At 29.4% G+C, this 57,671-nt stretch carries 54 protein-coding genes and 1 CRISPR repeat array (2 of these 55 only partly in view); of the genes, 46 read left to right on the forward strand and 8 right to left on the reverse strand.

The features are described 5' to 3' along the window. A protein-coding gene (locus tag RATSFB_RS02990; protein WP_014094567.1) for a DUF871 domain-containing protein crosses the window boundary here: on the forward strand, nucleotides 1-1,072 show its 3' portion. 23 nt of this gene lie to the left of the window's left edge; only the last 1,072 of its 1,095 coding nucleotides appear in the window; its start codon lies beyond the left edge, outside the window; the stop codon is at nucleotides 1,070-1,072. 53 nt (nucleotides 1,073-1,125) lie between these two features. On the opposite strand, the gene RATSFB_RS02995 is transcribed toward RATSFB_RS02990, so the two are convergent. Then, a complete protein-coding gene (locus tag RATSFB_RS02995) occupies nucleotides 1,126-3,009 on the reverse strand; it encodes a PTS fructose transporter subunit IIABC (protein WP_014094568.1) in 1,884 nt (627 codons plus the stop codon). Between the two features lie 16 nt (nucleotides 3,010-3,025). Further along, nucleotides 3,026-3,946 carry a 1-phosphofructokinase gene (gene pfkB / locus RATSFB_RS03000; protein ID WP_014094569.1) on the reverse strand — a complete coding sequence of 307 codons (921 nt, stop codon included), beginning with the start codon at nucleotides 3,944-3,946 and terminating at the stop codon, nucleotides 3,026-3,028. Between the two features lie 184 nt (nucleotides 3,947-4,130). Between pfkB and nusB the strand changes: the two genes are divergently transcribed. The 10 genes from nusB to spo0A all read left to right on the forward strand — a co-directional run bounded on the left by nusB (nucleotide 4,131) and on the right by spo0A (nucleotide 12,911). Beyond that, entirely contained in the window at nucleotides 4,131-4,580 is a 450-nt protein-coding gene (gene nusB, locus RATSFB_RS03005; RefSeq protein WP_014094570.1) for a transcription antitermination factor NusB, read from the forward strand. Beyond that, the gene (gene xseA, locus RATSFB_RS03010) at nucleotides 4,570-5,775 is read left to right on the forward strand and encodes an exodeoxyribonuclease VII large subunit (RefSeq protein WP_014094571.1); all 1,206 of its coding nucleotides are present in this window, start codon (nucleotides 4,570-4,572) and stop codon (nucleotides 5,773-5,775) included. The genes nusB and xseA overlap by 11 nt, the downstream gene beginning before the upstream one ends. 13 nt (nucleotides 5,776-5,788) lie before the next feature. Then, nucleotides 5,789-5,977, forward strand: coding sequence for an exodeoxyribonuclease VII small subunit (xseB, locus tag RATSFB_RS03015; RefSeq protein WP_014094572.1), 189 nt, complete (start codon nucleotides 5,789-5,791; stop codon nucleotides 5,975-5,977). Nucleotides 5,978-5,981: 4 nt separating this feature from the next. After that, a complete protein-coding gene (locus RATSFB_RS03020) occupies nucleotides 5,982-6,851 on the forward strand; it encodes a polyprenyl synthetase family protein (RefSeq protein WP_014094573.1) in 870 nt (289 codons plus the stop codon). A gap of 6 nt (nucleotides 6,852-6,857) precedes the next feature. Continuing rightward, nucleotides 6,858-7,679, forward strand: a complete 822-nt coding sequence (locus RATSFB_RS03025) for a TlyA family RNA methyltransferase (protein ID WP_014094574.1) — start codon at nucleotides 6,858-6,860, stop codon at nucleotides 7,677-7,679. 12 nt (nucleotides 7,680-7,691) lie between these two features. Beyond that, the gene (locus RATSFB_RS03030; protein WP_014094575.1) at nucleotides 7,692-8,513 is read left to right on the forward strand and encodes an NAD(+)/NADH kinase; all 822 of its coding nucleotides are present in this window, start codon (nucleotides 7,692-7,694) and stop codon (nucleotides 8,511-8,513) included. Between the two features lie 23 nt (nucleotides 8,514-8,536). Then, nucleotides 8,537-8,998, forward strand: coding sequence for an arginine repressor (locus RATSFB_RS03035; protein WP_044035638.1), 462 nt, complete (start codon nucleotides 8,537-8,539; stop codon nucleotides 8,996-8,998). Between the two features lie 10 nt (nucleotides 8,999-9,008). Further along, nucleotides 9,009-10,673, forward strand: a complete 1,665-nt coding sequence (recN, locus tag RATSFB_RS03040) for a DNA repair protein RecN (protein WP_014094577.1) — start codon at nucleotides 9,009-9,011, stop codon at nucleotides 10,671-10,673. A gap of 88 nt (nucleotides 10,674-10,761) precedes the next feature. After that, on the forward strand, nucleotides 10,762-11,946 hold the full coding sequence (gene spoIVB / locus RATSFB_RS03045; protein WP_044035530.1) for a SpoIVB peptidase: 1,185 nt from the start codon (nucleotides 10,762-10,764) through the stop codon (nucleotides 11,944-11,946). Between the two features lie 158 nt (nucleotides 11,947-12,104). Next, the gene (gene spo0A, locus RATSFB_RS03050; RefSeq protein WP_371136981.1) at nucleotides 12,105-12,911 is read left to right on the forward strand and encodes a sporulation transcription factor Spo0A; all 807 of its coding nucleotides are present in this window, start codon (nucleotides 12,105-12,107) and stop codon (nucleotides 12,909-12,911) included. Nucleotides 12,912-12,951: 40 nt separating this feature from the next. Here spo0A and RATSFB_RS03055 read toward each other — a convergent pair whose 3' ends face one another. Next, nucleotides 12,952-13,353, reverse strand: coding sequence for a hypothetical protein (locus RATSFB_RS03055; RefSeq protein ID WP_014094580.1), 402 nt, complete (start codon nucleotides 13,351-13,353; stop codon nucleotides 12,952-12,954). Nucleotides 13,354-13,495: 142 nt separating this feature from the next. Between RATSFB_RS03055 and deoC the strand changes: the two genes are divergently transcribed. From deoC to RATSFB_RS03120, 13 genes are all read left to right on the forward strand, one after another. After that, the gene (deoC, locus tag RATSFB_RS03060) at nucleotides 13,496-14,152 is read left to right on the forward strand and encodes a deoxyribose-phosphate aldolase (RefSeq protein ID WP_014094581.1); all 657 of its coding nucleotides are present in this window, start codon (nucleotides 13,496-13,498) and stop codon (nucleotides 14,150-14,152) included. 288 nt (nucleotides 14,153-14,440) lie between these two features. Next, a complete protein-coding gene (locus RATSFB_RS03065) occupies nucleotides 14,441-15,112 on the forward strand; it encodes an SGNH/GDSL hydrolase family protein (protein ID WP_044035531.1) in 672 nt (223 codons plus the stop codon). Between the two features lie 316 nt (nucleotides 15,113-15,428). After that, nucleotides 15,429-18,995, forward strand: a complete 3,567-nt coding sequence (gene smc, locus RATSFB_RS03070) for a chromosome segregation protein SMC (RefSeq protein WP_014094583.1) — start codon at nucleotides 15,429-15,431, stop codon at nucleotides 18,993-18,995. A gap of 17 nt (nucleotides 18,996-19,012) precedes the next feature. Further along, complete coding sequence (ftsY, locus tag RATSFB_RS03075) at nucleotides 19,013-19,921, forward strand: signal recognition particle-docking protein FtsY (RefSeq protein WP_014094584.1); 909 nt, start codon at nucleotides 19,013-19,015, stop codon at nucleotides 19,919-19,921. Between the two features lie 57 nt (nucleotides 19,922-19,978). Further along, entirely contained in the window at nucleotides 19,979-20,317 is a 339-nt protein-coding gene (locus RATSFB_RS03080) for a DNA-binding protein (protein WP_014094585.1), read from the forward strand. Between the two features lie 14 nt (nucleotides 20,318-20,331). Continuing rightward, complete coding sequence (gene ffh / locus RATSFB_RS03085) at nucleotides 20,332-21,696, forward strand: signal recognition particle protein (protein ID WP_014094586.1); 1,365 nt, start codon at nucleotides 20,332-20,334, stop codon at nucleotides 21,694-21,696. A 47-nt stretch (nucleotides 21,697-21,743) separates the two neighbouring features. Then, the gene (gene rpsP, locus RATSFB_RS03090; RefSeq protein WP_014094587.1) at nucleotides 21,744-21,983 is read left to right on the forward strand and encodes a 30S ribosomal protein S16; all 240 of its coding nucleotides are present in this window, start codon (nucleotides 21,744-21,746) and stop codon (nucleotides 21,981-21,983) included. 20 nt (nucleotides 21,984-22,003) lie between these two features. Then, nucleotides 22,004-22,525 carry a ribosome maturation factor RimM gene (gene rimM, locus RATSFB_RS03095; protein WP_014094588.1) on the forward strand — a complete coding sequence of 174 codons (522 nt, stop codon included), beginning with the start codon at nucleotides 22,004-22,006 and terminating at the stop codon, nucleotides 22,523-22,525. After that, nucleotides 22,522-23,190 (forward strand): tRNA (guanosine(37)-N1)-methyltransferase TrmD, encoded by a 669-nt coding sequence (trmD, locus tag RATSFB_RS03100; protein WP_044035532.1) that lies wholly within the window; start codon nucleotides 22,522-22,524, stop codon nucleotides 23,188-23,190. Before rimM ends, trmD begins: the two co-directional genes overlap by 4 nt. Before the next feature lie 20 nt (nucleotides 23,191-23,210). Continuing rightward, on the forward strand, nucleotides 23,211-23,570 hold the full coding sequence (gene rplS / locus RATSFB_RS03105) for a 50S ribosomal protein L19 (protein ID WP_014094590.1): 360 nt from the start codon (nucleotides 23,211-23,213) through the stop codon (nucleotides 23,568-23,570). 74 nt (nucleotides 23,571-23,644) lie between these two features. Continuing rightward, nucleotides 23,645-24,505 carry a ribosome biogenesis GTPase YlqF gene (gene ylqF, locus RATSFB_RS03110; RefSeq protein WP_014094591.1) on the forward strand — a complete coding sequence of 287 codons (861 nt, stop codon included), beginning with the start codon at nucleotides 23,645-23,647 and terminating at the stop codon, nucleotides 24,503-24,505. 4 nt (nucleotides 24,506-24,509) lie between these two features. After that, nucleotides 24,510-25,301 carry a ribonuclease HII gene (locus RATSFB_RS03115; protein WP_014094592.1) on the forward strand — a complete coding sequence of 264 codons (792 nt, stop codon included), beginning with the start codon at nucleotides 24,510-24,512 and terminating at the stop codon, nucleotides 25,299-25,301. 85 nt (nucleotides 25,302-25,386) lie between these two features. Continuing rightward, nucleotides 25,387-26,520: an NADH-dependent flavin oxidoreductase gene (locus tag RATSFB_RS03120; protein ID WP_014094593.1), complete on the forward strand. Its 1,134-nt coding sequence runs from the start codon at nucleotides 25,387-25,389 to the stop codon at nucleotides 26,518-26,520. 41 nt (nucleotides 26,521-26,561) lie between these two features. On the opposite strand, the gene RATSFB_RS03125 is transcribed toward RATSFB_RS03120, so the two are convergent. Both RATSFB_RS03125 and RATSFB_RS03130 read right to left on the reverse strand, forming a co-directional pair. Further along, the gene (locus RATSFB_RS03125; protein ID WP_014094594.1) at nucleotides 26,562-26,924 is read right to left on the reverse strand and encodes a YraN family protein; all 363 of its coding nucleotides are present in this window, start codon (nucleotides 26,922-26,924) and stop codon (nucleotides 26,562-26,564) included. A gap of 20 nt (nucleotides 26,925-26,944) precedes the next feature. After that, the gene (locus RATSFB_RS03130) at nucleotides 26,945-27,706 is read right to left on the reverse strand and encodes a DNA/RNA non-specific endonuclease (protein WP_014094595.1); all 762 of its coding nucleotides are present in this window, start codon (nucleotides 27,704-27,706) and stop codon (nucleotides 26,945-26,947) included. A 126-nt stretch (nucleotides 27,707-27,832) separates the two neighbouring features. On the opposite strand from RATSFB_RS03130, the gene RATSFB_RS03135 reads away from it, so the two are divergent. The 8 genes from RATSFB_RS03135 (at nucleotide 27,833) to cas2 (ending at nucleotide 36,001) form a co-directional block, all read left to right on the forward strand. Then, a complete protein-coding gene (locus RATSFB_RS03135; RefSeq protein WP_014094596.1) occupies nucleotides 27,833-28,417 on the forward strand; it encodes a DUF5780 domain-containing protein in 585 nt (194 codons plus the stop codon). A 117-nt stretch (nucleotides 28,418-28,534) separates the two neighbouring features. Beyond that, complete coding sequence (locus RATSFB_RS03140) at nucleotides 28,535-30,766, forward strand: CRISPR-associated helicase/endonuclease Cas3 (RefSeq protein ID WP_014094597.1); 2,232 nt, start codon at nucleotides 28,535-28,537, stop codon at nucleotides 30,764-30,766. Between the two features lie 18 nt (nucleotides 30,767-30,784). Continuing rightward, on the forward strand, nucleotides 30,785-31,465 hold the full coding sequence (gene cas5c, locus RATSFB_RS03145) for a type I-C CRISPR-associated protein Cas5c (RefSeq protein ID WP_014094598.1): 681 nt from the start codon (nucleotides 30,785-30,787) through the stop codon (nucleotides 31,463-31,465). After that, nucleotides 31,462-33,300 (forward strand): type I-C CRISPR-associated protein Cas8c/Csd1, encoded by a 1,839-nt coding sequence (gene cas8c, locus RATSFB_RS03150; RefSeq protein ID WP_014094599.1) that lies wholly within the window; start codon nucleotides 31,462-31,464, stop codon nucleotides 33,298-33,300. Before cas5c ends, cas8c begins: the two co-directional genes overlap by 4 nt. Before the next feature lie 2 nt (nucleotides 33,301-33,302). Next, nucleotides 33,303-34,169, forward strand: coding sequence for a type I-C CRISPR-associated protein Cas7/Csd2 (gene cas7c / locus RATSFB_RS03155; protein WP_014094600.1), 867 nt, complete (start codon nucleotides 33,303-33,305; stop codon nucleotides 34,167-34,169). Continuing rightward, entirely contained in the window at nucleotides 34,159-34,827 is a 669-nt protein-coding gene (gene cas4, locus RATSFB_RS03160) for a CRISPR-associated protein Cas4 (RefSeq protein WP_305803407.1), read from the forward strand. Before cas7c ends, cas4 begins: the two co-directional genes overlap by 11 nt. Beyond that, the gene (gene cas1c / locus RATSFB_RS03165; RefSeq protein ID WP_014094602.1) at nucleotides 34,799-35,698 is read left to right on the forward strand and encodes a type I-C CRISPR-associated endonuclease Cas1c; all 900 of its coding nucleotides are present in this window, start codon (nucleotides 34,799-34,801) and stop codon (nucleotides 35,696-35,698) included. Before cas4 ends, cas1c begins: the two co-directional genes overlap by 29 nt. A 12-nt stretch (nucleotides 35,699-35,710) precedes the next feature. Beyond that, nucleotides 35,711-36,001: a CRISPR-associated endonuclease Cas2 gene (gene cas2 / locus RATSFB_RS03170; RefSeq protein WP_014094603.1), complete on the forward strand. Its 291-nt coding sequence runs from the start codon at nucleotides 35,711-35,713 to the stop codon at nucleotides 35,999-36,001. A gap of 170 nt (nucleotides 36,002-36,171) precedes the next feature. Continuing rightward, a CRISPR array of direct repeats spans nucleotides 36,172-37,649; the repeat unit is 32 nt; unit sequence GTCGCACCTCACGCAGGTGCGTGGATTGAAAT. Nucleotides 37,650-37,658: 9 nt separating this feature from the next. On the opposite strand, the gene RATSFB_RS03175 is transcribed toward cas2, so the two are convergent. Further along, the gene (locus tag RATSFB_RS03175; protein WP_014094605.1) at nucleotides 37,659-38,402 is read right to left on the reverse strand and encodes a heparan-alpha-glucosaminide N-acetyltransferase; all 744 of its coding nucleotides are present in this window, start codon (nucleotides 38,400-38,402) and stop codon (nucleotides 37,659-37,661) included. 120 nt (nucleotides 38,403-38,522) lie between these two features. Here RATSFB_RS03175 and RATSFB_RS03180 point away from each other — a divergent pair, with 120 nt between their 5' ends. The 11 genes from RATSFB_RS03180 to RATSFB_RS03230 all read left to right on the forward strand — a co-directional run bounded on the left by RATSFB_RS03180 (nucleotide 38,523) and on the right by RATSFB_RS03230 (nucleotide 51,141). Further along, on the forward strand, nucleotides 38,523-38,840 hold the full coding sequence (locus RATSFB_RS03180) for a DUF898 family protein (RefSeq protein ID WP_014094606.1): 318 nt from the start codon (nucleotides 38,523-38,525) through the stop codon (nucleotides 38,838-38,840). 185 nt (nucleotides 38,841-39,025) lie between these two features. Then, entirely contained in the window at nucleotides 39,026-40,612 is a 1,587-nt protein-coding gene (locus tag RATSFB_RS03185) for a type I restriction-modification system subunit M (protein WP_014094607.1), read from the forward strand. Then, nucleotides 40,605-41,786 (forward strand): restriction endonuclease subunit S, encoded by a 1,182-nt coding sequence (locus RATSFB_RS03190; protein ID WP_014094608.1) that lies wholly within the window; start codon nucleotides 40,605-40,607, stop codon nucleotides 41,784-41,786. The genes RATSFB_RS03185 and RATSFB_RS03190 overlap by 8 nt, the downstream gene beginning before the upstream one ends. Before the next feature lie 18 nt (nucleotides 41,787-41,804). Beyond that, complete coding sequence (locus tag RATSFB_RS03195) at nucleotides 41,805-45,020, forward strand: type I restriction endonuclease subunit R (protein WP_014094609.1); 3,216 nt, start codon at nucleotides 41,805-41,807, stop codon at nucleotides 45,018-45,020. Between the two features lie 211 nt (nucleotides 45,021-45,231). Further along, on the forward strand, nucleotides 45,232-45,831 hold the full coding sequence (locus RATSFB_RS03200) for a DUF5780 domain-containing protein (RefSeq protein WP_044035534.1): 600 nt from the start codon (nucleotides 45,232-45,234) through the stop codon (nucleotides 45,829-45,831). Between the two features lie 39 nt (nucleotides 45,832-45,870). Beyond that, a complete protein-coding gene (locus tag RATSFB_RS03205; protein WP_014094611.1) occupies nucleotides 45,871-46,212 on the forward strand; it encodes a hypothetical protein in 342 nt (113 codons plus the stop codon). Nucleotides 46,213-46,362: 150 nt separating this feature from the next. After that, complete coding sequence (locus RATSFB_RS03210; protein ID WP_014094612.1) at nucleotides 46,363-46,794, forward strand: GNAT family N-acetyltransferase; 432 nt, start codon at nucleotides 46,363-46,365, stop codon at nucleotides 46,792-46,794. A 67-nt stretch (nucleotides 46,795-46,861) separates the two neighbouring features. Continuing rightward, nucleotides 46,862-48,850, forward strand: coding sequence for a BglG family transcription antiterminator (locus RATSFB_RS03215; protein ID WP_242821423.1), 1,989 nt, complete (start codon nucleotides 46,862-46,864; stop codon nucleotides 48,848-48,850). A gap of 141 nt (nucleotides 48,851-48,991) precedes the next feature. Next, entirely contained in the window at nucleotides 48,992-49,420 is a 429-nt protein-coding gene (locus RATSFB_RS03220) for a PTS sugar transporter subunit IIA (protein WP_014094614.1), read from the forward strand. 17 nt (nucleotides 49,421-49,437) lie between these two features. Next, a complete protein-coding gene (locus tag RATSFB_RS03225; protein ID WP_014094615.1) occupies nucleotides 49,438-50,823 on the forward strand; it encodes a PTS ascorbate transporter subunit IIC in 1,386 nt (461 codons plus the stop codon). A gap of 36 nt (nucleotides 50,824-50,859) precedes the next feature. Further along, on the forward strand, nucleotides 50,860-51,141 hold the full coding sequence (locus RATSFB_RS03230; RefSeq protein WP_014094616.1) for a PTS sugar transporter subunit IIB: 282 nt from the start codon (nucleotides 50,860-50,862) through the stop codon (nucleotides 51,139-51,141). A 12-nt stretch (nucleotides 51,142-51,153) separates the two neighbouring features. Here RATSFB_RS03230 and RATSFB_RS03235 read toward each other — a convergent pair whose 3' ends face one another. Together RATSFB_RS03235 and cls are read right to left on the reverse strand one after the other, a co-directional pair. Then, nucleotides 51,154-52,488, reverse strand: coding sequence for a class I SAM-dependent methyltransferase (locus RATSFB_RS03235; protein ID WP_014094617.1), 1,335 nt, complete (start codon nucleotides 52,486-52,488; stop codon nucleotides 51,154-51,156). Between the two features lie 98 nt (nucleotides 52,489-52,586). Next, entirely contained in the window at nucleotides 52,587-54,035 is a 1,449-nt protein-coding gene (cls, locus tag RATSFB_RS03240; RefSeq protein WP_014094618.1) for a cardiolipin synthase, read from the reverse strand. Between the two features lie 143 nt (nucleotides 54,036-54,178). Between cls and RATSFB_RS03245 the strand changes: the two genes are divergently transcribed. The 3 genes from RATSFB_RS03245 to topA form a co-directional block, all read left to right on the forward strand. Then, nucleotides 54,179-55,705, forward strand: coding sequence for a YifB family Mg chelatase-like AAA ATPase (locus RATSFB_RS03245; RefSeq protein ID WP_014094619.1), 1,527 nt, complete (start codon nucleotides 54,179-54,181; stop codon nucleotides 55,703-55,705). Between the two features lie 21 nt (nucleotides 55,706-55,726). Beyond that, nucleotides 55,727-56,827 carry a DNA-processing protein DprA gene (gene dprA / locus RATSFB_RS03250; protein ID WP_014094620.1) on the forward strand — a complete coding sequence of 367 codons (1,101 nt, stop codon included), beginning with the start codon at nucleotides 55,727-55,729 and terminating at the stop codon, nucleotides 56,825-56,827. A 141-nt stretch (nucleotides 56,828-56,968) separates the two neighbouring features. Beyond that, nucleotides 56,969-57,671: the start of a type I DNA topoisomerase gene (gene topA / locus RATSFB_RS03255; RefSeq protein WP_014094621.1), read on the forward strand. Its footprint extends 1,349 nt past the window's final position; only the first 703 of its 2,052 coding nucleotides appear in the window; it begins with the start codon at nucleotides 56,969-56,971; its stop codon lies beyond the right edge, outside the window.

Below are 57,671 nucleotides of genomic sequence, written 5' to 3' on the forward strand. Positions count from 1 at the left end.
TTATCCTGAAAAAAGTTCGAAAGAAGAAGTGTTAGAGTATATTGATAAGGCAGCTTATTTTGGATTTTCAAGAATGTTTTCTTGTTTACTTTCAGCGGTAGATGATAAGGAAAAGATAAAGAAAGATTTTAAGGATATAAATAGCTTTGCAAAGTCTAAAGGTTTTGAAGTTATAGTGGATGTTTCTCCGAGTGTTTTTTCTAAACTTGGGATTACATATAATGATTTGAGATTTTTTACAGAAATTCAAGCTGATGGTTTTAGATTAGATGAAGGATTTACGGGAAATGAAGAAGCATTAATGACATTTAATGAGCACGATTTGAAAGTTGAAATCAATGCAAGTATAGATGTTCATACGATAGATATTATTATGGACTATTGCCCAAACAGGTATAATTTGTATGGATGTCATAATTTTTATCCTCACGTTTATTCAGGATTAGATTTTGATTATTTCAATAGATGCACAAATCGTTTCAAAAAATATGGATTGAAAACAGCTGCTTTTGTTACGAGCCAAAACCGAAATACATTTGGACCATGGCCTGTAACACAAGGATTAGTTACTCTTGAGATGCATAGAGATTTATCATTGATGACGCAAGTTAAACATTATTTATCTATGGAAAATATTGATGATATTATAATTTCTAACTGTTATCCATCTGATAAAGAGTTAGAGCAATTTAAAGATTTAGATCTTAGATTGGTAACTTTTGGAGTGAATTTAGAAGATGGAGTGCCTGAACTTCAATGTAGAGTGATGTTTGAAGAACTGCATATGAACAGAGGAGATGTTAATTCAAATATGATTCGATCTACCCAGACTAGAGTTAAATATAAAGGAAATAATTTTGAATTATTTAACGCACCAGAGATAATTAAACGTGGAGATGTTGTAATAGAGAGTAGCAAGTATGGTCATTATGCTGGAGAGTTACAAATTGCGAAAAGAGATATGAAAAATACGGGATTTTCAAATGTTGTTGGAAAAGTAACAGAAGAGGAATTATTTATATTAGATTATTTAAAACCTTGGCAAAAATTTAAATTAAAAATGAATGAATAAAGAGAAATGAGTTATAAAGAGCTTAAGATTTTTAATCTTAGGCTCTTTATAGTTTATTTATCAGTCATACGATTTTTTGTTAATGCTCCAAGGATTAAAGCTCCAACAATTGATCCAATAAAAATTGAAATTAAATACATTACCCAATTACCAACAATTGGAAATACAAAGATTCCTCCATGAGGTGCTCTAAGTGTACAGTCAAATATCATTGTTAATGCACCAGTAACTGCAGCACCTATAGCACAAGAAGGTATAACTCTAAGAGGATTAGCTGCTGCAAATGGAATTACTCCTTCTGTTATAAAAGACAATCCCATTATATAGTTAACTTTTCCTGCGTCAACTTCTTCTTTAGTGAAATTGTTTTTAAAGAAAGTTGTAGCAAGAGCTATTACTAAAGGTGGAACCATTCCACCAGCCATAACTGCAGCCATTACATAGAAGTTTCCAGCTTCAATTGATGCGATACCAAATACATATGCCGCTTTGTTAATAGGTCCGCCCATATCTATTGCCATCATAGCAGCAACTATAACTCCTAATAAAATTTTTGAACTAGTTCCGAGATTTGATAAAAATGAAATAAGACTATTGTTTATAAATGTAATAGGTGGATTGAATACAAATACCATTATGATGCTGATTAATAAAGTACCAAATAGCGGATATAATAGTACAGGTTTAATTCCTTCAAGTGAGCTTGGTAAAAATGAGAAAACTTTTTTAAGTAAAATAACTAAATATCCAGCGATAAATCCGGCAATTAATGCTCCTAAAAATCCAGCACCACTATTTTTTGCTAGAATTCCTCCAACAAAACCAATAACCATAGCAGGTCTATCAGAGATACCTACGGCGATAAATCCAGCAAGTACTGGTAATAAAAATTCAAATGCTATATTTCCAGTTGATTTAAGAAATGCCGCGAAAGGTGTATTTGATCCAAAATTTTCTGGATTTATTTCGTAATTATCGAATAAAAAAGCAAGTGCAATTAAAATTCCTCCCGCAACAACAAATGGCAACATATGAGATACGCCATTCATTAAGCTTTTATATATTTTTCTTCCAGAACTTTCTTCAAATTCTGTATCATTACTTTTAGTGTTTTCGGAATGATAAATAGGAGCATCCCCAGAAACGGCACGCTTGATTAATTCCTCTGGTTTATGTATTCCATCAGATACTTTTGTTTGTATAACTCTTTTGCCATTAAATCTTGCCATTTCAATTTTCTTGTCTGCAGCAACTATTATTCCACTACAATTTTCAATTTCTTCTTTTGTTAATGCGTTTTTGATTCCAGAAGATCCATTTGTTTCAACCTTAATGCTAATACCCATTTCACGAGCTTTATTTGTTAAAGATTCAGCAGCCATAAAAGTATGAGCTATACCTGTTGGGCATGCAGTGACAGCAAGAACTTTTGGTAAATTTAAATCACGATTTAACGCATCATCTTTTTCATCAACAAATTTTTCATTCTCCATTTTGTCTATCAGAGATAAAAAATCTCCAGAAGATTTTGCATTTATAAGAGAGTTTCGAAATTTTTCATCCATTAACATAGTAGAAAGTCTAGCAAGCACATCTAAATGAATGTTGTTGCCTCCTTCTGGGGCAGCAATCATAAAAAATAAATGTGCGTTTGAACCATCTAAAGATTCATAATCAATACCATCTTTGCTAACACCGGCAGCAAGACAAGCTTTTTTAACAACTGATGTTTTGGCATGAGGTATCGCAATGCCTTCACCTATTCCTGTTGTGCTCTGATTTTCACGCTTTAAAATTTCATCTTTATATAATTTTTTATCAGATATGTTTCCGCTTTTTTCAATTAAATTGACTAATTCATCAATTACATCTGGTTTATTTTTTGAATTTAGATTTAAATTTATTGAATTTAAATCCAGTAAGTCAATAATTCTCATAATTCCCCCCCAAATTTTATAATTTCGTAATTTGTATTTGATTTATCAAAAGATTTATCAAAGATATTTTAGCTAAGTTTTCTGAAAATGCAGTTGCACTTCCACTAGCTGCTCCAAGTCTTAAAGCTTGAGCATAATCATTTGTTTTTAAATATCCAGCTATGAATCCAGCAACCATTGAATCTCCAGCTCCAACTGAGTTTTTCAAAACACCATTAGGTATATTGCTTGAATAAATTTCATCAAATTCGTTTATCAGAATTGCTCCATCTTTTCCTAAAGATATCAGAACATTTGTAGCACCCATCTTTTTTAACTTTTTTCCACATTCAATTAAATTTTCCATACTAGGATCAGACAAATTAAATATTTCTGCTACTTCGTGATTATTCGGCTTTATTAAAAATGGTTTATACTTAAGTGAATTAAGTAATAAATTTTTTCTGGCATCAACAATCACTTTTATATTTTTGGATTTGAGTCTATCTAGAATATCTTGATAAAAATTGTCTGATAGTGAACTTGGTATACTGCCTGACAATATAACAATATCCCCATCGTTAATTGCATCAATTTTATTATTTAAAAGTTGCACATGAGGATCTGATATTCTGGGACCTAATCCATTAATTTCGGTTTCGCTTTCCCCAATTTTCATTTTAATATTGATGCGTGAAAAATTATTTTCTACGCTTACAAAATCGCTTGTGATATTATTGCTTTTGAGAGATTCTTCAACAAACTTTCCAGTAAAGCCACTAATGAAACCTAATGCTTTACTTTTAATTTCGAATTCACTTAAAATTTTGGATACGTTTATACCTTTTCCACCAACACACACATCATTGGAGTTTACTATATTTACACAATTTTCATTTAATTTATCTAGCTTTATTATGTAATCGATAGAAGGATTTAATGTAAAAGTATAAATCATTTTGTTTCAAATGCCTCCTTTAGATAATTTTATAACTTACTCACTTATCGATTATAGTAGGAAATTTAAAGAAAATAAATATAAACTAATCAATAATTTTATATTTTAATCTCAAGAAGTGCTCTGGTATGATATAATTAACTTGAAAAGTTTTGAAGATTAGGAGAAAGTATTTAAAAAAATTATGAGTGGTTATAGAAGTAAATCAAGAGAATTACTTTTACAAATTTTATTTTGTTCAAATTTTAATCAAATTAACCAAAAGTATAAGAAATTGATAGATGATTTTGAAGAAGAGTTTATGGAAAATGATTGTGATATTAATATGAAGTTTTTAAATAAAGAGTATTGTTTGAATGTTTTAAATGGAATAGATCTTCATAGAGATGAAATTGATAATCTTATACAAAATAATTTAAAAAGATGGAAAATAAATAGAATAGCAAAAATAGATCTATCAATTCTTAGACTAGCCGTTTATGAAATGTGTTTTGATGGATTGCCTCCAAAAATTGCAATAAACGAGGCATTAAATCTTACAAAAACTTATAGTGTAGAGAAATCAAAGGGATATATTAATGGAGTTTTGGATTCTATAAAAAAGTCGAGAGAGGATAGCATTAATGAAACTTAAAAAATTTAGTGTTTCATCTTTGACAAATTATATAAAAGTTAGTCTTGAAAGTGATATTCTTCTTTCAAATGTAAGTGTAAGCGGAGAAGTTTCTAACTATAAAAAACATTCTAATGGCAATGTATATTTTTCTCTTAAGGATAATGAATGTAAAATTAACTGTGTAATGTTTGGGAAATACATGGAAGAAATTGATTTTGTAGATTTTAATGATGGAGAAAAAATTGATATATTAGGGAAAATATCTCTGTATGGCAAAGAGGGAACATATCAACTCATTTGTTATATGGTAGAAAAACAAGGTGTTGGAGATTTACATAAAGAATTTGAAAAGCTTAAGGAAAAACTTAGAGAGAAGGGATATTTTGATGAATCAAACAAGAAACAGATCCCTTCTTTTTCGTTTAATATAGGGATTATAACTTCAAAGACTGGAGCAGTAATACAAGATATTTTAAATGTTGCAAAGAGAAAGAATCCGTTTATCAATATAAAAGTTTTTGATTCACTTGTTCAGGGTCCAGAGGCTTATAAAGATATAATACAAGGTATTAGGTATTTTAATATAGAAAATAATGTTGATGTAATAATAATCGCAAGAGGTGGAGGATCTATAGAAGATCTTTGGGCTTTTAATAATGAAGTTTTAGCTGAAGAGATTTATAAATCAAAGATACCTATAGTAAGTGGAGTTGGTCACGAAACAGATTTTACTATTTGTGATTTTGTTAGTGATTTGAGAGCATCTACTCCTACTGCATCTGCAGATATATGTATACCTGATATGGATTCTATTTTGTTTTTAATTGATAGTGCAAGAGATAGTTTAAATAAAAGTATTGATAGGGCTATTGGAAATTTTAAAAATAGAGTTTATGAGCATAAGATGAGCATAAGTTCCTACTCCCCTAAAAAGATTTTAAATGAGAAGTTGATTAAAATTAACAATGTGTCGCTATCTTTAAATAAGAAAATGAAAGATTCAATTATGAAATTTAAAGATCAGTTTAGTGAATTAAGATTAAAACTTGAGAAAAATGATATAAATCAAATACTTGATAAAGGTTTTGTTTTGGTTTGCGATGAAAATTTAAATATAATTAGAGATCCAAAAAATATAAATCAAGAGAATGATATTTCACTTATGTTTAAAGATGAAATTATAAAAGGAAAATTTATTAAAAAGGAGGTTTAGATTATTGGGTAATATGAAATTTGAGCAAAAGATGGGCTTGCTTGATAAAATTGTAAAAGAACTTGATAAAGGCAATTTATCTATAGAAGAAATTTTTGATAAATACAAAGAAGGAATTGAATTGTGTAATGAACTTAATGGATTTATAAAAGAACTGGAAGGTAAGGTTGAGCATATAGAGTCATCTTTAAAGGGAGATTAATGTTATGAAGTTTGAGTATTTAAAACAAGAAGTTGATTATGAAATAAATAATTTGTTTTTAAATAAAGAGGGTTTAAACAAAATAGTTTATGAATCCATGTCTTATAGTTTATCAATTGGAGGTAAAAGGATTAGGCCGATTTTATTTTTATATACATATTTGCTTTTTAAAGAGAACTACAAAGATGTTATTCCGTTTGCTTGTTATATAGAAATGATTCATACGTACTCGTTGATACATGATGACTTACCTAGTATGGATAATGATATGTTAAGGAGAGGAAATTTAACAAATCATGTGAAATTTAGTGAGGCTGTTGCATTACTTTCTGGTGATGGTCTTTTGACTGAGGCTTTTAAAAATATGATTGAGTTTTCTATAAAGCATGGAATGAAAGCACTTTATGCAACTTTTGTAGTTGCTAAAAGTATTGATTGTGATGGAATGATTGGTGGTCAAGTAGTAGATATTATAACAAAAAATAGAGAACTTAACGAATACACACTAAAGTATATAAACAAGAATAAAACAGGAGCACTTATAAAAGCCTCTGTACTATCTGCTGCATATCTTGGAGATGCGAGTGATGAAGAGGTTAAAAAATTATCTGAATATGCTCATTATATCGGATTAACTTTTCAAATAATTGATGATATTTTGGATAAAATAGGAGATACTCAGACACTTGGAAAAACTTCTAATAGCGATATCCGTAATAAGAAATTTACATATGTTGATTTGTACGGTATTGATTTGTGCAAAAAAATTTGTGAAGATAATACAAACAAGGCTATAAACATACTTAACTCATTGAATAGGGACGTATCTAATTTAATTGATTTTACAAAATACATGTTGAATAGGAAATTTTAATTATTTATGAGTGGAAAGAAACGATTAGATGTTATTTTGGTTGAAAGAGGATTTTTTGATTCGAGGCAAGTAGCTAGGACAAATATAATGTGTGGCAATGTTATTGTTAATGGAATCAAAATAACTAAAGCGGGAGAAAAAATTGATTGTGATTTAAACATTAAGATACTTGATCAAAAAGAAACGATTTATGTTAGTAGGGCTGGAGCAAAACTTAAAAAGGCAATCGATATGTTTGAAATTGATTTGAATGATAAAATATGTTTTGATATTGGGGCGTCGACGGGTGGATTTACTGATTGTATGCTTCGTGAAGGTTCGGTTAAAATTTTCGCTATTGATGTTGGTTATGGACAACTTGATTATAGACTTAGGATGGATGAAAGAGTTGTTGTGTTTGAAAGAATGAATGTGCGTTATGCTGAACCAGAAACTTTTTCACATAAAGGGGATTTTGCATCAATTGATGTTTCATTTATTTCTATAGAAAAAATATTAAATAAGGTTCGAAATTTTTTGAAAAATGATGCACAAATTGTTGCATTAATAAAACCTCAATTTGAAGCTGGTAAAGGTAAAGTAAATAAAAAAGGAATAGTTAAAGATAAGGAAGTACACTTTGAAGTTATAGAGAAGATTGTTAAATTTGCTGAAGCAAATAATTTTAAAGTTCTTAACTTAACATACTCACCTATAAAAGGTGGACATGGCAATATTGAATTTCTTTTACATTTAAGCGTTAAAAATTTATCTGAAAATATTATGATTGATGATGAATTTATTAGGAAAGTTATAGATGAAGCACATATAGAGCAAAACTATAATTAAGGAGAAAATTAAATGATATTTGGAATATCAGTCAATACTTCTAAAAATAATTATGATAAAATTGTTGAGATGATAGAAGATGTACTTAGAGAGAAATTTGACAATTGTGAGGTTAGAATATTTTTAGATGGAATGAATTTAGAAAATGAAAAGAATGAGCTTTCATTTTTGTTTATAGTTGGTGGAGACGGAACAATTCTTCGCTCAGTGAAAATTATAGATGCTTGTGACCTTCCATTAATCGGGGTTAATTATGGAACTTTAGGATTTATGGCAAGTATTGAATTGAGTGACATTGAAAGGGCTATTGATCAAATAAAGAATAATGAATATTACATAGAGAAAAGATTAATGATAGAGGCTTGTATAGAAGGGTTTTGCAATGAAAAGCACATAGCTCTAAATGATATAGTCATAACAAAATTACCAATATCAAGACTGTTGAAATTTAATATATTTATTGATGGTAATTATTATAACTCGTTTTCTGGTGACGGATTGATAATTTCAACCCCAACAGGATCAACAGCATATTCGTTATCTGCTGGAGGTCCAATAGTTTCTCCAGATGTTGAATCAATCATTATAACTCCGATATGTCCACATTCGTTGAATGCTAAAAGTTTAGTAATTAGTCCACAAAGCATTATAAGTTTGGAGATTGATGGAGTAGATGATAATTCTTATGTTATTGTAGATGGACGAAGCCAGAAAATGATTTTAAACAATAAAATTCTTAAAATACAAAAATGTAAAAGATATTGCTCGCTTGTTAGATTTAATTTTTATGATTATTATAATGTTTTACGTGAAAAACTTATTAATAGGATTTAAAATTTAGGGAGATTTGAGAAATGATAAAAAATAAACGCCATGAGAAAATAATAGATATTATAATAAATAAAGATATTGAAACTCAGGAAGAATTAGCAGATGAATTAAGAAGTGCAGGATTTGATGTAACTCAGGCAACAGTATCTAGAGATATAAAGATATTGAAACTTATAAAAATTTCTACAAACTCTGGAACATACAAATATGGTGTTTTGAACAATCAAGAATTTAATGAAGTGACAAAGGTTGAGAGATATAAAACTATAATAGCCAGCAGTATTTTGTCAATGGAACAAATCGATAAGGTTTTGGTTATACGAACACTTCCAGGGGCAGCTTCAGTTGTTGGCGAGGTTATAGATTCGCTAAATTTGGATGATATTGCTGGAAATGTAGCAGGTGATAACACTATCTTTGTTATGGTTAGAAACGAAAATTCTATACCTAACATACAGGAAAAAATAAATAACCTTATAAAAAGTTAGGGGAATTTTAATGTTAAGGAAGATGAGGATAGAAAAATTTGCTTTAATAGATAGCTTGGATTTAGAATTTGAAAAAGGATTCACGGTAATTTCTGGAGAAACGGGTTCAGGAAAATCTATTTTAATTGATGCAATATGTTTTATACTTGGATTTAAATTTAATAAAAGCATTGTTAGAAATGGAGAAGATAAAACATTTGTTGAGGCAATTTTTGATATAGATCATGAAAAAATAAATGAAATTCTTGATGTTAATGGCATTGAAATAGAAGATTATCTATTTATAAGACGTGAAGGTTATGTTAATGGGAAGAGTATTGTTAGAATAAATGGTCGAATTGTTACAAATAACACTTTAAAATTAATTTCCAAATATTTGATGGACATACATACACAGCATCAAAACTATGAACTTTTAAATAATTCTAAACATATTAATTATTTGGATAAATACATAGGAAATAAAATTGATTTTAAAAATTATTTGTGTGTTTTTAAGGAATGGAATGAATTACGAGATAAAATAAACGAGATTAAAAACAATGACCTTAATGAGAGTTATATAGAATATGTAAAGTTTCAAATAAATGAGTTGAACTCTGCAAAACTTATTATAGGTGAAGATTATGAGCTTGAGAAAAAGATAAAGCTTCTTAATAATAGTGAAAAGATTAGCAAAACACTTAATGCATCATTAGATTCATTAATTTATAGGGAGCAATTTGCAATAAATAATGAATTGATGAATATTATTAAGTCGATTAGGATGATTGATTTGAAAGATCTTAATGAAATTTCAAATAAATTGGAAGAAATTTATTATGATTTGGAAAGTATAGGTGAAGATATAAAAGCAATATGTGATCAAACGTATTTTGATATAGATGAATTTGATAGCATAAATGCAAGGATATATAAGATAAATGCTTTGAAAAAGAAGTTTAATAAAATGGATGTTGAGGATTTGATTAAATATAATGAAGAATTACAAGTGTATCTTGACAATGCTCTGAATCAAGAAAATCTTCTCAAAAGTTATGAAGAGCTTGAATGTGAAAAGCGTAATCAACTTAGAGTAGAGGCAGATAAAATAACAGAGATACGAAGGAAGTATGCAAAAATAATTGAAAATGAAATAGTTGATGAATTAAATTATATGGGAATGGAAAACATAATTTTTGAGATTAATATTGAAAAAGATAAAGATTTTACCCCAATAGGTAACGATAATGTTAGCTTTTTTATATCCACAAATAAAGGTGAACCATTAAAAGATTTATCAAAGGTTGTGTCTGGTGGTGAATTGTCAAGAATAATGTTGGCCTTAAAAATTGTATTTTTGGGAAATGAACCTATCTCTGGTATAATTTTTGATGAGATTGATACTGGGGTGAGTGGGAAGATAGCCCAAAAAGTTGGGGAAAAAATGTATTTATTGTCTAAAAGATGCCAGGTTTTTTGCATAACCCATCTTGCTCAAATTGCAAGTTTGTCCGACAATCATTATCTTGTTTCAAAAAAAATAGATAATGATAAAACGTATTCAAATATTAGGATGATAGGCTATGATGAAAAGATAAACGAAATTGCTAAGATGATTGGTGGAGAGAATATCACAGAAGGAGCATATATTAGTGCTAAGGAACTTATTGGGAATAAAAAATTATTAGAATAAAATATTTTCAAAGTGGAACAATAAATCATGGGTGTATATGCTCATGATTTTTTTATGTCTACATGGTTAATGTAAAGGAGGAATGAGTATGCGAATAAAAAAATTTCTAAAAATTTTCGCAGTATTTACTCCTATATTAGTATTATTTTTGTATATTTCCTCTGTTTTATTTAGTATACCAGAGGTTGTGTTTTTAAGGGATGGGAATAATTTAAAATCTAATAAAGGGATAATAAATTATACATTAAATAAAATCTACGACAATATTTCGGAATACAATGCTGAATTTTTGGGATTTAAAATTCGAACGGTTGAAGTTATGGCAATCCCTAAAGAGGTTGAGCTTTATCCTGGAGGTCACATTGTCGGAATTAAATTAAGAACTAATGGACCTCTTATAGTTGGATTTTCTGACATAGAAAATAATTTTAATAAAGCTTATAGCCCTTCAAAAGATGGAGGACTTAATATAGGAGATATAGTTTTATCAATAAATGATATTGAAATTACTTCATCTGAAGTTTTATCAGAAACATTAAGCAACTTGGATGCTGATGAATTAGAGATTAAGGTAGAGCGTGATGAGAAAATTATTGTAAAAAAAATACATCCAATTAAAAGTGTTGATGGCAAAAATAAAATAGGACTTTGGGTTAGAGATTCAACAGCTGGGATTGGAACATTGACATTTGTTGATCCTAATACTGGAGTTTATGGAGCGCTTGGTCATCCTATAACAGATGTTGATACAGGAGATATAATTAAAATTAGTAAAGGAAGTATTGTGAGTTCTTCGATAGTTAATGTTAAGCGTGGAGAAAAGGGAAACCCTGGAGAGCTTAAGGGAGTTTTTATAAATGACAATATAAATTTGGGAAGCGTTGAACAGAATACAAAATTTGGAATATTTGGAAAATATAGCCTAGAAAATTTTTATAATGAAAAGCTAAAGATAGCTCTGAAAGATGAGATTCAAGAAGGACCAGCTCAAATAATTTCAACAGTTGATAGTGGTGAGCCAAGAATGTATGATGTTGTTATTGAAAAACTACTTCAGCAAGATAATCCAAGTTCGAAAAGTATGGTTATTAAAGTGGTTGATGAGGATTTACTTGAGAAGACTGGAGGAATTGTACAAGGAATGAGTGGAAGTCCTATAATACAAAACAATAAAATAATAGGTGCAGTAACCCATGTATTAGTAAACAAACCAGATACTGGTTATGGTATATATATAGAATGGATGCTAAAAGAGAGTAAAATTTTTGATTAAAAACTACATTAATTTAGTTAATGTAGTTTTTTGCTTAGATAAAAAAGATAAAAAATAGAAGGAAATAAATTTTCTTTGTCGAAAATCTTAGAGAAGGTTATAATGAGGCGAATTTTAAAAGGGGCGAAAAAACATTGGAAAATAAAAAGATAAGAATTTTGATTGCTGATGATAATGAGGAGTTTTGTATAATTTTAAAAGATTATTTAAATAATGAAGGTAATTTTGATGTTGTCGGTGTAGCTAAAAATGGTATCGAAGCGTTAAAACTTATATACGAAACTAAGCCCGATCTACTTATACTTGATATAATAATGCCACATTTAGATGGGTTAGGTGTATTGGAAAAATTAAATTTAAATAAAGATTCAGAGTTAGCTCCTAAAATTATTGTATTATCAGCTGTTGGACAAGATAAGATAACACAAAATGCTATTAAGCTTGGTGTAGATTATTATGTTTTAAAGCCTTTTGATATGGATATCTTTATCAGAAGAATAAAGGAAATGTTTAGTATTACATTGGATAACAAATATTTTGTACATAAACAAAACAGTGTAATTAATTCTGGTAATGATGGATCAGATAATTCTTTTAAACAAGTGGAGCATGTTGATCTAGAAAGTGAGATAACAGGTATAATACATGAGATTGGAGTTCCGGCACACATTAAAGGATATTTTTATTTAAGAGAAGCGATTTCAATGGTGGTTAATGACATAGAATTATTGTCAGCTGTTACAAAAGAATTATATCCTTCTATCGCTAGGAAATATAACACAACATCAAGTAGAGTTGAGAGGGCTATACGTCATGCTATTGAAGTTGCATGGAGTAGAGGTCAAATAGATAGTATAAATAAGATTTTTGGATACACCATACATAATGAAAAGGGTAAGCCAACGAATTCTGAGTTTATTGCAATGGTAGCAGATCGGTTAAGACTTAAGAATAAGGTTGGATAATAATAAAAGCAAGAGTTTGTGTTACTCTTGCTTTTTAAAATTATTTTCTAACTCTTTGTATTTTTGTTAAACTTTTAGGTTGAGGTTGATCAACTGGAATTAAATCTTGTTTATTTGAAAGATTTCGTATGTTTAATATTTTCAAAATTTCATGGTTTTTCTTATCCCTTAAAGCTTGAACTATAACCAAATGCCCTTGGTTTAGATTCATGAAAGAAGGTTTTTTAAACCAACGTCTTTTTTTGTAAACACATTTTATAATATTTTTGCTATTTTGTGGTTTTATAACAACTACAGCTGTTAATATGTAAAAAATCCATAAATATCTTTTAACATTAACTTTTACTGAGAGTATATTTCCTTGAGATTGAGTTAACCTGTCACCATATTTTTTTAAATATGATTTTGTGTAATAATCTGTTAATTTATCTCTAAAACCCATTTACAAACTCCTTTTTCCACAAACTATATATTTATATAGTATTATTTTATTTTTTGCAATTCAATATTTTTTTATAAATAATATGTAATTTTTAATTTATGGTAAAATGGTAATGTAATATAAATTTAAAGGAGTTTTAAAGATGTTTAGTAAATATTTTGATCATACTATATTGAAAGCTGATTCAACTAAAGATGAAATTATTAAATTGTGTGATGAGGCGAAGAAATATAATTTCGCTTCAGTATGTGTAAATCCATGTTATGTATCTCTTTGTCATGAGCAACTTAAGGATAGTGATGTTGATGTTTGTACAGTTGTTGGTTTTCCATTAGGAAGCATGACTACAGAGGCAAAATTATTTGAAACAAAAGAGGCGTTGAAAAATAATGCTGATGAAATAGATATGGTTATAAATATCGGTAAGTTAAAAGATGAAGATTATGAATATGTTAAAAATGAAATTAAAGCACTTAAAGATGTTTGTGGAGATAAGGTTTTAAAAGTTATAATAGAAACTTGTCTTTTAACTGATGATGAAAAAATAATGGCTTGTAAATTATCAAAAGAGGCTGGAGCTGATTTCGTTAAAACATCTACGGGAATGTCTAAGGCTGGTGCAACTAAAGAAGATATAGAATTAATGAGAAAAACAGTTGGACATGAATTAGGAGTTAAAGCATCAGGTGGAGTTAGGGATCTTGAAACTGCAAATTGCATGATAAAACATGGTGCTACAAGAATAGGGACTTCTTCAACTGTTAAAATTATTAAAGATCATATTGAATTGAGTAAATAGAATAACCCATGCTATTTAATAATATAATTATATAAGTAAATTTGTATAATTTGTTTGATTGCTAAATGGGGGTTATATCTTAGATATTCAAAATGAATAGAAGGGGAATTTTATTATGAAGAAAAACGAACTTAAAGTTATAACAAGATTAGATGATCAAGACTACAAAGATATAATAAATGAATCTTTAAAAGAAACGTTATAGTAAAATTATATTTAATTAAGTATTATTCTGTAATTTTGCAATAGTATTATTTTATAAGATATTTTGTTTAAGGTGGTTTAATATTGCAAGAATTTAAATATGTTTATTCGGATTTTCAAATTGAAGAATATATGGTAACGTTTTTAAAAAGTGTTATTTCAACTGAATGGGATAAAGATAAAAAGGAAATTGTTTTTTTAGGAGATTCTATAATTAGGGATTATGATTTAGATAGGTTCTTCCCAAAGATAAAAATAAAGTTATTTAATTGTGGTGTTTCAGGAATAACAACGCAAGGTATTCAAAATATTATAAAGCAAGGTGTGATCCGTCACAAACCAAGTACAATTGTTCTTCTTGTAGGAACAAATGATATGAGTGAAGAAAATAGTAAGAGAGATAATGAAATAATTGATAATATATCTAAATTGATAATTGATCTAAAGATTATATTAAAAGGAGTTAATATAGTATTTATATCTATTTTACCATGTGATGAAAATAGATACGGGAAAAATTCTATGTATGGTGGAGGAAGAACAAATGAACGTATACAAAAATTGAACAGCGTATTTAAAGAATTTGAAAATTATTATAAGGATTATATTTTTATAGATGCATTTAAAGATTTATCTGATGAAAATGGAAATTTAATCAAAGAATATACTCATGATGGATTGCATCTTAACGTTGCTGGATATGAAAAATTAACTAAAAAACTTAATCCTATTATTGAAAAATTGATAAATAAGTAAGTCTACTGTTTGATTTATTTACAAGATCTAGGGGTGAGCAAATGAGGAGTAGTAGTAAAAAAATACTTATATCAATTATAACAGTTGTAATTTTATTGATTTTCACGATTAGTATTTTTTTAGGATTATTTATGAATTTTTATTGAGAGATAATTTGAAAATTATCTCTCTTTTTTTGTGTTTAAACCAATAAATTTTGATTTTTATGTGAGGTTCGTATGGTACAATTTTCTTGAAAGAATCTTATTTTTGTGAGATAGTTTTAATGAAATGTATCATATTAAAATTTAATTATTAGAAGGGATTTAAATTTATTATGATTCTTAAATCAATAGAGATAAGGGGATTTAAATCTTTTGCTGACTCAACCGAACTTATATTTAAACATGGTATAACATCAGTAGTAGGTCCAAATGGAAGTGGTAAAAGTAATATATCAGATGCAATAAGATGGTGCTTAGGTGAACAAAGTGTTAAAAATCTTAGAGGAGGTAAAATGGAAGATGTAATTTTTTCTGGAACTCAGTATAGAAAACAATTGTCTTTAGCTCAAGTTTCATTAATTATAGATAATTCCCGAAATGAACTTCCAATAGATTATAGCACTGTTATAATATCTAGAAAATTATATAGATCTGGTGAAAGTGAGTATTTAATAAATAATAAACCATGTAAGCTTAAAGATATAAATAGGCTATTTTTTGATACAGGTATAGGTAAAGAGGGTTATTCTTTAATTGGACAAGGTAAGATAGAAGCTATATTAAATGGAAATTCTAATGATAGGAGAAGTATAATCGAGGAAGCGATAGGTATAACAAAATATAAATTTAAGAGGGAAGAAGCATATAGTAAAATTAATCATGCCAATGAAAATATTATTAGAATTAATGATATGCTCTTTACATATGCGGAATATTTGGAGCCATTGAAAGCTGACAGTGAAAAGGCTAGGAAATTTATAAATCTTTCAAATGAACTCAAGGATTTAGAAATTTTGATTTTTTACAATAATTTATATGATATTTATGAGGAAATACAAAATATAAAAAGAGATATAGTTTATCGTAATTTAAAATTGGATGATTTGATAAATGAAAAGAAAATTGCGGAAAATAAGAGAGAGGTATTTGAAAAAGAATTTGAAAATTTAAAATTAATTGAGAAAAGAGATAAGAAGCGATATTATAAGATTAAAGATATTACGCAAAAAAATATAAATATGGTAAATCTTAAAAATAACGATATAAACATGCTTATTAATTCAAACAAGATATATGAAAGACAGATAAGTGAAAACAAATCTAAGATAAACAACATAACGCTTAGAGAAAATATAATTAATAAAACAAGAGATGAGCTAGAAAATGAATTTAATTCTCTTTTATCTAACTTAGAGAAAAATGAGAAATTAATTCTGGATAACAGTGTAAGATTGCATAACTTGGAAAATCAAATTAATAGCATTTTGTTGGAAAAAAATAAGATCGTTAATGTCAATAATAGCATACAAAATAAAATTGAATTTATAAAGATGAGTTTTTTCAATATAGATAATGACAAAAAGACTTATTTGGATGAAAAGAAGTCCATAGAAGATAGAATTAAAAAAAATGATGAGTACATAGATAGTATAAGATATGCTTTAAAAGATTTACACAGACAAGAAAATGAAATTAAAATTTTATCTGAAAGCTTATTAAATCGTATTGAATCAGAAAGTAAAAAGATAGAGCTACTTGACGATCAATTAGATAATTTAAATAAAGATGTGATAGTAAAACAAGCGAACCTTGATGCATTAAGAAGCCTTGATAATGTTTATGATGGGTTCAATAAATCAAGTAAAACTTTAATGAATGAAATTAATTCGGGATCATTAATTAGGTTCAAGGATAAATGTTTTATTGTGGGGAATGTTTTGGATACAGAAGAGAGGTATGCATATGCGATTGAAACCGTTATTGGAGGACATATTTCGGATATAATAATCGAAGAATATTCTTTTGTAAAAGATCTTATAAATCATCTTAAGGAAAATAATCTTGGACGTGTTACATTTCACCCTCTAAACAGTGTTAATAAATACAATATAAAATTTAACAATGAGGTCAAGTCGTTTAAAGGTTTTATAGATTTTGCTATAAATTTGGTTAAATATGATTCAAAGTTTAATAATATCATTAGCAATATTTTAGGTAATACTATCATCTGTGATAATATTGATAATGCTTTAAATATTGCAAAGAGTATAAATTTTTCTAATAGGATAGTGACCTTAGATTCTCAAATTATAAATTCTGGTGGATCTATTACAGGAGGATCGATTTATTCTAAGAAATTTAATGTTCTTGGGAGACAACGTAAAATTTCGAGCGAGGCTCTTGAAATTGATAAAAAATTATTATATATATCTGAGTTGAAGACTGATTTAAAAAATCTTTATGATGTTAGGAAAAATATACAAGATGAATTTGAAACAAATAATAATTTAATAAAAAATATAGATATAGAAATCTTGAAGAAGAATGAGGAATTAAAGACTTATAATGATTTGAGATTGAGAGATATTGAAGAGTTAGACAAAAAAAATGCTGTATTGAATAATTTGGAAGATATTTATAGTTCAAATGATGAGGAAATTAACAAATTAAATTATGAATTAAGTTTAAATAATGATAATTTTGTTATTTTGGAAGATAATGAGAAAAATGCAAGGATAGAATTTGAAAATTACAAAAAGATAGCTGAGGAGATAGACAATGAAATTACAAATTGTAAAATTAGGAAAGCTAAAATTGAGGAAAACATTTTAAATATTTATGATGAAGGTAAAAGAATTGCATTGGAGAAAAAGGACTTGATTTATTCCAATGGAAAGACAAATGATAATATAAAATCAAATAATATAAATATCGAAAAGATTGAGGAAAGTATAAAAATTCTTAATAAGAGAATAGAAAATTTAAACAATAAATTTAATGAATATAAAATTGATTCATATATAATAGACCAAAATAAAATACAAGAAAAAATAAACAAATTGAAATTAGATATTAGCGAATTGGATTTAAATATACACGATATTGAACGTAATATTAATGATTTGAATATTAAGAGTACCAAGAGAGAAGTAGAGTTTAATATAAATAATGATAATTTGTTTAAAAAATATTCTATTAATTTTGATATAAATGATGCGGAAAAATACATAATAGATAAGAACGAACTTGGTAATTATAATATAAAAATGAAAAAAATAACTAGTGAGATAAGTGAATTGGGAAATATAAATATTAAGTCTATTGAGGAATATGAAGTACTTAGCAAGAAGGTTGAATTTATAACTAAACAGAAGGAAGATTTAGAAAATAGTAAAATGGAGCTTGAAGATTTTATTGAAAGTATAACTTCAGAAATGAGAAATATATTTAATGAAAATTTTAAGCTCATAAATGAAAATTTTAATTCAACTTTTAAGGAATTATTTAAAGGTGGAAGTGCCCAACTTGTATTGGGAGATGGTGATGAGCTAGAGAGTAATATTGAAATAATTGTACAGCCTCCTGGCAAAAAACTTCAAAATATTAATTTATTATCAGGTGGCGAAAAGGGACTTTCTGCAATATCACTTTTATTTGCAATTCTAAGATTAAAGCCCGTACCATTTTGTGTTTTAGATGAAATTGAGGCTGCACTCGACGACAATAATGTTATTAAGTTTTCTACATTTTTAAAGCAATATTCTTCAAATGTACAATTTATAGTTATAACCCATAGAAAACCGACGATGGAAGCGAGTGATGTTATTTATGGTGTTACTATGGAGGAGAAAGGAGTATCTAAGGTAGTATCAATTAACTTAGCTAATTATAATACATAGAAGGAGGAAAATGATAAATGCTAAATAATTTTTTCTCAAAATTAAAAGATAGCTTAACAAAAACTAAGGAGAATTTTACAGACAAATTAAATTCTATATTAGGGTTGGCTATAACTATAGATGACGATTTGTATGAAGAGATTGAGGAAATGTTAATTGTATGTGATATAGGAATAGATGTTTCGTGTAATATCATAGAAAGATTAAAAACTATAGTTCGTGAGCGTAAAATCAAAGATCCAAATATGATTAAACCTATTATAAAGGAAATTATACTCGATATGCTAAACGAATCAGAGGATATAAACCAAGAGAAATTTCCAAAAATAATAATAATGATAGGAATAAATGGAGTTGGAAAAACAACTAGTATAGGTAAAATGGCAAATTACTTTAAAAATAATGATAAGGATGTTATAATTGCTGCGGGTGATACTTTTAGAGCGGCAGCAATTGATCAATTGCAAGTTTGGGCTGAAAGGGTTGATGTTAAAATGATAAGACACAATCAAGGTTCAGATCCATCAGCAGTTGTTTTTGATGCCATAAAATCATTTAGAGCTAGAAATTCGGATGTGTTAATTTGTGATAGTGCGGGAAGACTTCATAATAAGAAAAATTTGATGAATGAATTGAAGAAGATGAATAGAATAATAGAAAATGAATGTAGTGATGTTCAGAGAGAAATATATTTAGTTTTAGATGCGACTACTGGTCAAAATGCTTTGAATCAAGCTATTGAATTTAAAGAAATAGCAAATATTACAGGTATTATTTTGACTAAACTTGATGGAACTGCAAAAGGTGGAATGGTAATTTCAATAAAAGATAAACTCGGAATACCAGTTAAATATATAGGTACTGGTGAGGGAATTGATGATATTCAACCATTTAATGCACAAGAGTTTGTTGATGCCTTAATATAAAAATGTCAAGTTATTTTACTTGACATTTTTTTTTGTATTGATATAATGAAATAGGTAATGGATAAAAAAGATTTAAAAAATAGGAATGAAATTATATTGCTTATAGACATCTATGGAGATTTGTTGACAGAGAAACAGAAAAAAATTCTTGAACTTTATTTTTTTGATGATTTGGCTTTGGTCGAAATAGCTAGTATTAATGAGTCGAGTCGCCAGTCTATACTGTATTCTATTAATAAGAGTATTGAGCAATTGTACGCTTTTGAAAATAAATTAAAAATATTGGAAAGAGATATGGAGCTGAATAGTAAGAAAAAAGAATTAATAGAAAAACTGGAAGAGTTTTTAGATTTTGGTAAAAATCAGGAGTTGTATAATTTTATTCAGAATTTGTAGATTGGGGGTAGGAGATGGCTTTTGATAGTTTAGCTAGTAAACTGCAGGGTGTTTTTAAAAAGCTTAGAGGCAAAGGTAAATTATCAGAACAAGATATAAAACTTGCTATGCGTGAAGTGAAATTAGCTTTGCTTGAATCGGATGTTAACTATAAAGTTGTTAAGACTTTTATAAGTAGAGTTAGTGAAAAATCTTTGGGAAAAGAAGTGCTTGAAAGTTTGACTCCGGCACAACAAGTTATAAAGATTGTAAATGATGAACTTAAGTCTATAATGGGTAATGATCAAAGTAAGTTAAACTACAATAGCAATAGTACTACTGTTATAATGCTTGTTGGACTCCAGGGAGCTGGTAAAACTACTATGGCAGCTAAACTTTCTCTTTATTGCAGGAAGTCGGGAAAGAGTCCACTCATGATTGCATGTGACGTATATAGACCAGCTGCAGTTAAACAATTAGAAGTGTTAGGTAATCAAATTGACATACCAGTATTTTCAATACCAGATAGTAAAGATCCTTTGAATATCGTTAGAAAAGGTCTTGAAAAGGCTGAATCAAATATGAATAATGTGGTAATTATTGATACAGCAGGACGTTTACATATTGATGATAATCTTATGGATGAATTGCGAGAAATCAAAGAAATTTCAAATCCTTCTGAAATATTGATGGTAATTGATTCGATGATTGGGCAGGAGTCTGTGAATATAGCCGAAACATTTAATGAAAAGTTAGATGTTACGGGATTTGTTTTAACGAAATTAGATGGGGATACTCGTGGGGGAGTAGCGTTATCTATAAAAGAAGTTATTGGTAAGAATATTAAATTCATTGGTGTTGGTGAGAAGATCAGTGATTTGGAAGTGTTCCATCCCGATAGAATGGCGTCCAGAATTTTGGGAATGGGTGATGTTTTGTCACTTATTGAAAAAGCTCAGGAATCGATTGATCAAGAGGAAGCTCAGAAACTTAGTGAAAGAATGTTTGCCAATGAGTTTAATTTTGAGGATTTCAAAAGTGCTATGCATCAAATGAAGAAATTAGGTTCTTTTTCAAAGATACTTCAAATGATACCAGGAATTGGAAATGCAATGAAGGAATTGAAAAATATAAATTTGGATGATAGTGAAAAAGAATTATCTAAAATTGAAGCAATTATTAATTCAATGACAGCTAAAGAGAGAAAAAATCCAAAGCTTCTTATAGGTTCAGCATCAAGAAAATCTAGGATAGCAAAAGGTTCTGGAAGTACAACTGCTCAAGTTAATAAACTTATAAAAGATTTTGAAAATATGAGTAAGATGATGAAACAATTTAAAGGTATGACTGGAAAAGGAAAATTTGGCAAAAAAGGATTTTTTCCTAAATTACCGTTTTAGGTTATTGAGGTTAAAATATTTAAGTCTTTATTAGGAGGAATTTTTAAATGGTAAAAATTAGATTAAGAAGAATGGGAAGCAAAAAGAAACCTTTTTATAGAATTGTTGTTGCAGATTCAAGAAGCCCAAGGGATGGTAAATTTATAGCTGAAGTTGGAACATATAATCCTATGAAAAATCCAGTTGAATTTACACTTAAAGAAGAAGAAATTAAAAAGTGGATTTCTAATGGAGCTCAACCTACTGATGCAGTTAATAGATTATTAGTTAAAGCAGGTATAAATTAGTTTAGATGGTGTTTTAAATTATGATAAATGTATTTTCTATTGGTAAAATATCTAAGCCACATGGTATCCGTGGTGAAGTGAATGTTATACCCTTTGATGAGGATTTGAAAATATTTAAAAATTTACAGAGCATTTTTTTAAGTAACAGCGATACATCAGAGGAAGATTTGGTATTAGTTAATGTATCATCTATTAAATTTAAAAATAATAGAGTGGTCATGGGTATCGAAGGTTGTTCAACTTGTAATGAGGCAGAATTGTTAAGGAATAAATTTGTGAGAATAAAGCGTGAAAATATTCCTATAAAAGATGGTGATTATTTTATTGCAGATATAAAAGAATGTACTGTGTATGATGAAAATGGTGTATTTTTGGGTAAAGTATCTGAAGTTATAAAAACTAAAAATAATGATGTCTATTGGATAAAGAAGACAAGTTTGAATGATGAACTGCTTATACCGGTGCTTAAATCTATTGTGATGGATATAAATGTCGATGAAAAGAAAATTGTTATTAAAGAAGTTAAAAGTTGGAGTTTATGAAGATAACTATTTTGAGTTTATTTCCGCAGATGTTTGAGGTTTTTAGTCATAGCATTGTGGGTAAAGCGAGAGCGAATAATTACGTCGATATTGAAGTCATAAATATAAGGGATTTTTCTAATAATAAACACAATAGGGTTGATGATTATCCTTTTGGTGGTGGTGCGGGTATGCTTATGAGCGTTGAGCCAATATATAATTCTATAAATTATGTTAAGCGTAATTTAGATGGGAAGGTTATATATTTAGGTCCAAGAGGAAGTACTTTTAATCAAAATAAGGCACGTGAGTTGTCTGATAATAATCATCTGATATTTTTGTGTGGTCATTATGAGGGAATTGATGAGAGATCTTATAAATTTATTGATGAGGAGATTTCTTTAGGTGATTTTATATTGACTGGTGGGGAAATGGCAGCTATTCCAATTATTGATAGTATTGTTAGGCTTTTATCTGGAGTTATAAATCAAGAAAGTTTGGATAATGAGTCATTTAATAATAATTTGATGGATTTTCCTCAGTATACGAGACCAAGAGAATTCATGGGTATGAGTGTTCCGAATGTTTTGTTATCTGGAAATCATAAAGAGATTGACAAATGGAGAAGAGAGGAATCTTTAAAGATAACGCAAAAATATAAGGGTTATTTATTAAAAGATAGATAAATTTAGGAGGATTTTATATAATGCATGATTTAATTAAATACATAGAGTCACAACAAATGAAAAAAGATGTTCCTTCTTTTAACGTTGGTGATACTGTTAAAGTTAGTCTTCTTATAAAAGAGGGGAACAAAGAAAGAATTCAGATTTATGAAGGAACTGTTATAAAAAGACAAAATGGTGGCGTTAGAGAAACTTTTACAGTTAGGAGAATTGCTTATGGGGTTGGAAGTGAGAAAACATTCCCTTTACATTCACCAAAAGTTTTAAAGATTGAAGTTGTAAGATATGGTAAAGTTAGAAGAGCTAAACTTTATTATTTAAGAGATAGAGTAGGAAAGGCTACTAAAGTTAAAGAAAGAATTGTAAATAAGAATAAATAGAATTGAATCTTATTTTAAATAGTAAATTTCCTTTGCGAAATTTACTATTTTGTTTTTTAGGGAGTATGGAAGAAATGAATATAAATTGGTATCCAGGTCATATGTTTAAGACCAAAAAAGAGCTAAAGAGTATGATAAATTTAGTGGATCTTGTTATAGAAATAAGGGATGCGAGGGCAGTAATTTCTACTACAAATCCTGATATTGAAAGTTTGACTAATGGAAAACCGAAAATAATTGTTTTAAGCAAAGTTGATTTAGCTGATAAAGCTACAACTAGTAGATGGATTGAGCATTATAGGAAACAGGGAATCCCGTGTATAGATGTAGACATTATAAGAAATAAAAATATTAAGCTTATTAAAGATCAAATTAATTATCTTATGAAATCTAAGCTTGATAGGTATAGGAGTAAAGGTGTTAAGAATTACACGTTAAGGGGAATGATTTTGGGTATTCCAAATGTTGGAAAGTCGTCGCTTATAAATAAGATTTCTAATAATAAGGTAGCGAAGGTTGGGAATCGTCCTGGTGTTACAAAATCTAATCAATGGATTAAAACAAAATGGGATATAGATTTGTTAGATACCCCTGGGATTTTATGGCCTAAATTTGAAAGTCCGAATGTTGGATTTAATCTTGTTTACATTGGGTCGATAAGGGATGAGATTTTAGATATTCAAGAGGTTTGTTATAATATGCTTCAATATCTTTTGGAAAATTACAAAATGAATTTGGAAAATACATATAAGGTTGATATGTCGGATGATGTGTCTAAGAGTTTAGATATTTTAGGTAAAAAGCTTGGTTGTTTATCAAAAGGATTTTTGATTGATTATGATAGGCTTTCACATATAATAATTGGAGATTTTAGATCTGGAAAGATTGGTAATATATCTCTTGAAGATCCTAAAGATTTGTTAAAAGAGGTATAGGGATATGGATTTTGGAAGTTTGACAGTTAATCAAATAAAAAGTTTTTTGAATGAAATTGAAATAACAAATGAAAATATTGCTGAAATCATAGATTCACTTTTGATGGATTCGAGGTTATCTGTGAAGAAATTTGCAAAACAAATTGAAAACAGATATGAGATCATCAAGAATAATCAAATGATCAATGAAAAATTTTATGATTTTGATAGGGAATTTGTGCTTAGTAATGATTATGTTATAGCTGGATGTGATGAAGTAGGGCGTGGACCACTTGCTGGTCCTATTGTTTGTGCGTCAGTTGTTCTTGATTTGTGTGATGAATCGAAAATTATAAATGATATTAATGATTCTAAGAAAATAAAGAGCAGAGAGTTTAGGAAAAATATTAGTGATAGGATAATGGAAAAAGCAAAACACTTCAAAATAATAGAGATATCGAATTATGAAATAGATAAGATTGGAATTGGTGAAGCGAATCAAAAAGGTTTTAGAGATTCAATATTAGGTCTTGGAGTAAAAATTGATTTAGTTTTGTCTGATGGGTATCCAGTGAAAAATTTGAATATTAAAAATGTTCATGTGATAAAGGGAGATACTAAGAGTGCGAGTATAATGTGTGCGTCAATTATTGCAAAAGTTTATAGAGATGAAATAATGTTTAAGTATCATGAAGAATTTCCTCAGTATGATTTTTTAAATAACGTTGGTTATGGCACTAAAAAGCATATTGATGCTATTAAAAAATTTGGGATATGTAAATATCATAGGAAGACATTTTTGAGGAGTTATGTTTGATATTGAAATTGTTTTGGAATAAGAATATAATTCTTACATGTAAATTAATAAAGAAATAACAAATGTTATGAAGGTGGATTGAAAAATGAATACAAAATATAATAATTTATTTAAGTCATTTACCTTTAAAAATGGCATTACGCTTAAAAATAGAATTGTTATGGCACCGATGACAACTTGGTCTAGTAACGATGATTGTACAGTTTCGGATGAAGAAGTAGATTATTATAGAGCTAGAGTTAATGGAGTAGGTCTTGTTATAACTGGTTGCACTTATGTGAAATCTAATGGAATAGGATTTTTAAATGAGTTTGCGGGTTATGATGATAAATTTATTCCAAGTTTGCGTAAGTTAGCAAGTGCTGCAAAAAGTGGTGGTGCTGCGGCAGTACTTCAAATTTTTCATGCTGGTAATAAGGCTCTGCCTAATTTAGTTCCAAATGGTGATGTAGTTAGTGCTAGTTCTGTGAAAACTGAAGCAGGACCATTTTCACCAGCAATATTACCTAGAGAACTTTCACATGAGGAAATTTTAGATATAATTGATTCATTTGGAGAAACTACTAGACGTGCAATTGAAGCTGGTTTTGATGGTATTGAGATTCATGGGGCACATGGTTTTTTGGTTCAAAATTTTCTTTCCCCATTATTTAATATACGTAATGATGAGTGGGGTGGTTCTTTAGAAAAAAGGTTAAGTTTTCCGTTAGCAGTTGTAGACAAAATAAAGGATGTAATTAAAAAGTATGCCAAGAATCCTTTTATTTTGGGTTATAGAATTTCTCCTGAAGAGTCTGAAGAAGGAGGATTAAGAATAGGAGATACTTATGAATTAATCAATCGTCTTATTGGGGTAAATGTTGATTATATACATGTTTCATTACCTAGTGCTCTTGATTCTAGACCAATCGATAATGAGAATGAAAAAACATATCTTGAATTAATTAATAAATGTGTAAATGGAAGAGTGCCAATAATGGTGGCTGGGTCTATGTTTACACCAGATAATGCTATGGAAGCATTGAATAAAGGTGCATCTTTGGCAGCAATAGGACATGCTTTAGTTATGAATCCAGATTGGGTGGAAAAGGTTGAAAATGATAAAGAAAATGAGATTAGAATGTCAATTAATGCATCGAAGGTAAATGAACTTGTATTACCACAAAAATTATGGGGTGTACTTAAAAATTCAGTACCATGGTTTAATATTGAAGAATAGTATGTATTTTATAGATAAGATTTAGAATAATAAATTGATATTTAAAAAATATTTTCAATGTAATTATAACTATATCTTTTGTTACCCCAAAATTTTATTTCCATTAAATCAAATTTGTATATGTTGTTGTGAAGATTGTTTATGGTTAAAAAATAATTTGCAGTGCATTTAATTCTAAATATTTTTTTGTTGTTAATTTGCTCTCGGGGTTCCGATATAAAATTATTTTTGAACATACACATACTTTTTACTTCAACAAATGATATAACATTATTTTTTAAACATATGATATCAATCTCTCCTCTTTTTGATTTGAAATTTCTATTTATGACTTTAAAATTTTTGCTGAGTAGTACTTTTACAGCTAAATTTTCTCCAAGGTTTCCAATTTCTTTTGTTGTCATTTAAAAAACGCCTCCTATTATTAAGATTGTTGACATATTTTTAAAAAAATAACAGAAAAGGATACAAGTTTTTTTGTATCCTTTTCTGTTAAAAAGCTATCTCCTGTTTTGTAATCGATTGTTATTTCTGGTTGAACATTATACACAAAAACATTAAACATAACACCTTTTCCATTATCTTCAACAGACTTTGCTTCAATTTGAACCCCATTTGCAATAAGATTATTTTCTTCGAAAATTGGAGTAACTCTATAAAGCACATGGTTATCAGTTTTTTTCACATAATCACTAACCATATCTTCAAAAGGAAGCATTCCATCAACATTAAAATATCTTGTGCCTGTCATTAAATTTTTTTCATTTGCATTTTCAGCAGAAAGTTGAAATCCTATAAGATGACATCTATTGTATAGAGATTTACCTTCAACTATATCATACTTTACGCTTTTCCATCCAGTAGGTTTAATATGTGATATATTTTTACGTTTTTCTGTCGGCATAATATCTTGTCCAATATTTGCAAATGCAACACCAACTCGTCCTAAATAATCCAAATCACTATATTTTTCAAATGATTTTGTTGTTAAATCTGATTGTGAAAAGAAGGGTACATTATTATTGATTTCTATGTATGGTTTCCCATTATATTCAGGGATTTCGTTTACATTAAAATTTTGAGTTATTTCATTTGTGTTAGGTGTAGAGGGTTTTAATACCCAATCTGCAAAAATAAAAGATATGAATAAGAACAATACTAAAATTATTGAATATAAAAATTTCATCGATAACTCCCAATTCTATTTTTAAATTTAATAGTTTTATGCTATTATATCAGGTAAATAGGCGTAGGTGTATAGACAAAAAATATTTTGATGTAAATGAGAACTCTAAATTTTAAGGAGATTAGTATGTTTAAAAAAGTTATATTTATTTTTTGCTTTATTATTTTTATTTGTGGTGTAAGCGTTTCTTGTAGCTACGGTGATAAAAAGAATAATGTATTTAAATCGCAGAAGTTGAATCAAGAAGATGAGGTTTCTGATGCATCAATGACAAAAGATGAATTACATGAAGCGATGACTAATCAACCGATAAAAATTTTAAGGACGGAACACTATGTATCAAGTATTTTAAATTCAAAAGGCGTACCACAGAATTATTTAACATCAGTTATTCAAAATAACAGTGGTGTTAGAATAAAAGATGTAGTAATTGGTTTTGTTGCTTGGGATGATAAAAATTTACCTATTAAAATAAAGAGTGACGATATGTTTTATATTCCAAGCTATCTTACAAAAGTAAACTACAATGATATTAATTTGGAAGATGGATACAGCTATGGTCAGAATATAGGTGCAGCAGTAGAAAATGATGAAATTGTAAATTTAAAATCAATAGTTATTTCCTATACAGATTACGAGGGAAATACATGGGAAAATGATTTAATGAAAGACTTTGAAAACTTATATTTAAATAAAAAATTTGTAGAGTAAGGTTTATGAAGGACAAGTTTGGTTGTTAACCAGACCTGTCCTTCGTTTATTATTGTAAATATTTAGCGAAAAATGTATAATTTTTGATATAAAGATTTTAAAATTTTAGAGGTTGAGATGAATTTTAATGAAAAGCTAGCAAGAAGAATAGAAAAATCAGATGGACAAATCAAGTATCAAAAATTAATAGATCATATACATGGGGTTTCTGAATTCTCAGAGGAATTTATAAGTAAATTTTTTTTGGAAAATTCAGGGAAGGTTTTGGCTTTATTACATGATTTAGGAAAATATTCGGATGAATTTCAAGAAAGAATACGTGGTAAAAATATAAAGGTTGATCATTCAACAGCAGGTGCAATAATTTGCGATGATTTGGAAAGTGAATTAAAAGATAAGCATGAAAGCGTAATATATAAAATTTTTAAGTACATAATTATAGGTCATCACTCTGGACTTTTGAATTATGGGACAGACATTGATGATGCGGGAACTATAAGTTCAAGACTTAATAAAAAAGAGGAATTATGTGATTTTTCTGATTGGAAAGATGAAATAAGCATTGATGAGATTAAGCAAATTAATATGAGCAAAGAAGTCTATAGATTTTTTAAAGATAATTTTTCGATACAGATGCTTATAAGATTTTTATTTTCTTCTCTTGTTGATGGAGATAGGCTTGATGCTCAAAGATTTTCTGAAGGTGAAAATTCAATCATTAATTCTAAAAAATTAATGAGTTTGGATGAAATGACAGAGAAATTTAATGATTTTATGGAATTAAAGAAATTAGATGGAACAAATAATCCGATAAATTCAATACGTAATATAATTTTTAATGATTGTGTTAATAAATCAAATGGTAGTAAAGGGTTTTATTCATTATGTGTTCCAACAGGTGGAGGAAAAACGTTATCTTCTTTGGCGTTTGCCTTGAATCATGCAAAACAAAATGGTCATGATAGAATAATTTATTCTCTACCATTCACAAGTATAATAGAGCAGAATGCGAAGGTGTATTCTGACATTTTTGGAGAAGAAAATGTTTTGGAGCATCATTGTAATTTCAATTTTTCAAATGAGATTGGTGAAAATGAATATTCAGAGAAGCAACTCAAGTATAAGCTTGCAACTGAGAATTGGGATATGCCTTTGATTGTAACTACTAATGTTCAATTGTTTGAAAGTATGTATTCTAACAAACCTTCTTCTGTAAGGAAGCTTCATAATATTTATAATAGTATAATAATTTTGGATGAAGCTCAGGTTATACCAAATGAATATTTAAAACCTTGTATAAGAGCCTTAGAGGAACTGGTGAAAAATTATTCATGTACAGTATTATTTTGTACAGCGACTCAGCCAGGATTTAAGAAGAACGGATTGATAGAAAATTTTGACGTAGTCGAAATAATAGATGATACATATAAACTTTTTGAAGATTTGAAAAGGGTTGAAGGGAAATTTATTGGAAAGCAAAGTGTGGAAGAGATATGTAACAAAATGAATTCACACAAACAAGTCTTGACGATCGTTAATACAAAAAAACATGCAAAGGAAATTTTTGAAAGTTTAAGTGAAAGTGAAGGGAACTTTCATCTTTCAACTAACATGTATCCTAATCACAGAAAAGAAATTATTAGGATCATCAAAGAAAGATTAAAAAATGGGGAAGAGTGTAGAGTTATTTCGACTCAGTTAATCGAGGCTGGAGTTGATGTTGATTTTCCTGTTGTATTTCGTTCAGTTAGCGGAATTGATTCAATTGTACAAGCTGCAGGAAGATGCAACAGAGAGGGAAAACGAAAAGAATCAACTGTGTATGTATTTAAACCAGAAGATAGTTTGCATTTAGGAATGGGATATTTAAAGTTAACATCGCAAATTGGAGAAGGAATAATAGAAGACTTTAAAGATTTTCTATCAATAGATGCGATAGATAAATATTTTTCAGAATTATTTATTGATACAGATCACAGACAGGATAAACACAATATTTTGAAAATAATAAATAAACGCAAAAAATTTGAATTAAAGTATGATTTTGAAAAAATTAATGATGAATTTAAGTTTATTGATAATGTAGGAACTCAAATTATTGTACCGATTGGAGAAGGAGAAAAACTTTTAAATGTTCTTAAGTATTCTGAAAAAGGAATTAAGAGTGTTTTAAGAAAATTAAATGGATTTTCTATCAATATAGCAGATAACGTTTTAAAAGAATTAATAGAAGGTGGATGTGCTGAACAATTTTCCGATGATATCTTTGTCTTAAAAAATTTAAGCATGTATGATAGCAAGATAGGTTTTGATAAAGATAATATAGAAAATTATGATTATATTATTTAATTTTTATGGAGGGAATTTATGGGATTTACTTTGAGAGTTTGGGGAGATTATGCTTGTTTCACAAGACCTGAAATGAAGGTAGAAAGAGTTAGCTATGATGTTATAACTCCTTCTTCAGCTCGAGCTATATTTGAGGCGATTCATTGGAAACCAGCTATTAGATGGGTTATAGATGAAATAAATGTAATTAAGCCAATTAAATTTCAAACTATTCTTAGGAATGAAGTAAAAAGTGTTATAAGCGAACAATCGATAAAAAATTCGATGAAGAATATGGAAAAACAAATTTATATTGACGCTAATGAAGAAAGAGCACAAAGAAATTCAATGATACTTAAGGATGTTGAATATGTTATAAAAGCCCATTTTGAAATGACTAAGCACGCTGGAGAAAGTGATGATGAAAAGAAACATTATAATATCTTTTTAAGACGAGCTAGGAAAGGTGAATGCTTTACTCAACCATATTTTGGATGCAGGGAATTTTCATGTAATTTTGAGCTTTTAGAAGATGGAGAAGTTCCAGCTAACATTAATGAAACAAAAGATTTAGGATGGATGCTTTATGATATAGATTTTGTGAAGAAAGGAGATTCATATAAGGGGGTCAAAGAATATAACCCTAAATTTTTTAGGGCTGAAATGATTAAAGGTAAAATATTTATCCCTCAAAATCTTCACAAGGAGGTTAATAAATGATTCTAAAAGAGTTGGTAGATTGTTATGATTTGATGGCGAATTCAGATAAGTTTCAAATTGCTGATAATAATTCGAACAATGAAAATGTGTCTTTTAAAGTTACTATTGATCAAGATGGAATTGTAAGCAGTGTTATTGATTTAAGAGAAGGTTCAGGTTCAAAGAGGAAGCCTGTTTTGATGACTGTTCCATACAAGTTTTCGGGAAGAACGGGAAAATCTATTGTACCTTATTTTCTGTATGATAATGCCAAATACTTATTTGGTTGTGAACTAGATAGTAAGTCTTTAGAATTAAATAGATTTGATGAATATGTTGGTGCATCAAAAAAATTACATATGGAGATATTGGAAGGATCTCAATCCAAGTATCAATTGATTCTTGAAAAGTTTTTTGATAATCGAGATCAAAACATAGAGATTGTTAAGGAAAAAGATACAGAAGCATTGAAGAGTGGGTTTATTGTCTTATGTTTTAAAAATGATACCAAATGCATCCATGAGCAACAAGAAATTAAAAAAGCATTTGCATTATACAGGCAAATTAAATTTAAGGATGTAAAAGATTTAAAAGGAGATTGTCTTATAAGTGGATTTACAAATGTTCCAATTGCTAGAACTCATACTCCAATAAAGGGGGTTTTGGGTTCAAGTGCTTCTGGGGCAATGATTGTAAGTTTTAATGAAAGTGCTTTTGAATCTTATGGGAAAAAACAAAGTTACAATGCGAGTGTTTCTAATGGAAATGAATTTAAATATACAACTGTTTTAAACAAGATTTTATCTGGTAATGAAAACAAAATATATTTATCAGGAAATAGCATTGTATTTTGGAGTAATAAGATCGGATGTAAAGAAGAAAAGATTATACATGCTTTTTTAAGAGATGATGAAGATGATAATGACGAAGAAGGTAATGGTGGAATCAAGTACAACCAGGAGGGAGTTGATAAAATTGAAAGTGTTATAAAACTTATTAAACAAGGTAAGACGGTTAACATTGACAAATTAAAATTAGATGATTCGGTAAATATGTATATTCTAGGTCTTTATGGTACTAAGTCTAGGATATTCATCAGATTTTGGTTTAAAAATTCTTTAATAGATTTTGTGAAATTAACAAACAAACATTTTGAAGATACAAAACTTAAGAGAATTAGAAAGATTAATAAAAAAGATCTTATTCATGAAGAAGTTGGCGTGAAGATGTCACTAATATTAAAAACAATAACTCCTTATGGTAAAAGTCAAAACACTCCAAAAGCATTAATAAATACTCTTTTTAAAAGTATTTTAACAGGGGTTGTTTATCCAATATCTATTTATAATAAAATTCTTGAAAGGATTAAAGCAGAAGCTGGCGAAGATTATGCAGTTAATCATACAAGGGTTTCGTTTATAAAAGGATATTTAAAAAGGTATTATAGATTAAATAATTTTAAAGATAAAGAGGAGGAAATAACTGTGTCATTAAATAAAGAATCTAAAAATGTTGCGTATAATTTGGGCAGAATTTTTGCGATACTTGAAAAAATACAAATGGATTCCAATAATGGTTCAACTAACATTAGAGAAAAATATTTGTCTTCAGCATCTTCAACACCTAAATCTATTTTCCCAAATTTATTAAACTTAGCACAATATCATATAGCCAAAATTAATAAAGAAAATAATAGGATGTTTAATTATTATGACAAAATAATAGGCGAGATATTGTTAAATATTAATGAGTTTCCAGCAGTATTTTCAAGTGATGAGCAAGGAATGTTTATATTGGGATATTATCATCAAAGAGAAGATATATATACGCCAAAAAAAGATAAGGAGGAAAACTAATTATGTCATTAAGTAAAAGATATGAATTTGTAATATTGTTTGATGTTGAGAATGGGAATCCTAATGGAGATCCAGATTCAGGAAATATGCCAAGGATTGATCCAGAAACAGGACATGGTATTGTAACAGATGTTTGTATAAAAAGAAAAATTAGAAATTACATAGAAGTAGTTGAAGGTGAAAGACAAGGGTTTGATATATATGTAAAAAATGGTGTTGTTTTAAATGAACAGCATAGAAAAGCATACGATGCTTTTGAATTAAAATCCGAGAAGAAGAAATTACCAAAAGACGAAAAACTTGCAAAAGAACTTACGGGTTATATGTGCAAGAATTTTTATGACATACGTAGCTTTGGAGCGGTCATGAGCAACGAGGTAAACTGCGGTCAGGTTAGAGGACCTGTTCAATTGAATTTCGGAAGAAGTATAGATCCTATTTTTTCTCAGGATTTAACAATAACTAGATGTGCAGTTACAAATTTAAATGATTTGGAAAAAGGACAAACTATGGGAAGGAAACAAATAGTTCCATATGGTTTATATAGAATGGAAGGATATGTTTCAGCACATTTAGCAGAAAGGGTTACAGGATTTAGTGAGGAAGATTTAAATATTTTGTGGGAAGCTATTATAAATATGTTCGAATACGATCGTTCTGCATCACATGGTAAGATGGCAACAAGGAAACTTTATGTTTTTGAACATGAAACAGCACTTGGAAATGCTCCGTCGCATAAATTGTTTGATTTAATAAAAATTGAAAAGAAGGATAAATCAAGACCTTCTAGGAATTTTAATGATTATGAGATTGTTATTGATGAGGTGCCTAAGGGTGTGAATCTTACAGAGCTTATAGATGGAATTTAATATGGATTATTTGATGATTTCAGGTATTCAACATTTTGTTTTTTGTCCACGTCAATGGGCTCTTATACATATAGAACAGATTTGGAAGGATAATGTCAAAACTTTTAAAGGACATAAATTCCATGAAAAAGTTGATGATCCATATGTTTTTGAGAAAAGGGGAGAGCGTATAATTTCACGCTCCATTCCTTTAATTTCACATGAGTTATCTTTAGTTGGTGTTAGTGATTGTATTGAATTTTATGTTAGGAATGATAATTTAGGAGTTAAAATTAAAGGAAGAGAAGGAAGTTATGATGTAATACCAATTGAGTATAAAGTTGGAGATATTAAAGATGATGAAAGTGATATTTCACAGCTCTGTGTTCAAGCTATTTGTCTTGAAGAAATGTTTGATACAAAAATTAAAAAAGGGTATTTCTATTATGGCAAGCTAAGAAGAAGAGTTGAGGTTGAATTTACAGAGGAGCTTAGAAAAAATGTTAAAGAATTAGCTAAGAAGATGAAATATTATTTTGATAATGGAGTAACCCCAAAAGCTTGTTATAAAAAACATTGCGTGAGTTGTTCTCTTTATGATATTTGTTTACCTAAATTAAATCGTAGTTATACTAAAGTTAAAAATTATATTGATTCTTATTGGATATCAGGGAGCTAGTACAAAACTTATGGCAATGTGTGCAGAAAAAAATATTGGAATGAGTTTTTGTACTCCATATGGTAAATTTCTCTGTAGAGTGCAAGGAAAAGTTTCAGGGAATATTTTACTTAGGAAGAAACAGTATAGAATTTCAGATGATGAATATAAGTCTTGTTTGATTGCTAAAAACTTTATCATTGGGAAACTTATTAATTATAGAAATGTCTTAAATCGTTTCAAGAGAGATTATGCAGATAAATTTAATAAAAATGTAAAAAAATCGATTGAGTATTTATCTGATACTATAAAGAGTGTTTCGAAATGTGAAGATTTGGATAATTTAAGAGGGCTTGAAGGAATTGGAAGTAAATTTTATTTTGAAGTTTTTAATGAATTAATATTGATTAATGATGAGAGTTTTAGGTTTGATTCACGAAATAGAAGACCACCTCTTGATAGAGTTAATGCATTACTTTCTTTTGTGTATGTTCTTCTTTCACATGACATGGCATCATCTCTTGAAAGTGTTGGTCTTGATCCTCAAGCAGGATTTCTTCATAGAGATAGGCCAGGCAGAAATGGTTTAGCTCTGGATATGATGGAGGAATTAAGACCTTATTTATGTGATAGGTTTGTATTAAAATTAATAAACACAAAGGTTATCAAACATAATGATTTTATTGTAAAAGAAAATGGAAGTGTTTTGATGTTAGAAGACGCTCGTAAGAGCGTACTTACAGCTTGGCAAAAAAGGAAAAAAGATATTATAAAACACCCATTTTTAGGTGAAAAAATAGAAATTGGACTTATACCTTATGTTCAGTCTTTATTACTTGCCAGATATTTAAGAGGAGATTTGGAAGAATATCCACCATATTTAATGAAGTGATGAGGTGATACAGTGCTTATTTTGGTTACATATGATGTGAAAATAAATTTTGAAGATGGGGAAAAAAGACTTAGAAAAGTATCTAAAATTTGTGAAAATTATGGAATTAGAGTTCAAAACTCTGTTTTTGAGTGTGTAGTTGATAATATGCAATTTGAAATGTTGAAGTCAGAGATAGGTAAGGTAATGGATAAGGAACAAGATAGTGTTAGATACTATAATTTAGGTAAATCTGGAAGAAATAAGGTGATTCATGTAGGAAGTAAAAATTCTATTGATGTTGAGGATGTTATTATAATTTAATTGCGAAGTATAAGCTTACATAAAATTTCTAGAATGGTTCGCAAGATCTTATTAATACTGAATTAAATAAAATTATTATATGTTGAAATTTATAAAAAATTGTGTAAAATTATATTGTTCGCATAAATAGTGTTTTTATTTATGATTGATACTTATTTTAAAATTTAACGGTCGCACCTCACGCAGGTGCGTGGATTGAAATCCCCAATTATAACACCTGCCGTAATACCTATTACTGTCGCACCTCACGCAGGTGCGTGGATTGAAATTCTAATGTAATTATAAACATCTTTAGTGCTAACTGTCGCACCTCACGCAGGTGCGTGGATTGAAATCATATACGATATCCGGAAGAAAATTGCCTGAATAGGTCGCACCTCACGCAGGTGCGTGGATTGAAATAATAAGTAGTGTTGCATCTAGCATGGGATACTCGTCGCACCTCACGCAGGTGCGTGGATTGAAATTGAAAATAATTTTAAGGAATTGAAAGTAGGGGGAGGTCGCACCTCACGCAGGTGCGTGGATTGAAATCATCTTATAATCTGCTATTTGCTTAGCTACATTGTCGCACCTCACGCAGGTGCGTGGATTGAAATATCATCGTTTATATTTGTTGATATTACCCCACTTGGTCGCACCTCACGCAGGTGCGTGGATTGAAATCCATGCCCTTGTGGTATTAGTTTTAGACTTGAGGTCGCACCTCACGCAGGTGCGTGGATTGAAATAACCTTCACTTTTGTGTTTGTAATAAAACTTATGTCGCACCTCACGCAGGTGCGTGGATTGAAATCGAAATTTACTGTTAAAACAAATGTTGGCAAAAGTCGCACCTCACGCAGGTGCGTGGATTGAAATTACGAGCTTGGCTCTCTAGTTTTTTCTGTTCTTGTCGCACCTCACGCAGGTGCGTGGATTGAAATTATATCAGTTGGTGGAGATGGAGAGTCTGGAGGGTCGCACCTCACGCAGGTGCGTGGATTGAAATTTTTGATAGTTTATTAACTACTTCAAAGTACTTGTCGCACCTCACGCAGGTGCGTGGATTGAAATATGTGGAGGGTTGGAAAGAGGTTTTAGAGTTTATTGTCGCACCTCACGCAGGTGCGTGGATTGAAATTTTCATTTTTTTACTTTTACTTTTAAAATATAAGTCGCACCTCACGCAGGTGCGTGGATTGAAATGTTAGCTCCATATTGGGACATTCCAACACCATGACGTCGCACCTCACGCAGGTGCGTGGATTGAAATACTGGATCTACCTTAGATACAACCACAACCAAAGTCGCACCTCACGCAGGTGCGTGGATTGAAATCTTCATAAAATACACAATCTTCAATATAAATATGTCGCACCTCACGCAGGTGCGTGGATTGAAATTCTAATATCATTTTTAACCTTCCTTTTTTAATTGAGTCGCACCTCACGCAGGTGCGTGGATTGAAATACGTGCATGATGAGATAATACTTGAAACGGATAAGTCGCACCTCACGCAGGTGCGTGGATTGAAATAAAGAGTATGACGGCGTATTAAGTATACGTTTAGTCGCACCTCACGCAGGTGCGTGGATTGAAATCAGAGTGTCCTGGACAAATTTCAATATTTGATCGTCGCACCTCACGCAGGTGCGTGGATTGAAGTTGGATTTTATTATTTCATAGAGAGCAAGAGGGTGAGTGAAAAATATATGATTGGTTGATGGATTATGTATAAGGCGAGAGAGTGTCTTCCGATCCATTCAAGAAATTTGAATTTACTTGGAGTTAAATATCTGAGTAGATTGTGATGCTTAGCTATTTCATATGAAAAATATCCAGTGATATATAAAAATATCCATGGCATCAGTGGAAAGTAGTCTGATGAATAAAAGTTTGGCATAGGAAATCCTAAATATGTAGTTAAAGAATTTTTGTATAAGTTTCTTGGTAAATTTATAAAATTCAAATTTCCAAATCCGATATTGCCTTTATTGATATTTTTTGTTAATAGAAAAAGGATTGCGAAGAGAATTAGCCCAAAAGTTTTTGGGAATTTTCCTAAAAATTTTCTTAAAGGAATCATCAAAATCGTAGATGATCCGATTAATGTTAAAATTCCAAATCTTACTTGGCTTTGTGGAGTTACGATCATTGTAACAATTTCTATTAAAAATCCGAAAAATAAAATCGTAATGCCTCTCTTGAATTTTTTCCTTCCTAATGGCTCACAGAATCCAGAAATAAAAATGAATGTGCAACATATAAATTGCTGCCATATGTATGCAATGTCTGAACTAAACCATTCTATGTTAAATCCTAAGATGTAAACAAGATCCCAAATCAAATGATATATGATCATATTTATTACTGCAAATCCACGTACTCCATCTAAAACAAAATATCTTTTGTTTTTCATTTTGTCTTATCGTCCTTTCAAGATTAAATTCATTAAATGTATTTTATAATATAGGATGGGCAAATTATTTACAATACACCAAATGATATTTTTAATAATGAAAATATAAGGGGAATTTTTATGGGTCCATGGTATTTTGAAGAATCAGAATTTGATGGGGGATTAGCAGAGTTTATAGGAATTAATATATTATCCTTTTTGCTTATTGTTGTGACTTTGGGGATTGGGCTTCCGTGGGTTATGTGTATGAGGGAAAGGTATACAATTAATCATACGATTGTTAATGGACAAAGGTTGAAATTTATTGGCAAAGGTGGAAATTTGTTTTTGCATTGGCTTAGATGGATTTTGTTTACAATAATAACTCTTGGGATTTATGGTTTTCTAATAGGAATACGGTTTCGTCAATGGAAAGCAAAAAATATTGTGTTTGATTGATGTAAATAAAATTAAGTGGTGGTTATTATGGATAACAACCATTTTTTTATAACTAAATAAATTAGTATAGTAGAATTGAGTGTTAATTCATGGTATAATTATCGATATATTTTTTGAATTTATACAATGTGTTTTTATGCAATTTAAATATTAGATAGGCTATAAAGGAAAGGATACGGGGAATAATGGAAGTTGGAATTAGAAACGAACAAGAGAGAGATGAGATTCATCGTGCAATATGGGCGATAGCTGATGAGCTTCGAGGAGCTGTAGATGGTTGGGACTTTAAGAATTACATACTTGGTATGATGTTTTATCGTTATATTTCGGAAAATTTGACAAATTATATTAACGATGGAGAGGTTGAGACAAATGCTAGTTTTAATTTTGCGGAATGTTCAGATGAAGAGGTAGAAGAGTTAAGAGAAGAAATTATTGACGAAAAAGGTTTTTACATTCCTCCTAGTGAGCTTTTTGAAAATATACGGAAGAGAAGTAATTCAGATAGCGAATGGGCTAGGTCAAGCTTGAACGAAAAACTTGATTCGGTATTTCGTAATATCGAGCAATCATCTCAGGGAAGTGAATCTGAAGGTAATTTTGCAGGATTGTTTACAGATTTTGACGTTAATAGCAATAAGCTAGGCTCAAATGTTTACAAGAGAAATGAGAAACTTGTAAAGTTGATCAATGGTATAGCTAATATGAATTTAGCATCTATTAAGGATCAAAATATAGATGCTTTTGGTGATGCTTACGAGTATTTGATGGGAATGTATGCATCGAATGCTGGCAAATCTGGTGGTGAGTTCTTTACGCCTGCTGCTGTATCTGAACTTTTAACTCGTCTTGGAACGGTTGGGAAGAAGGAAGTAAACAAAGTCTATGATCCAGCATGTGGGAGTGGTTCGCTTCTTTTGAAGTCGCTTAAGGTTTTGGGTAGAGATGCTGTTTGTGATGGGTTTTTTGGACAAGAGATCAATATAACGACTTATAATCTTTGTCGTATTAATATGTTTTTGCATGATGTGGGGTTTGACAAATTTAATATTGAATGTGATGATACTTTGGTTTCTCCGAAACACTGGGATAATCAGCCATTTGATTTGATTGTTTCGAATCCTCCATATTCGATTAAGTGGGAAGGGTCTGACAATGTTACGCTTATTAGTGATTTGAGGTTTTCTCCTGCAGGAGTGCTTGCACCGAAGAGTAAAGCGGACCTTGCTTTTGTTATGCATATAATTTCTTGGCTTTCACCGAGTGGTACTGGTGCGATTGTATGTTTTCCTGGCATTATGTATCGTGGGGGATCGGAGAAAAAGATTCGTGAGTATTTGGTAAACGAAAATTATATTGATTGTATTATTCAATTGCCATCAAATTTATTTTTTGGGACTTCTATTGCGACTTGTATCATGATTATGAAGAAAAATAAGAAGAATAACAAAACTCTTTTCATTGATGCGAGTAATGAATATGTTAAAGATACGAATAATAACAAACTAAACCAAGAAAACATTAATAGAATTGTTGAAATATTTACAAAGCGTGAGGATATTGATCATATTTCCCGCTTGGTTAGTTATGAAGAAATTAAAGAGAATGATTTTAATCTTTCTGTATCAACTTATGTTGAGGCTGAAGATACTAGAGAGAAGATTGATATTGTGAAGCTTAATTCCGAGATAAAAGAGATCGTTTTACGTGAAGAGATGTTAAGGAAAGAAATTGACAAAATTATCGAGGAAATTGAGAGGGACAATGAGTAAACTTGATAAATTGATAAAAGAACTTTGTCCTGATGGAGTTGAGTATTTTAAAGTGGAAACTATTTGTAATATATCAAGAGGTCGAGTGATGTCTAAAAATTATTTAAGAAATAATAAGGGAGAATATCCTGTTTATTCATCACAGACTGAAAATGATGGTAAACTTGGAGAAATATCGACATATGACTTTGATGGTGAATATATAACTTGGACAACAGATGGGGCACATGCAGGTTCAGTATTTTATAGATATGGTAAATTTAGTATAACTAATATATGTGGGATGTTAGAAGTTAAGGAAAAAAGTAAAAACTTAGTTAGATATATTTATTATATTTTAAAATTATATGCAAAAAAATATGTGAATAAAGGAATGGGTAATCCTAAATTGATGAGTAATGTTATGGGAAGCATAAAAATCCCAATACCACCTCTAGAAATTCAAGAAGAGATTGTACATATTTTAGATTCGTTTACAGAGCTTACAGCAGAGCTTACAGCAGAGCTTACAGCAGAGCTTACAGCAAGAAAGAAACAGTATGAGTATTATAGAGATAAGCTATTTACGTTTGGTGATGATGTGCCGAGGGTAAAACTCAAGGATGTTGCAACGATAATTAGAGGTGGAAATTTTCAGAAAAAAGATTTTAGAGATGAAGGATTTCCATGTATTCATTATGGGCAGATATATACAAAATATGGAATGAAAGTTAAAAATACAATTAGTTTTGTTGAGGGAGAAATTTTTGAAAAATCAAAGAAAGCTCAGAAGAATGATATCATAATGGCAGTAACGAGCGAAAATCTTAAAGATTTATGTAAGTGTTTAGTTTGGTTGGGAGATGAAGATGCTGCAATTAGTGGAGATGCTGTAATTATTAAACATAATCAAAACCCATCTTATCTAGCTTATTATTTTTATACAGAAATGTTTTTTACGCAAAAACGTAGGTTAGCACATGGAACAAAAGTTATTAGAGTAACTCCGAGTAATTTATTAGATATAGAAATTCCTCTTCCCTCCTTAGAAGAACAAGAAAGAATAGTTTCAATACTTGATAAATTTGATAAGCTTTGTAACGATTTAACTGAAGGACTCCCTGCAGAGATTGAAGCGAGGAAGAAACAATACGAATATTATAGGGACAAGCTTTTGACTTTTAAAGAAAAATAAACAGAAAGGGTGATGTATATGTCTTTTTATAACGTTGTAGCTGAAACAAATGAAAATACTGTTGTGTATGAATATATTCCTAAGAAAAATCGTTCCGAACACTATCAAAGCGAGGCTGAACTTGAAAAAGAATTCATTAACATGCTTTGTGAACAAGGATATGAATATCTATCGATTAAAACGGAAAACGATTTGAAAAATAACTTAAGAGAAAAATTGGAAGAGCTTAATAAATATAAGTTTAGTAATTCTGAATGGAATAGTTTCTTTAAGTCTGTTATAGCAAATCCTAACGAACATATTGTAGAAAAAACCCAAAAAATTCAAGAGGACAACATACAAGTGTTAAAATGTGACGATGGTTCTTCTAAAAATATAACCCTAATTGATAAAAAGAATATACATAATAATTCTGTTCAAGTTATCAATCAATATGTGATTGGGAAAAAAGATGGAGCAAAATATAACAATAGATACGATGTGACCATTCTTGTTAACGGTTTCCCTCTCGTTCATGTGGAATTAAAACGTAGAGGGGTTGCCATAAAAGAAGCATTCAATCAAATTAATCGTTATCAGTCCGATAGTTTTTGGGCAGGATGTGGCTTGTATGAATATATTCAAATATTTGTTATATCGAACGGCACACATACTAAATATTATTCAAATACTACACGTTTCAACTCCGTCAAAAATTCTAAACAATCTGCATATAGAAACAAAAATAAAACGAGTAATAGTTTTGAGTTCACTTCTTTTTGGGCAGATGCAAAAAATAAAACTATTGCAGATTTAATTCATTTCACAGAAACATTTTTCGCAAAACATACCATATTAAATATCCTCACGAAATATTGCGTATTTACTTCTGAAAATATTCTCCTCGTTATGCGTCCGTATCAAATAACCGCAACAGAAGCTATCATTAATAAAATTAAAATGTCTAATAGTTGTAAAACTTACGGAAGTACTGCAGGAGGTGGATATATATGGCATACAACAGGATCAGGGAAAACACTAACTTCATTCAAAACTGCGAGAGAAGCCTCTAATCTAAATTTTATTGATAAAGTTTTGTTTGTTGTTGACCGTAAAGATCTTGACTATCAAACCATGAAAGAATATGACAGATTTGAAAAAGGTTCAGCAAATAGCAATGTAACGACAAAAATACTTGCAAGACAACTTGAAGATGAAAATTCTAAAATCATAATCACAACCATTCAAAAACTGTCTACATTCGTTAAGAAAAATCCTGACCATAAAGTCTATAAAAAGCACGTTGTAATTATTTTTGATGAATGTCATAGAAGTCAGTTTGGTGAGATGCACACTTCAATAACAAAGAAATTTTCAAAATATTATTTGTTCGGATTCACAGGAACGCCAGTATTTTCAGTTAATGCACTTAAAAAATCAGAAGCATGCACAACAGAATATATTTTTGGAGATAAGCTTCATGCGTATACCATTGTAAACGCTATAAATGATAAAAACGTTCTTGGATTTAAAGTTGATTATGTTAGAACAATGAATATGCAGCATGAAGATGAAATTGATGATGAAATGGTTAATGATATCGACCGTGAAAAGTTGATGATGCATCCTGAAAGAATAAAAGGTGTGACGAAATATATATTGAATAAATTTGATTTAAAAACTTATCGAGGACACAGTAAATATAGTTATTTCCATGATTTATTTACAAATATTTCTGAAATAGTTTCTAAAGATCATGGAGTTGTAGAAGGAATCAAAGAAAAACAACACATCATTGGATTTAATTCTATTTTTGCAGTTGCCTCTGTTAACATGGCAAAACTTTATTATGATGAATTCAAAAGGCAAATGGGAGAAGACCCTAAAAATAAATTGCGTATTGCGACTATATTTAGTTTTGGAGCTAATGAAGAAGAGTATGATGGAGATTTGGGAGATGAAAACCCAGAGAATGCTTCATCTCTTGATAAATCTTCTCGTGATTTTCTCGAGGAAGCCATAGAAGATTATAACAAAATGTTCCATACGAATTATGATACCTCAAGTGAAAAATTTCAAAACTATTATAAAGATGTATCTCTTCGTATGAAGAATAAAGAATTGGATCTTCTTATTGTGGTTAATATGTTTTTGACAGGATTTGATGCTACTACATTAAATACGCTTTGGGTAGATAAAAATTTAAAAATGCACGGACTTATTCAGGCATTTTCAAGGACTAATCGAATTTTTAATTCTGTTAAGAGTCATGGAAATATTGTGTGTTTTAGAAATCTTCAAAAATGTGTTGATGATGCACTCGTGGTTTTTGGAGATGATGATGCAAAAAGAGTTATTATTTTAAATAGTTTTAAAGATTATTACTATGGATACACAGATAAAGATGGTAAACGAATACCAGGATATTTAGAAATGGTTGAAAAATTGAAGGAAAATTTCCCTGTTTCGGACCCAAATATTATTGGAGAAAAAAATCAAGAAGAATTTGTATTACTTTTTGGTGCAATTCTTCGTATGCGTAATTTGTTAATATCGTTTGATGAATTTGCTGGAAAAGAGCTGATAACAGAGCGTGACTTTCAGGATTATCTTGGAAAATATCAAGATATCCGTGATGAATGGAATATTAAAAGAGATTCTGGAGAAAAAATGGATGTTGGTGATGACGTTGTATTTGAAGTGGAATTTATTAAAGAAATAGAAATCAATATTGATTATATCCTTATGCTTGTCAAAAAGTATCACGATACTAATTGTAAAGACAAAGAAGTAATTATTACAATAAACAAAGCAATTAACGCAAGCCCTGAACTTCGAAGCAAAAGACAACTTATTGAATCGTTCATTAAAACAGTTGATGTAACAGATGATATTTTTAATGAATGGGATAAGTATGTTATATCAAAATATGAAGAAGATGTAGAAAACATTGTGAAATCTGAAAATTTAAATTTAGAAGCAACGAAAATATTTTTGAAAAATGCATTCCGCAATGGAGAGATTAAAACATACGGAACAGACATCAATAGTTTTATGCCATCTATGTCAAGATTGGATAGAAGTAGTGGAATGAGTCGTGCTGAAAAGAAACAGAGCATTATATACAAACTAAAAGAATTATTTGAAAGATATTCTGGGATTTTAGGATTCAAGGAATTAGCAAGAGAATTAGATCAAACTAGTGAAGAAATTAAGGAGCCAGTTTTGGTAGGTACAGGTCAAAGTAACGATTAGTTTAACATTAAATAAATTCATTTAGCACCCAACGTAAAGTTGGGTGTATTTTTTTGTGAAATATCTCAAAAAACCAAAAATTATGTAAAAATATGAAATTTTGATCTTGACGGACCTTTTTTTTTTTTATAATGTATGGGTCGTTATTTTCATGTATTAAATAAATGGTGTTTTAGATTTTGTTACATTAATTTTTAGGAGGATATTAATTATGTTACGAAAAATATTATTGTCAATATGTGTTATCACTAGTGTTGGTATTGCAACCGTTTCATGTGCTACAAATAATAATAAAAATAGTACAAGCACTGTAAGTACTGTTCAAAATGATACAACTCAAGTACAAGAAGAACCTAAAAAAGAGGAGAAGAAGGAAATGACTTCAGCAGAGTTAGATGAAGCTCTAAATAATCAACCTGTTAAAATTATAAAAACGGAGTACATTTCTCAAGATAAAAAATTTTTACAGCCTGATCTTTTATCTGCAGTTTTTCAAAATGATAGTGGTACAGATATAAAGAATGCTGTTTTAGGATTTGTAGCTTGGGATGCTAATAATTTTCCTGTTAAAATAAAGAGTAAGTATGATTTTACTGATGGAGAATATTTTAAACGAGTAAATTGTAATGATGTTAACCTAGTTAATGGAACATCTTATGGTGAAAATTCTGGATTATCTATAGATAATGATAATATAGCAAAATTTAAGCCAATAGTGATTTCTTATACTGATTTTGATGGTAATACTTGGGAAAATCCATTACTAGAGGAATTTAAAAAAATGTATGTTGACAAAAAGTTAGTTGAATAGACAAAAATATATTGTTATTGAAGGAAAGGTTTATTAATAATGAAGAGAAGTAAATTATTATTAGTGTCTGCTGTTTTTAGCACACTTTATCTAATTTATATTTTTAGTTATTTTCTCAATGGGTTAGCTTCATCATCAAGTGGAGCAGAAGTTGTAGGAGTAGGTATAGCAAGTTTTTTGGTTGCACCGCATGTTTTTATGGTTTTATTAGGCGTTTTATTTAATTGGATAGGATGGGGAATGAATAAACGATGGGCAGCTTTAGTATCGGGAATTTTGTATTCTGTATCCATTTTCTTTATGATTTTATACGGGATATTTGTAATTATCCAAGTAATTTTATGTTTCGTAGGATATGCCAAAATGGGAAAGAAAGGATAGCTAATTAGCTGTCCTTTCTTGTTTTTTAAGGGGGATTTAATTGTTCTTTGTCGTATGTCAATATTTTAATTTGAAGATAAATCAAGTATAATTTATTGCGTGATAATGAATTTAATAGAAGATAGTTTGTAGTAAGGGAGATGTGTGATAGTGAGGCTTGTTGTAAAATATTTTGAAGAATTAACAACTATAGAGTTATATGAAATTTTGAAATCGAGAATGGAAATTTTTGTTGTAGAGCAGAAGTCTACACATCAAGATTTGGATGACAAAGATTATCAAAGTCTTCATATATTTTTCGAAGACAACAGAAGAGTAGTTGGATATGTTAGAGCTTTTTTTAAAGAAGATAATGTTGTGCAAATGGGTAGAGTATTGACTCTTTATCATGGTAAAGGTATTGGAAGGAAATTGTTAAAAGAAGGAATTGAACATATTAAAAATAAAATGAATCCTAAAGAAATTTATATAGATGCACAAAGTTATGCTGTAGGATTTTATGAACTTGTAGGTTTCGAGGTTTGTTCAGATGAATTTATACGAGATGGAATTCCACATATTGCGATGAATCTAAAATTATAAGATATTATTAATTTTGGGGGATGTGAAGATGTTAGTATGTAATCTCAACGAACGGTGCAAAAAAATTATGCGTCTTCTTTTGTGGGAAAATGATTATGTTTCTCTTCAAAAAATTGCAGATATTACTGGGGTATCTAGACGAAGTATCTATTATGATTTATGTAATATTAATGAATGGTTGGAGGAACGAGGAATAAAAGAGCTTGAGGTTGAACGTGGAAAGGGAATTCTGCTTTCTCAAGAGGATAAATTTAAAATTAAAGAATCGTTGGAAGAAAAAATATCGGAAAAATATTATGTGTTTTTACCTTCAGAGAGAGTTGAAATTATCATTTGTTATATTGTACATAGTAGGAAACCTGTTTATATTAATCATATTATGGATGTTTGTAAAGTTAGTCGTAATACTGTGTTTGGTGATATGAAGATTGCTATCCAAAAACTCCGCAAATATGAATTAGATTTAAAATATGAATCTAAGAAAGGATATGAGGTTGTTGGAGATGCTGTTAGGAAATGTGCTTTGTTTTTCTTGTATTTCAATAAGTTAAGAGCGTTGTTCAACGAAGGAGTTTTAAATTTTTTTGATAGAGAGAAGATATACAAAAATTATGAATGTTTGAATTTGTTAAAGAATGAATTGAAGATTGAATATATGGAAGGAGATTTATTATCCTTAGCTGCTTTAATGCCCGTTATGCATAACTATAGGGAGAAATTGCATTTTAGTGGATTGAAAAAAGAGGAAATTTTTAGAATTAAAGAATTTCAATTAGTTGAAAAATATTTTGATGAGCTTGAGGAGAATGAAAAGATATATTTGTGTCTTCATCTTCTTGCTTCACGTGTATCTGTAGCGACGGACAAATTCTTTGAAGATAGGGCTGATCAATCAGTTTATGGAATTACAAAAGCCCTTGTGACAGAATTTGAGAAAACTGCGTGTGTGAATTTTGAAGATAAAGAAGAATTAGAGCGAGCATTATTTGTTCATATCAAAACGTCGATGTATCGATATAAATATGGAATACAAATAGGGAATCCATTTGGCAATGATATTATTAGAGAATATCCGAACTTGTTTGATATTACAAGAAAAGTATCCCGTTATTTGGAGCAAATTATTGGTTTGCCGATACCAGATAGTGAAGTTGCGTATCTATCGTTGCACTTTGGTGCGTATTTAAAAGTTTGCAAATATCAGGGAAATAAACTTAGAATATTAATTGTGTGTGTAAATGGGATTTCAACAGGAAACATGATAAAGCGTGAAGTGCTGAAATTACTTTCAGATATAGAAATCGTTGGTGTTGTTTCGGCGGTAGACATAATTAATGCTCAAGATATTTGTGATCTTATAATTTCAACAGTTAACATCAAAACCATAGTACCCGTTATCGTGGTTAACCCTATACTTATGGATGAAGATAGAGAATACATATTGAATCATCATATGGTGCATGGAGTTCAGAAAAATAAAATTTCCAATCTGCTGTTTAATACGATAAAAAAATATGTCGATAAATCACAATACAAAAATTTGCAAAAAGATATTGTTCAGTGTTTGCAAGGTCATTCAAAAAATCTTGATATTTCTGTATCGGAAAAAGAAAATGGAATATTGGAATGTTTAAGTTTATCAAAAATTATGATAAGTGATGAAAGTTTGGTTTTGCAAGATAGTGTTTATCTTGCAGGCGAATGTCTTGTTGAGAATGGAAGTATAGAGAAAAGATATCTTGATGTTATTAATTTTCAAACGATGTATTATGGATCATATATGTTTATAACTGATAGGATCATGCTTGCACATGCAAAACCTGAAGATGGTGTGAACAAAATGGATATTTCTATGGCTGTGTTTAAAAATCCGATTTTGTTTAGAGAGGGAAAACGAGCTGAAATTATATTTGTTTTAGCTGCAGTAGATCATGAAAGACATTTGAAAATTTTGAATGATATTTTCAAAATTGCTGAGGATAAAGATATAATTGAAAGATTTGTTAATGCGAATACTAAAATGGAAATCTTTGAAATTTTAAATGAAATATTATAAAGACATCGACTCTTTGTTGGTGTCTTTTTTATTTAGTGAGTATTGTTTATTGCACATTTATACGATTACATTTGGACTTCTAGTTTATGCATGGAAGTATTATGATTTTGATATAGGAGAACAGAAAGGAGATGGTCAAGCATGGATTTGCTAGATAAAAAAAATGTAAGATTAATAGATGGTGCTAGCGACTGGAGAGAAGCCATTAGAATTTCGGTAATGCCACTTGAAGAAGGAGGATATGTAGAGCCTAGGTATAAAGAGGCAATTATCTCAGGAGTTGAGAAACTTGGGAGTTACATTATAATAGCACCTTCTATTGCTTTACCACATGCAAGACCAGAAGATGGTGTGCTTAAAAGTCAAATTGCAATCACTTTATTTAAAAACGAAATAAAGTTTGACAAAGAAAATGCTGTGGCACGATTATTTTTGACATTGGCAGCTGTGGATTCTAGCGGTCATCTAAATGCACTAATGAAAATTTCTGAAATTCTACAGGACAAAGAAAAAGTTAATAATATCTTAAAATCAGATAATGTAGAAACGTTATATGGTTATTTTAATTAAGGAAGGAGAAAAAGAGAATGCGTGAAATTTTGAATATTATTCAACAAATTTTATCTACACCTGCAATTTTTGTAGGGATTATAGCGATGATTGGATTATTGTTACAAAAGAAGGATGCACAATCTATTATTAAAGGGACAATTAAGACAATTTTGGGATTCCTTGTATTGAATGCTGGAGCCTCTGTTGTCCAGTCAGCAATTATTCCATTTGGTGATTTATTTCAATTAGCTTTTGGAATACAAGGAGTTGTTCCAAATAATGAAGCAATAACTTCTCTTGGATTAAATGAATTTGCAGTTGAAACTTCAGCTATATTTGCATTAGGTATGTGTGCAAATATTGTAATGGCACGATTCTCAAGATGGAAATATATTTTCCTTACAGGACACCATTCATTATATATGGCTTGTTTGATTGCGATCATTTTATCAATTGCAGGATTAAGTGGATGGCAATTGATTGTAGGAGGAGCATTACTTTTAGGATTTGTTATGGCTCTGTTTCCAGCAATCATGCAACCAATTATGAGGAAAATTACTGGAGATGATTCGCTTGCTTTTGGCCACTTTGGAAGTAGTTGTTATTGGTTAAGTGGACAAATTGGAAAATTATGCAATAAAAACAACAAAGGTCGTACAACAGAAGATGTAAAATTTCCTAAAGGATTATCTTTCCTTAGGGATAATATGGTATCAATTGCTATTGTGATGTTTTTCTGTTATATAGTTGTAGCTGGAGTAGCGAATTTCGGACATAATAGTCAAGCAGCATCTATTTTTGGTGAAAGCAATTGGATTCTATATTCTATAATAAATTCAATAACGTTTTCTGGAGGTATTTATATCGTATTATCTGGTGTGCGTATGTTAATCGGAGAAATATTACCTGCTTTTAAAGGTATTTCAGAGAAACTTGTACCAAATGCAAAACCAGCATTAGATTGTCCAACAATTTTCCCATATGCACCTAATGCTGTATTGATTGGATTTTTATGTTCCTTTGTAGGAGGAATTATTGGGTTAATAGTTTTAGCACTTATGGGTAAAGCTGGCATAGCTGTAGCGATTATTTTACCAGGAGCAGTAGTTCACTTTTTCTGTGGTGCAACTGCTGGTGTTTGTGGAAATGCCACAGGAGGATTGAAAGGTTGTATTATCGGATCATTAATTCATGGTATTGCAGTAACATTCTTATCTGCAGCATTACTTCCTGTACTTGGTTCACTTGGTTTTGCTAATACAACGTTTTCTGATGCGGACTTTACAGTTGTTGGTATTTTATTTGGTAATTTATCTAAATTTGTTACAGGCAATGGATTATTTGCAGTGATTTTAGTATTATTTTTAGCACCAATTGTTTATAATTTTGTATCTAAAAAGAATCAAAAAGAATTAAATTAAAGAATATATAAAAAAGAATTAAAAGGAGAATTTATTATGGCAGAGATTAAAAAAATATTATGTGTTTGTGGTTCAGGTCTTGGATCATCATTTTTAATGGAGATGAATGCAAAAAAAGCTTTAACTAGTCTTGGGATTGCAGATGTTGAAGTTGATCATACTACAATTGGGGATATTACTCAAGGATCAGCTGATTTGTTTATTTGCGGGTCTGATTTACTTCCTAACGCTGAAAAATTTGGAAGAGCAATTGGAATGAATAATATAGTTTCTATGGATGAAATGACAGAAAAACTTAAAGAAGCTTTTGGACTATAAAAGAAGCTAGCTTTATGCTAGCTTCTTACTCTTTTTTAATATCATTTCCATTGAGCCATTGTAGTTTATACTTATACGATAATCTAATATTTCGAATCCTAAATTTTTAACAATATTTTCCAAGCCTACTTTAGAAAAATAAGTTAAGTGATAAGGTTCGTTCCACATAGCCACATTTATTTTATGAAGTTTATTGAAAGCACTCTCATAATTTGGAGTTGAGATCCATAACACTCCATTGTTATTTAATAATGAATGAGCTTTTTTAAGCCCATATATTGGATTCGATAAATGTTCAATAACATCTCCCATCGTTATAATGTCATATGTTTTATCCGTTTTAAAATTTAAGAAGTCACAACAAATTATATCATGATCTAACATATTTGAAATTTCACAAGCAACACTCTCATCTATTTCTATACAATCTATTGAATAACCAAATTCTAAAGCCGTAGCAATTAAAGCCCCTTTACCTATTCCAACTTCAAGGATATTAGTTCCGCTGGAATGTTTAGTTAGATTGTTTAATATGTCGCACCAATTTCTTAAGTTATGAGTGTTAATATCTGTAAAATTTGACGGGGGGGGGGTAGTTGATTTCCTAATTACTTTAATTGAAGGATTGTCACTCATAAATTTATGAGGGAAATATTTTGAATATAGGTTTTCACATAAATTGCATTTCATCCATAATTTGCTTGGCAAAAAATCATCATTAAAGTTAATCATGTTATAGCATGGGGAATTATGAAAAGGCTCTCCTTGTCCATTGCAAATCGGACAAGCATTTAATGAGAGTTGGTTAGATAATGTTGATTCACTAAAAACATAATTTTTAAGATGATTAAGCCCTAAAAATTTACCCAAATCATTTTTAATTTTAAAGGCTTCCATAATCAAATCAAAAGATATTGAAGGAAATGATGTTCTACATAATTTTGATATAAAAATTAATACTAGGGAGAGTGCTGAATCACTTAAATTAAACTTGTCCCTAATTTTTAACATTAAATCTAATTGGTCTTTAGTCAGCTGAGGATAAACATTTTTATAATCTATGTAAAATGATTTCAGTTTTTCAATGACTTCATTTATTGAACACGATAACAAAATTTGTTTGTATTTAATCATCACTTGTTTATTGTTTGGATTTGTGATTAAATCATTTTTAATGGTTTCAAGTTCAACGGGTATTTGGTTTGCAAAATTAGCTAAGTGATTAAAAGTTTCTATAAAAATATCATTATTGTTTTGATGAACATCATTTAAGCTTAAAGTGTTAGTGTAATCGATAAATTTATATAGTGTAGATAAAAAGTCAGTTAATAGTTTTGTATGTGTCATAAATAAAACTCCTTAAATTTTTATACAGCTTGAAATGCTTTATAGTTGAGATTATAGCACTGTATCAAAAAAAGTGGAACTTTTATTAAGTTCCACTTTTAAAATAGCAATACAAATAATCTACAAATTGATTCTTCTAATTTTACTAATAGGGGTTTATTCTTTTCAAAATTTTCATCTAGTTTTGTTGAGCTCTTTATATCTTCATAAAAAATTTCTTTAGCCTGTCTAGCTATTTCAAAATCTGTGATAAACGCATTAATTTCAAAATTTAATGAAAAACTTCTCATGTTAAAGTTTGCAGTTCCAATTGATGTAACACTATTATCCATAACAATAACTTTTGAATGGATAAATCCATTATATAGATATACATCTACCCCAGCTTCTATTAACTGATTAACATATGATGTTGATGCTCGATAAACAATTCTTTTATCGTATATTTTTGGAATCATTATTTTAACTTTAACTCCAGATTTTGCAGTGCTTATAATTGATGATAATAAATTGTCATCTAGTGCAAGATATGGAGTTTGAATTAAAAGTTCTTTTTTAGCAGAATAAATCATTCGTATATACGAAGATTTAATATTTTCATAATTATTTGAATCAGGTCCGCTTGCAACGATTTGGGTGCATGCCTTATTTTTAACTTCAGATTTAGGAAAATATTTTTCCATAAAATTATCTTCTGTTTCAATCTTGTGATTACTTACATATGATAGATCACGCATAAATTGAAGTTGTAGAAAATTAACAGCTTCACCAACTATTTTTATATGGCAATCTTTCCAAGGTCTTAGTCTTTTGTGTAAAGACATATATTCATCTCCGACATTTACGCCACCAACATACCCTATTTTTCCATCTATAACAACTATTTTGCGGTGATTTCTATAGTTTAGGTTAAGATTTATAAATTTCAAATATGAAGGGAAAAATGGATAAACCTCTCCCCCAGCATTTATAAGTTTTTTGAATAAAGATTTAGATACGCAAATGCAACCCACATCATCATAAATTACTCTAACTTTTACACCTTCTTTTACTTTGTTCACTAGTGTATCGATCAAAAGATTTCCTATGTTATCATTCTTAATTATGTAGTATAAAATATGAATTGTGTGTTTAGCACTTTTGATAGTTTTGATTAAATCTTCAAATTTATCGTAAGCTGTGTTGAAAATTGTTACATCGTTGAATTGTGTTATGGCTGATTTATTATGAAGAAAATTAAATTTTGCAATAGAGGTATCCAGATTTGGATCATCTGGCAATGAATCATATTCAGTATAATCGAGTATTTTTTCTAATTCATTGAAAATTCTATGATTTCTCTCATCTATTTTCTTCTTATTTAACTTAGGACCACATCCAAATACAAAATATATATAAAGAGAGAAGATAGGAGGTAATAACAGAAATGCAAGAATCCAAGATTGTATACTCCTAATGTCCTTTCTCTCTAAAAATATCATAATTAGTACGCTTAATATGTTTAAGGATATACATACCCATGAGAATACTAAAACTAATATTGCCATAAAATACTCCTTCAAAAATTATAACGATAATATATAAATCTAAACGTAGTTTATATTTTACAAAAATTAATTTAAAAATGCCATATCTTAAGTGAATAAAATTATTTTCTGTTGTTAATACTCCGAGTAAGGAGTGATAAAATTTGGTAATTTCATTAAAAAGTGCTACTTTTAATTACATAAAGGGACGGATTATAGATATAGAGGTTTCAATTACAAAAGGTATACCATCTTTTAATATAGTGGGACTAGCTAACGTTGAGATTAAAGAATCAAGGGAAAGAGTTAGAAGTGCAATTTTAAATAGTGGATTTAAATTTCCTCTTGGTAAAATCACAGTCAATCTAGCACCGGCGAATTTGAAAAAAGAGGGATCTCTACTTGATCTTTGTATAGCTACAGGAATACTTATTTGCTCTAAACAAATAAACCCAATCAAAAATTTATTTAATACTATAATAATCGGGGAGTTGTCACTAGATGGACATATCAAAAGTGTTAAAGGCAGTATACCGATTATTTTAGATGGAAAAGACGAAGGATATAATAATTATGTTTTGCCAGAGGACAACTATGATGAAACGGAAATCATTCAAGATGTAAAATTAAATTATTTTAACAATCTTAAAAGTTTTATAGCTTACGCTGAAAAGGGAATAGTAAGTAACATTAAATTAAAACCTAAAAAAAGGTGTGAAAAAGATGTAAATGATATAAATTTAGAAGATATTTTGGGGCATGTTAGTAGTAAACGAGCTATTCAAATAGCAGCTGCTGGATTCCATAACATAATTCTTTATGGTCCGGTTGGAAGTGGCAAGACCATGCTTGCAAAATCGTTCAAATCTATTTTGCCTGATCTTACATATGAAGAAAGTTTGGATAAAGGAAGAATTTATAATTTTACATCAATACAAGAAAATTATAGACAACCTGTATTTAGAGAAGTAAGTCACACGATTTCTAAAAGTTCATTAATTGGTAGTGGACGTGAAAATAAAGTTGGTGAGATGATTCTTGGCAATAATGGAGTTTTGTTTTTGGACGAGATGCTTGAGTTTAAACGTGAAACGCTTGAGGCTTTAAGAAAAGTTCTGGAAGATAGGAAGATACAATTCAATAAAAATAACGAAATAATAGAGTTTCCGAGTAATTTTATACTTTTAGGAGCAACAAACCTTTGCCCATGTGGAAATTATTTAAATAATAGTGCTATAAAACAGTGCGTTTGTGATGTTGTTAAGAGAGAACGGTACATAAATAAAATTTCTAAGAGTTTGCTTGATCGTGTTGATATATTTTCATATACTCCCGTGATTGATTATGTAGATATAGGGGATAAGAAAGATATGAGGTTAACTAGTGAAGAGGTTTTGAAAACTGTAGTTAAGGCACGTGAAATTCAACATTTTAGATTTAAAAAATATGGAATGAAATATAATTCTCAGATGAATAATGAGCTAGTTAATAAATTCTGTAAGCTTAGTCCATCCAGTAAACAAATCCTCGAAACAATTTACCGTAAAGAGAATATATCGACTCGTTCATATTTTAAAATTTTAAAAATTGCAAGAACCATAGCTGATTTAAATCAAAGCGAAAATATTAATGATGGACACATAATGGAAGTTATAAATTACAGAAAATTTATAAACAATCAAGTTATTTAATGGTAGATATTAGAAAGGATGATGAGTGTGAATTTTTATGATTATTGGATTTTGAAGACAAATGTAAGCTCAAATATTAAGATTAAACTTATGGAAGATTTCAAAATATCTGAAGAAATATACAAAGAATTGATAGAACGTGGAAATTTAAATTATCTAAATTTAAACGAATACGACAAATTTGTTAAAACCTATAAAGAATTAAAAGATGATTTTGATGTGAATAAATACAATGCTCTTCTTGAAAAGAATAATATAAAATTTGTAAAATTTGGTGATGACGAATATCCTGATAAATTTAAAAATATTGACAATAAACCATTTTCAATATTTTACAAAGGAAACATAAATTTATTGAACAATTATTCTATTTCAATTATCGGAACTAGAAATGCAACTCCATATGGAGAAGAAGTGTGCAAGAAAATATCAAGAGAATTAAGTTTAAATAATGTTGGGGTGGTTAGCGGAGGAGCTAGAGGAATTGATATACTATCTCACAAAATTTGTTTAGAAAACAACGGAATACCTATCTGTGTTCTTGGATCTGGATTATTGAATTACTATCCCAAAGAAAATTTCCACTATTTTAACGAAATAGGGCAGAATGGTTGTATACTATCCGAATATGATGTGTACACAAATCCGGATAAATTTAATTTTCCTCAACGTAATCGTATAATTAGTGCTATTGGAGATGGACTTATAGTTATTGAAGCTAAAGAAAAGAGCGGAACAATGATAACCGTGAAATATGCACTAGATTATGGAAAAGATATAGCAGCAGTTCCGGGACCTATCTTTTGGGATAAGAGCATGGGCTGCAATAAATTAATAAGAGATGGTGCTAGCATAATTTCAGAAATTAAAGATTTGTATGATATTTTTAAATTAAACAGAAATACTAATAATATTGTTGGAAGAAATTACGAAGAATTGTTATCCGATCCTTCAAAGTACAAAGTTTTTTCATTGATAAAGAATAGGCCTAGCAATGTTGATGAAATTGCAAATGAAACTGGGATTAATGTGGTTGATATTTATAAAATATTATTTGAACTGGAAAGTTTAAATATTATTGAAGCATCTACAGGTAATTTTTATCAATTAAAGGCAATTTAAAATAATTATTTCAGATAAATTGAAATTATTTTTTGGCATTGACTATATATGAAAAAAAATATATTATATTTAAAAAATTACATACTTAATTAATGTTGCTTAAGGGGAATGGAGGGATTACTGATCCTTTGGGATTAAAATATGGCAAAATATTTAGTTATCGTTGAATCGCCAGCAAAAGCTAAAACTATAAAAAAATATCTAGGCTTGAATTATGAAGTTGTTGCATCTATGGGACATATTAGAGATTTACCTAAAAGTAGATTGGGTGTAAACATCGAAGATGATTATGAGCCTAACTATATAAATGTTAGGGGTAAAGCTGACCTTATCAAGTCACTTAAAAAATATTCTAAAAAGAGTGAAAAAGTTTTTTTAGCGACAGACCCGGATAGAGAAGGCGAAGCTATATCTTGGCACTTAGCATACATATTGGGGATTGATCTTAGTGAAAAGTGTAGAGTTGAGTTTAATGAAATAACTAAAACAACTATAAAGAATTCTATCAAGAATGCTAGAAGTATTAATCTTAACTTGGTTAATGCACAACAAGCTAGAAGAGTTGTGGATAGGTTGGTTGGATATGGAATAAGTCCAATTTTATGGAAAACAGTGAAGCCTAAATTAAGTGCCGGTAGAGTTCAGTCTGCAGCTTTGAAGTTAATATGTGACAGAGAGAACGAAATAAATAATTTTGAAGTCAAACAATACTTTACTATAGAAGGCACTGGAAGAAAGAATTCTAAGAAATATGTGTTTAAACTTCATTCAAAGAACAAAGAAAAATTAGATGAATTAACAAAGGATAGGGTTTCAGAAATACTGGATGATTTATCTAAAGGCA

The sequence above is a fragment of the Candidatus Arthromitus sp. SFB-rat-Yit genome (assembly GCF_000283555.1).
Taxonomy (GTDB): domain Bacteria; phylum Bacillota; class Clostridia; order Clostridiales; family Clostridiaceae; genus Dwaynesavagella.

Excerpts from the sequence above, each read along its gene's own strand:
- ylqF (WP_014094591.1), top strand. The coding sequence starts at position 23,645 with ATGAATATAAATTGGTATCCAGGTCATATGTTTAAGACCAAAAAAGAG.
- RATSFB_RS03135 (WP_014094596.1), top strand. The coding sequence starts at position 27,833 with ATGTTTAAAAAAGTTATATTTATTTTTTGCTTTATTATTTTTATTTGT.
- RATSFB_RS03190 (WP_014094608.1), top strand. The coding sequence starts at position 40,605 with ATGAGTAAACTTGATAAATTGATAAAAGAACTTTGTCCTGATGGAGTT.
- xseB (WP_014094572.1), top strand. The coding sequence starts at position 5,789 with ATGAAATTTGAGCAAAAGATGGGCTTGCTTGATAAAATTGTAAAAGAA.
- rplS (WP_014094590.1), top strand. The coding sequence starts at position 23,211 with ATGCATGATTTAATTAAATACATAGAGTCACAACAAATGAAAAAAGAT.
- spoIVB (WP_044035530.1), top strand. The coding sequence starts at position 10,762 with ATGCGAATAAAAAAATTTCTAAAAATTTTCGCAGTATTTACTCCTATA.
- RATSFB_RS03195 (WP_014094609.1), top strand. The coding sequence starts at position 41,805 with ATGTCTTTTTATAACGTTGTAGCTGAAACAAATGAAAATACTGTTGTG.
- RATSFB_RS03055 (WP_014094580.1), bottom strand. The coding sequence starts at position 13,353 with ATGGGTTTTAGAGATAAATTAACAGATTATTACACAAAATCATATTTA.
- RATSFB_RS03125 (WP_014094594.1), bottom strand. The coding sequence starts at position 26,924 with ATGACAACAAAAGAAATTGGAAACCTTGGAGAAAATTTAGCTGTAAAA.
- cas8c (WP_014094599.1), top strand. The coding sequence starts at position 31,462 with ATGATTCTAAAAGAGTTGGTAGATTGTTATGATTTGATGGCGAATTCA.
- RATSFB_RS03235 (WP_014094617.1), bottom strand. The coding sequence starts at position 52,488 with ATGACACATACAAAACTATTAACTGACTTTTTATCTACACTATATAAA.
- rimM (WP_014094588.1), top strand. The coding sequence starts at position 22,004 with ATGATAAATGTATTTTCTATTGGTAAAATATCTAAGCCACATGGTATC.
- RATSFB_RS03230 (WP_014094616.1), top strand. The coding sequence starts at position 50,860 with ATGGCAGAGATTAAAAAAATATTATGTGTTTGTGGTTCAGGTCTTGGA.
- nusB (WP_014094570.1), top strand. The coding sequence starts at position 4,131 with ATGAGTGGTTATAGAAGTAAATCAAGAGAATTACTTTTACAAATTTTA.
- RATSFB_RS03185 (WP_014094607.1), top strand. The coding sequence starts at position 39,026 with ATGGAAGTTGGAATTAGAAACGAACAAGAGAGAGATGAGATTCATCGT.
- trmD (WP_044035532.1), top strand. The coding sequence starts at position 22,522 with ATGAAGATAACTATTTTGAGTTTATTTCCGCAGATGTTTGAGGTTTTT.
- RATSFB_RS03020 (WP_014094573.1), top strand. The coding sequence starts at position 5,982 with ATGAAGTTTGAGTATTTAAAACAAGAAGTTGATTATGAAATAAATAAT.
- recN (WP_014094577.1), top strand. The coding sequence starts at position 9,009 with ATGTTAAGGAAGATGAGGATAGAAAAATTTGCTTTAATAGATAGCTTG.
- RATSFB_RS03130 (WP_014094595.1), bottom strand. The coding sequence starts at position 27,706 with ATGAAATTTTTATATTCAATAATTTTAGTATTGTTCTTATTCATATCT.
- RATSFB_RS03180 (WP_014094606.1), top strand. The coding sequence starts at position 38,523 with ATGGGTCCATGGTATTTTGAAGAATCAGAATTTGATGGGGGATTAGCA.
- RATSFB_RS03205 (WP_014094611.1), top strand. The coding sequence starts at position 45,871 with ATGAAGAGAAGTAAATTATTATTAGTGTCTGCTGTTTTTAGCACACTT.
- RATSFB_RS02995 (WP_014094568.1), bottom strand. The coding sequence starts at position 3,009 with ATGAGAATTATTGACTTACTGGATTTAAATTCAATAAATTTAAATCTA.
- RATSFB_RS03030 (WP_014094575.1), top strand. The coding sequence starts at position 7,692 with ATGATATTTGGAATATCAGTCAATACTTCTAAAAATAATTATGATAAA.
- RATSFB_RS03220 (WP_014094614.1), top strand. The coding sequence starts at position 48,992 with ATGGATTTGCTAGATAAAAAAAATGTAAGATTAATAGATGGTGCTAGC.
- RATSFB_RS03025 (WP_014094574.1), top strand. The coding sequence starts at position 6,858 with ATGAGTGGAAAGAAACGATTAGATGTTATTTTGGTTGAAAGAGGATTT.
- cas5c (WP_014094598.1), top strand. The coding sequence starts at position 30,785 with ATGGGATTTACTTTGAGAGTTTGGGGAGATTATGCTTGTTTCACAAGA.
- RATSFB_RS03225 (WP_014094615.1), top strand. The coding sequence starts at position 49,438 with ATGCGTGAAATTTTGAATATTATTCAACAAATTTTATCTACACCTGCA.
- ffh (WP_014094586.1), top strand. The coding sequence starts at position 20,332 with ATGGCTTTTGATAGTTTAGCTAGTAAACTGCAGGGTGTTTTTAAAAAG.
- pfkB (WP_014094569.1), bottom strand. The coding sequence starts at position 3,946 with ATGATTTATACTTTTACATTAAATCCTTCTATCGATTACATAATAAAG.
- rpsP (WP_014094587.1), top strand. The coding sequence starts at position 21,744 with ATGGTAAAAATTAGATTAAGAAGAATGGGAAGCAAAAAGAAACCTTTT.
- cls (WP_014094618.1), bottom strand. The coding sequence starts at position 54,035 with ATGGCAATATTAGTTTTAGTATTCTCATGGGTATGTATATCCTTAAAC.
- cas4 (WP_305803407.1), top strand. The coding sequence starts at position 34,159 with ATGGAATTTAATATGGATTATTTGATGATTTCAGGTATTCAACATTTT.
- dprA (WP_014094620.1), top strand. The coding sequence starts at position 55,727 with ATGAGTGTGAATTTTTATGATTATTGGATTTTGAAGACAAATGTAAGC.
- RATSFB_RS03080 (WP_014094585.1), top strand. The coding sequence starts at position 19,979 with ATGGATAAAAAAGATTTAAAAAATAGGAATGAAATTATATTGCTTATA.
- cas7c (WP_014094600.1), top strand. The coding sequence starts at position 33,303 with ATGTCATTAAGTAAAAGATATGAATTTGTAATATTGTTTGATGTTGAG.
- RATSFB_RS03140 (WP_014094597.1), top strand. The coding sequence starts at position 28,535 with ATGAATTTTAATGAAAAGCTAGCAAGAAGAATAGAAAAATCAGATGGA.
- ftsY (WP_014094584.1), top strand. The coding sequence starts at position 19,013 with ATGCTAAATAATTTTTTCTCAAAATTAAAAGATAGCTTAACAAAAACT.
- RATSFB_RS03215 (WP_242821423.1), top strand. The coding sequence starts at position 46,862 with ATGCGTCTTCTTTTGTGGGAAAATGATTATGTTTCTCTTCAAAAAATT.
- RATSFB_RS03200 (WP_044035534.1), top strand. The coding sequence starts at position 45,232 with ATGTTACGAAAAATATTATTGTCAATATGTGTTATCACTAGTGTTGGT.
- RATSFB_RS03120 (WP_014094593.1), top strand. The coding sequence starts at position 25,387 with ATGAATACAAAATATAATAATTTATTTAAGTCATTTACCTTTAAAAAT.
- smc (WP_014094583.1), top strand. The coding sequence starts at position 15,429 with ATGATTCTTAAATCAATAGAGATAAGGGGATTTAAATCTTTTGCTGAC.
- RATSFB_RS03115 (WP_014094592.1), top strand. The coding sequence starts at position 24,510 with ATGGATTTTGGAAGTTTGACAGTTAATCAAATAAAAAGTTTTTTGAAT.
- RATSFB_RS03175 (WP_014094605.1), bottom strand. The coding sequence starts at position 38,402 with ATGAAAAACAAAAGATATTTTGTTTTAGATGGAGTACGTGGATTTGCA.
- xseA (WP_014094571.1), top strand. The coding sequence starts at position 4,570 with ATGAAACTTAAAAAATTTAGTGTTTCATCTTTGACAAATTATATAAAA.
- deoC (WP_014094581.1), top strand. The coding sequence starts at position 13,496 with ATGTTTAGTAAATATTTTGATCATACTATATTGAAAGCTGATTCAACT.